Origin of the sequence: Ectopseudomonas oleovorans, assembly GCF_029845265.1 — a bacterium.
GTDB lineage: Bacteria > Pseudomonadota > Gammaproteobacteria > Pseudomonadales > Pseudomonadaceae > Aquipseudomonas > Aquipseudomonas oleovorans.
In genome coordinates, this window is record NZ_JAOCLK010000025.1 from 1 (window position 1) to 56,222 (window position 56,222).

Consider the following 56,222-nt stretch of genomic DNA (forward strand, 5'->3'; position numbering starts at 1 on the left):
GAAGATGGGGTCTATGGAGCGCATACGCTGATGCTGCGTGAAGCACTTTTTATCGAACCGCCCAAGGCCAAGACCTGCCGAATACTGGCCGATACCGCCGCATCCCTGACTGACTTCAGGAAAGATCCAATAGGCATCCTTCACGAATGCGGCGGCGAGACTGTGGTGATCCTCAATCACAACGCACCTGTTTTCTATGCCGTTCCCACTGAACAGTACGAGGCCATGCTGGAAATGATCGACGATACTCGTCTGGCCGAAACCGTACGTATGCGGCACGGCTCCCCCACAGTTCGTGCCGATATCGATGCGCTCATCGCACAGGCCGGCGAAGCTGACTAGATTGGCGCATCAGCCCGAGACTCCAGCGCCAGCAACCGGCGAGCGCTCGTTGCGTGCCCTGCTCTACCGTTGGTGGCGCTGATAACCAGCGCGTCCGCCGTGGCAAAACCATCACAGGTAAAAAGCGCTGGTGTCGGATGATGGCTGGCGCGTATGATCACATTAACGCTTAACGTTAAGGATTAACGCATGATCCTGAGTTTCAGATGCGCAGAAACCCAGGCTCTGTTTGAGTCAGGAAGCTCCAGACGCTGGGCCAGCATTCTCAACGTGGCCACGCGGAAGCTGACGATGCTGAATGCAGCCGTTGAGCTGCGCGACCTTCGCTCCCCACCGGGCAACCGGCTGGAGCAGCTACAGGGCAATCGAGCAGATCAACACAGCATCCGAATCAACGATCAATGGCGAATCTGCTTTGTGTGGACTGCCGCTGGCCCTACACAAGTCGAAATCGTCGATTACCACTGAGGAGGTGGCAACATGACTATCAACGGCATGCGCCCCGTTCACCCTGGCGAAGTGCTACGCGAAGAGTTCCTTGAACCGCTAGGCATGACCCCAGCCGCACTGGCTCGCGCTCTGCATGTGTCGGCGCCGACCATCAATGACATCGTGCGGGAGCGTCGTGGCATTACCGCCGATACGGCTATTCGGCTAGGCCGCTACTTCGACACCTCAGCTCAGTTCTGGATGAACTTGCAGACCGAGTATGCCCTGGCGACCACTTACGCCGAGTCTGGCGCAGCCATCGAGCAGGCCATTGAGCCGCTACAGATAGCGAGCTGACCAAACCGGCAAGTACAGTTGTGGCTCGCTTCGTTGGCCTACACGCCCAGTACGATCAGCTTGACGCGGAGACAGTCTGATGAACATCAAGCCCATTCGCACCGAGCAAGACTACACAGCTTCGATGGCGCGCATTGATGAGCTGTGGGGCGCAGAGATTGGTACGCCTGAAGGTGATGAACTCGAAGTGCTGGCTCTGCTTGTGAGCACGTACGAAGACGAGCACGCCCCGATGCCGCCGTCCGCCCCTACCGAGGCCATCAAATTTCGCATGGATCAGCAAGCCTGACGCCGCGCGACCTTGAGCCATTCGTCGCTTGCATTGCTGCAATAAAGTAGCTAATACGTTGACATAGTACGGACGTGAGATAATACCCACTTGCCCTGGCACCAATCGGTGATCGTGGGATAATGAAGCTCCCTCAAAGGTGATCAGTATGTCGAAACCGTCATTCGAAGCTAAGAAGGCCTATTTCGCCCAAACGCGCAAATCGAACTATGCGGCCAGCCTGAGTCTAGAGGGCTTTGATGTGCCTAAGCCTGAAGCCACTAAAAGCTCCTCCCACAAGGGCTCGTCGTCTCCGGTGCGTAAGCTGAATGCGTGACAAGTATGGTACGGGTACAGACCCGTACTGTTACCCAGGAACGTCTGTCCTCCGCAATCTACTCAACCTCACAGACGAGGAAGCGCTTAGCAATGCAGAGCGTGACCTTTCTGCGGCAGCTCTAGAAGAAATCGAATTTGAGCTTCCGCCCTACGATCTCCCCTACTGGTCTCGAATCCATCGCCAGCTTTTTGGTGGAGTTTACGAGTGGGCTGGAGAGATCGAACCATTGATATTTCCAAGCAAGACACCCGCTTCTGTACCGCACATCGCATTGAGCCTGAATCAGCCAGGTTATTCAGAGCTCTGGAGAGCGCTAACTGGTACGAAGGGCTGCGTCGTGAACAGCTAGTCCCTGCCATAGCCGATTTCTACGGCGAGATGAATATGATTCATCCATTCCGAGAGGGCAACGGCAGAGCTCAACGCGTGCTTTTTGAGCACATAATCATCAACGCTGGCTTTGGAGTTGACTGGTGGGAGGTTGAGAACCCTCACTGGGTCCCGGCAAACATAGCTGCAGCGTTTGGTGATCCGAGACCACTCACTGAGATTTTCGAACGCTGTGTCGGCAAGCCCATTGCCTAGGCCTGGACAAGAAAAGGACAGCTCGCGGACACTGCCCAAAATAAAAAGGGGTTAGCTTGCGCTAACCCCTTGAAATTTATGGTGGCTACACCGGGACTTGAACCTGGGACATCAGCATTATGAATGCTGCGCTCTAACCAACTGAGCTATGTAGCCAACGGCGCGCATTGTCCGCGTCTCGCCTACCGCTGTCAACCCCAGATCATCGATAAATTTACGTTTTATCAAGCGGTTAGGCTTCGCGGGTGGCGACTCCCTGAATCGCTCGTTTCTGAGCCTGCGGCTGACCTCTCAACCGCTCGGACGGTGCTTGCGGGGCTGTCGGGCGATGCCGGAAAATCCGCCCCCAGCAGGCTGCAGCGCCGCCGTGTGCTGGACAACTAACCAGGAGAACACCTTGAGAGCGAGAGACGACTTCGACGATCTGCGCGCGGAGCGTGATATGCCGACGCACTACCGCAACGAACCCAACCGCCATGCCGGGCTGTGGAAGCAGATCGCGATTGGCATCATCGTCGGCTACAGCGTGCTGGGCATCATCAGTGCAGTTGCCTGGATGATCATTGCGCGCTTCATGCTGGGCGGTCTGTCGATCACGTTGCCGTAACGTTCACATCTCTGCATCAGCGACGTGATGGCGATGGGGTTGGCACTTGCCATCCCCTACCCGCCTCTTCATCCTGCTCCATTGTTTTCGCAAAAGAGCCCTCTCATGACGCCCATCCAGAATATCGGCCTGGCGCTATTCGTCCTGCTTTCCATCGGTGTCGCCATCGGCCACAAGACCGAGTGCGGCGATGGCCGCGTGGTGGAAACCTATCTGGCCAAGGGACTGGCTTCAAAGGTGCTGGGGCATGATCTTTGCCAGCAACCCTGAACCAACCGAACATTAAGGAAGATGTGATGAAAAAGTTCGCCCTGCTGGTCAGTTGCAGTCTTCTTGGCGCCTGCGCCAACTTCGGCTCGCAGCCACCGGTGCCGATTACCTCTCCCGTGGTGCAGGCGTTTCGCGATATCTGCCTGCAGACTGCGCCGAGTTTTGCCGAGGCGCATCGCGTGGCGCGCCAGCATGGCGTCACCGAGATGACCGATATGGGCTTTGCCACCGTCGGCTTCAATGCGGACAAGAGCCTGAGCATTCAGGTCAAGGTCAGCCACGAATGCGTGGTAACCAGCGAGGCGCAGGAGGATGACAACCTGACTCGTCAGTTGCTCAGCGCAGCGGCGATCAACGCCGGCACCACGGTGCCGCGCAAGGTGCCGGTGAGGATGATGATCGCCGGGCAGCCGTTCATCCTCATGCATGATCGTGAAGGCGGTGAAGCCTTGGTGATGTTGAAGCCGGAGTGAGGGGATCGCCGTAGGGCGGATGATGCCTTGTTCATCCGCCGCCGAAAGGTGGATCGAGGCGTGGTCCACCCGCGGCCAACAAGCGGTACAGCCCTGCGTAGGAGCCCCGCCCCGGGGCGAAGCTTTTGCTTTCGCGGTGTTCATACGATTCGCCGCGAGGCGCGGCTCCTACGGGGTGATGCAGTGCCCGCTGCGTCTGTGTAGCCCCGCCGCGCTACAGTGTTTTACCGGGGCGCGTGGCCAGCAGCAGGCCGCCGAAGATCATCGCGGCACCCAGCCAGTGATAGAGCTGCAGGCTCTCGTTCAGCAGTACCCACCCCAGCAACGCGGTGAATACCGGCATCAGGTAGTTGGTCAGCGCCGCCTTGGCCGCGCCGATCACGCGGATGCCGTGGTTCCAGGCCAGGTAGGCGAGCAGCGAGGCGAACACGGCGGTGTAGGCGACGGCCGAGAGGTTGGCAGCGTTGATTGCCAGATGCGCGCCCTGGCTCAGTTCGTATAGATAGAACGGCAGAATCAGCGGTAGGCCAAGCAGGATGAACACGCCCAGCAGTGCCAGCGGCGGGATCGGCTGCAGGTACGCCGACCAGCGCCGCAGCAGCAGCGAGTACAGTGCCCAGTCGACCACGGCCAGCAGCATGATCAGGTCGCCCTGGTTGAACGACAGGCTGGCCAGACGGCTCCACTGCCCCTGGCTGATCAGCACCGCCAGGCCCGCCACGGCCACCAGCATGCCCCACCAGGCTCGGCGCGCCGGCCATTCATTGAGCAGCAGCCCGGCACCGATGAAGGTCACCAGCGGCAGGCAGGTGTTGACCAGCGAGATGTTGATGGCTGCCGTGGTCTGCGCCGCGCTGTAGAGCAGCGAGTTGTAGCCGGCGATACCCAGGCCACCGAGCACCAGCAGGCGCCAGCCGGCAGTGCGCACCGCCACGCGATGGCGCCACAACGGCATGGCAACGAAGGGTAGCAGCAGCGCCAGGGCCAGGCACCAGCGCCAGAACGACAGGGTGAACGGCGCGATCTCGCCAGCGAAGGCGCGCGCCACCAGGGCGTTGCCGGACCAGCAGAGGTTGGCCAGCAACAGGCCGAACAGCGCCAGCGGGCGCGAATGATTGAGTGCGTTCATGAGGCGACGCGACATTTATCCGAGTGGGGGTTGGCCGGCTGTGCGCGGTCACCGAGCGGGCAGTGCTGAGCGATCATTGCGTAGCTTCCGAATCAGGCGGCTTTGCACCATACGGAGGCAGGCAAGGCTTGGCAAGGTGGCGGACCGTAGGGGGCGCACCAACCTCAACGGCGTCATGATGTTCAGGCAGGCGCGACCGAGAGCGTATGGGCGCATATTGCGAGCGTGAGGGCCGAGTGGCGCGTCATTCCCGGTGCGCGCGGCGCACCCTACGGACGTTAACGCTGACAGCGGCGGCGCAGCGGGCGACTCAGCAGCCAGAGAATCAGCAGCACGCCGGCCAGGATCACCGCGCTGGCGCCCCACTGCATCGGCCCGGCCAGGCGGAACAGCTCGGCCGGGTGCAGGCTGGGCGCGCGGATCATGCGCGCTTCGGCAGCCGCACCGCTGGTGGGAATATCGGCCAGGCCGTCGCCATCGAGATCCGGCAGGCTGCGGATATGGTCGAGCAGCACCTGCCATTCCTTGAGTTCCTGCACGCCTTCCTTATCCGGGTCCTGGTCGATGATGGCGTCTTCGATACGCGGCAGCGGGCGGCCCTCGGCATCCTTGGGGATGACGTTGAGCAGCCCCTTGGTCAGGTCCGGTACCAGCCAGGTGAAGCTGCCGACGTAGCTGGTGGCGCCGATGCTGTAGAGGCGCGTGTCATTCAGGTCCAGGTCACGGTAGCCGCCGTGCGGATCGCCGATTTCGATGCGGCTGACGCGGTCGAACGGCACGCGCCACGGGTTGTAGGTGAAGCGCACGCCGGAAACCCGGGGGTAATAGCTCTGGCTGTCACGCAGCTGGTAGGCGAGCAGCAGCACTTCCAGCAGTGACTTGATTTCGCGCGCGCTGATGTAGGCCTTGATCATCGGGTAGCCCGGTTCGTCGTCGAACTGGCCGATGCCCAGCGGGGCGATGCGAAACAGGTCGGAGACGTCCTGCACGCCATTGCGGCCCTTGAGCAGGTCATCGCGGATGGTGCCGTTGCCGGTGAAGGCCAGGTCGGCATCGACAGCATGACGCAGCGCATCGGTGACCAGATTGGCCAGGGTCTGATCGGTGAAATCACGGCCCAGGCTCTGGTCGACCTTGGCCAGCGGCTGGTCGAAGCGGTAGCCCTTGGGCGTCAGCATGCGCTCGCTGACCACCTGCTTGAAGTCTTCGACCTTGGCGGTGATGGTCGCGTCGCCGACGATGCTGTCGTTGACCGCATGCAGACGATAGTCACGCACACGCGGTACGCCGTCTTCGCCGAGAGTCATGCGCAGCTCGCCGAGGTACTGGATCTCGGAACCAGCCTGCACCACCGGGGTACGTCCACCCACCAGCACCGGCTGCGGCAGTGCCACATGCGAATGGCCGCCGACGACGATATCGACGCCGGGCACCTGCTCGACCAGTTCCACTTCCTCGCCGCGCCAGCTGCCATCGGCCTGCTGGGTAACGCCCATGTGCGAGAGCAGGATGACCACCTCGGCGCCCTCCTCGCGCAGCTTGGCCACGGTTTCCCTGGCGGTGGCGACCGGGTCGGCGAAGGTCACCGGCTTGATCATCGGGCTGACGGCCACGGCGTTGTTGCCAAGCAGGCCGAACAGACCGAAACGAATGCCGCCGCGCTCGATCAGCTTGTACGGCAGGATGTGCCCGGCCTCGACGTGCGCCTGCAGGCTGTTGTCGGCCTTGCTCGCGGCATCGAAACGCATGTTGCTCGACAGCAGTGGCAGCAGCGTGTCGCCCTTGGCCTTGTGCGCCGCGCTGATCATCGCGGCGAGGCCGGCCGGGCGGAAGTCGAATTCGTGGTTGCCGATCACCGCGGCGTCATAGCCCAGCTCACTCATCAGGCGCAGTTCGCTGCCCATCTCGCGGGCGATGGTGTGAAACAGCGTACCCATGGTGAAGTCGCCGCCGTCGAGCAACAGCACAGGTTCTTCACCGGCTGCCGCGCGGCGCTCATTCAATAACGTGGCAAGCCGGGCGACGCCGCCGACGGTGTCGTCATCGTTCACCGTCGCCGGGCTGTATTCATTGTTGGGGCCGAAGCCGAGCAGGCGCGACTGCCAGTCGTTGCTGTGCAGGATGGTGAAACTGCGCTCGACAGCGGCCAGCGGCATGGCGGCCAGCAGGCCGGCGAGCAGGAGTGAGGGGAACAGGCGCATGGACGATCCTTGACGATGACTGCGCACAGTATGGAGCAGGCCCTGGCTCCAGACAGCGACCAATCGAGACGCACTTTGTCGCCAATCGAGTCAGACTTTCATTGCCCCAGATCAGCCCCCAAGCCAGACGGCGGGACTAAGCTGTAATCAGGATCGCAACGTGGAGAAGCGCCATGGACCACTATCACCTGATGCTGATGCTGCTGATCGGCGGCTTTCTGCTGCTGGGAGTCGGCTTCAACTTTCGCGAACACGAATGGGGCGTACGCGTGCTGGGTTTGGGCGTATTGCTGATGCTGGTGCCGATTGCGTTGCGGGTGCATCTGGCGTTGGCGTGAAACCGCTCTTGTAGGAGCCAGCTTGCTGGCGATCCGCTTGACGCATCGCTGGCAAGCCAGCTCCTACACGTGATGTGGCTTTCGCGGCCACTAAGGCTGGCAACGCAGAATACCGGCCTTCAGGCCGTGCGCCGCCTAGCCCACCGAGTGATGGATCGCGTTGCGCCAATGGTGGGTTACGCCGCAGCAGGCATTACGACTCACTCAACAGATCTACCAGGCGGCTAACCCACCCTACGGTTCAGCGCGCGGTCACTCGTAGGGTGGGTTAGCGGCGCTGAATGACGGTCTTCAAGACTCAGATGAAAGTCGTGCGCCGCGTAACCCACCAAGCGGTTGATGGCGCCACGCCGAAGGTGGGTTCAGGTAACAGCCCCATGACTCCCTGCTACTTCCAACGCTCGGCGGCGCTCTGGTCGCTGCAGCGGCCTTCGACCCAGCGCGGGCCTTCGCTGGTGTCTTCCTTCTTCCAGAACGGCGCGCGGGTCTTCAGGTAATCCATGATGAAGTTGCAGGCATCGAACGCGGCCTGGCGATGGGCGCTGCTGGTGCCGACGAAGACGATGGGCTCACCCGGCTCCAGACGACCGATGCGGTGGATGATCTCGATGCCCAGCAACGGCCAGCGCTCACGGGCCTCATCGGCGATCTTGGCCAGAGCCTTTTCGGTCATGCCGGGGAAGTGTTCGAGGAACATGCCGCCGACTTCGCGACCTTCATTGAAGTCGCGCACGTAGCCGACGAAGGTGACCACCGCGCCGATGCCGAGGTTGGCGGCATGCAGGGCGTTGAGCTCGGTGCCGGGGTCGAAGGGTTGGGCTTGGACGCGGATGGTCATGGGAGTGTCTCGTTTGAAGAGGCGTTTTCAGAGTCGGTTTGGTGGGCTGAAGCCCACCCTACGCCTGCATCAACCACCGGTAACGGTGGGGAAGAAGGCGACCTCATCGCCTTCGGCCAGCGGTTCGTCGAGACTGCACAGTTCCTGGTTGCGCGCGCACATCAGGTTTTGCTCACCCAGCACTTCCCATTCGCCGCCACGGGCGACCAGGTGCAGGCGCAAGTCGTCGAGGGTAGCGAAGTCGCCGCTGAGTTGTTCGTCGTCACGGCCCAGGGCTTCGCGGTAGCGGGCGAAATATTGCACGCGGATCATGCTTGTTCCTCCAGCTTGTAGTGACCGCTCTTGCCGCCGAGTTTTTCCAGCAGGCGTACCTGCTCGATGACCATGCCACGATCCACGGCCTTGCACATGTCATAGATGGTCAGCGCGGCGACGCTGGCGGCAGTCAGTGCTTCCATCTCGACACCGGTTTGCCCGGACAGTTTGCAACGGGCAGTGATATGCACGCTGTCGTCGCCTTCGGCGCGCAGCTCGACCTTGACGCCGGTGAGCATCAGCGGGTGGCACAGGGGGATCAGGTCGCTGGTTTTTTTCGCGGCCTGGATACCGGCGATACGCGCTACGGCGAACACATCGCCCTTGGGGTGCTCACCGGCAACGATCATCTGCAGGGTGGCGGGCAGCATGCGCACGCGCGCTTCGGCGGTGGCTTCGCGGAAGGTGGTCGCCTTGTCGGTGACGTCGACCATGTGCGCGCGGCCTTGGGAATCGAGGTGGGTCAGCACGGGAAAGCTCCAGACGGGAATCGGCCGATTGTAAACCTGCAGGTCAGGATTTGCAGTCATCTTGTAGGTCGGATGAAATCCTGCAGCCGAGCGGCCCGGACTGCAGCCGAGCTACGAACCCTCTCCCCCAGCCCCCGCCCTGCGCCCCAGCCCTTCGCAGAGCTCAGGGCGCTTCAGCGAGCGAAGCAGTGCTTCGCTATTTCCGCTTACGCCCCGCAAGCGGGAGAGGGGAGCCAAATGCGCGCTTCTGTAGGAGCGGATTTATCCGCGATCATCGCGGCTGAAGCCGCTCCCACGGGCCCTGCAGAAATTCGTTGATGCAGACTAAAACGCCCCCGCTCTTGCGAGCAGGGGCGCCAGTGTTTAACAGCTGGAGAGTTACATATGGGTTTCCGCGTACTCCGCGAGGATCGAGCGCGGTACGCCTTGCAGGGTGATGTGCACGCCGTGCGGGAAGTCCTTGAAGCGTTCGGTGAGGTAGGTCAGGCCCGAGCTGGGCGCTGACAGGTAGGGGGTGTCGATCTGTGCCAGGTTGCCCAGGCACACCACCTTCGAGCCGTTGCCGGCACGGGTGATGATGGTCTTCATCTGGTGCGGGGTGAGGTTCTGGCATTCGTCGATGAGGATCAGGCTCTGCTGGAAGCTGCGCCCGCGGATGTAGTTGAGCGACTTAAATTGCAGCGGCACCTTCTGCAGAATGTAGTCGACGCTGCCGTGAGTGCTCTCGTCCTCCATATGCAGCGCTTCGAGGTTGTCGGTAATCGCGCCGAGCCAGGGTTCCATCTTCTCCGCCTCGGTACCGGGCAGAAAGCCGATCTCCTGATCCAGCCCCTGCACGCTGCGGGTGGCGATGATGCGCCGGTAGCGCTTGCTGACCATGGTCTGCTCGATGGCCGCAGCCAGCGCCAGGATGGTCTTGCCCGAGCCGGCGGCGCCAGACAGATTGACCAGGTGGATGTCCGGGTCGAGCAAGGCGAACAGCGCCAGCGCCTGGTGGATGTCGCGCGGTTTCAGGCCCCAGGCCTCCTGGTGCAGCAGTGGTTCCTGGTGCATGTCGAGGATCACCAGTTCATCGCCCTTGATCGCCTTGATCCAGCCGACGAAGCCCTGCTCATCGAGGATGAACTCGTTGACGTGCACCGCCGGCAGGTTGTCGGTCAGTTGCACGCGGTGCCAGGTACGGCCGTGATCCTGACGGGTGTCGACCTTGCTCACGCGATCCCAGAACGAGCCGGGCATGTCGTGATACCCCTTCGACAGCAGCGAGACGTCATCGACCAGTTGGTCGGTGTGATAGTCCTCGGCGTCGATCCCGCAGGCGCGCGCTTTCAGGCGCATGTTGATGTCCTTGGTCACCAGCACCACGGACAGGCCGGGGTTGCGCGACTTCAGCTCCACCAACTGGTTGATGATCTTGTTGTCGTTGAGGTTTTCCGGCAGCCAGGTCACCGGCGCCGCACTTTTACTCATAAGGATGGAAAGACGACCGCAGGGGCCGCCCTTGCCGCGCTGGATGGGTACCCCGTACTCGACCTCCTCAGGTTCGGCGCCGGCGAGAATCTGATCGATCAGGCGGATGGCCTGGCGACATTCAGCGGCGACGCCGTGCTTGCCGGATTTCAGTTTGTCGAGTTCCTCCAGCACCGTCATCGGGATGGCGACGTGGTGTTCTTCGAAGTTGAGCAAGGCGTTGGGATCGTGAATCAGGACGTTGGTGTCGAGAGCGTAGAGGGTTGGAGCGGTGGGCTTGGAGCGTCCGTGGTCATCCATACGTCGGTCACCTTCTTGTAGTAGCCAGGCGACGCAATACCAGAGGCGGTGCTGCGCCGGACAGAGACCGCCGACTTTTTCAGGTCGGGGCCAAAAGGTGGCAAGCAAGGTGAGGGCCAATGGCCGCCACCTGTCTGCAGGTTTCGGCGGTCTTGCTTTTTAATTACTCCAATTCACATGACAGAAAAACGTTTTTTTATCGCCACACAGGTTTATTTGCAGAGGCGGCAGATAGTGCTTGGCGAGCCACCAGCACCCCGTTAAAGTCCGAATTCGTACCTGCTGTAACTCGCCTCCCTTACCCGCCCCCTCTTGCAGCATGCCGCGCCAATCAGGTGCAGGGCGCTGTTCGTATCGCCTGACTCTCTGCGCTCCTGTAGGAGCCGGCTTGCTGGCGATCAGCGCTGACGGGATCGCCGGCAAGCCGGCTCCTACAAAAGCATCAATGCTGATCCTCTCAATCACTCCGATAGGTGGTCTTGCCGCCCCCTGACCTCTAGAATCGCCCTCACGCTTTCTGGAGACTCCGCACATGCTGATGGTGATTTCACCGGCCAAAACCCTCGACTACGAGACGCCGCCTGCCACCCCGCGCTTCACCCAACCCGAACACCTCGACCACGCCCAGGAGCTAATCGCCCAGCTGCGCGACTTAAGCCCGGCGCAGATCGCCGAGCTGATGCATCTGTCGGACAAGCTCGCCGGCCTCAACGCCGCGCGTTTCGGTAGCTGGGAACGACCGTTCAATCCATCCAACGCCAAGCAGGCGCTGCTGGCATTCAAGGGCGACGTCTATACCGGGCTGAACGCCGAGGATTTCTCCGAAGAGGATTTCGACTTCGCCCAGACTCACCTGCGCATACTCTCCGGCCTTTACGGTGTGCTGCGCCCGCTGGATCTGATGCAGGCCTATCGCCTGGAAATGGGCACCAAGCTGGCCAACGGCCGTGGCAAGGATCTGTACGCCTTCTGGGGCGAGCGCATCAGCGCCTGGCTGAACGAGGCGCTGGCTGCGCAGGGCGACAACGTGTTGCTCAACCTCGCCTCCAACGAGTACTTCGGTGCGGTCAAGCGCAAGGCACTGAACGCACGCATTATCGACACCGAGTTCAAGGATCTGAAGAACGGCCAGTACAAGATCATCAGCTTCTACGCCAAGAAAGCCCGCGGCCTGATGGCGCGCTACGTGATCAAGGAGCGCCTGACCAACCCCGAAGGCCTGAAGGACTTCAACTATCAGGGCTACCGTTATTCAGCCGAGCATTCCAAGGCCGACAGCCTGGTGTTCCTGCGCGACCAGCCGCAGGACTGAAAGCACAGTACGCCCCGCCCTATGTCGGGCATCAGGCAACACCGCATACCCACACAAGCGGGCATCGCTATCCTGCCCCCCCGGTTCCCGCTTTCGCCGGCGCCAGGATAAGCGGCCATTGCGCCCCTCCTGGCGCAGGGCTGGCTAGTGTAGGATGAGCGCAGACTTCCAAAAGGACTGCCCGCATGCTGTTCGGTGTCGTACTCGTCATTACCTGGCTGATTCTGCTGATCCGCTATCCGACCAAGGCACTGCCGGTGTCCATGGCCGCGCTGGTCGGTCTGGGCCTGGTGGCCACCTGGGTGATCTGGCAGGAAAGCCGCAACGAGCGCTACCTCGCCCACCTCGAACTACGCCTGCACTACGACCCACAGCGCTGCCCTGCCGACCGCCCGCTGGCCATCGACCTGAAGAACGGCAGCGACGCCGCCTTGCTCGAGCTGCGCTGGGAAGTCGCCGCCTACCGGCCCGGCAACTCCACCAACCTGGCCCAGCGCCTGTATGAATCGCCGCGCTACAGCGGCCCGGGCGAGCTGCTGCCGGGCGCCAGCTGGAACGACTGCCTGCCCCTGCCCGACCTGCGCAGCGGCTATCGCCCAAACAGCCTGGAGTTTCGCGCCGAGCGCTTGCAAGGCAAATTCATTCGATAACCTGTAGGAGCGAGCTCTGCTCGCGAAGCTTGCGGCGTAATACGCGTTCGCGAGCAGAGCTCGCTCCTACAGCTCGACATCCGTTGCCAGCCCCGTAGGGCGGACTCAGGAGCCTAGGTGAACAGTCCGCCATCACCTCAAGCCAAGCCTGCTAAGCTGCAATCCCATTCGCGTCTCAGGGAGTCCCGCGCATGCCCCAACCCAGCGCCCTTATCACCGGCTGCTCCAGCGGCATCGGCCGAGCCCTGGCCGATACCTTCAAGGCGGCTGGCTACGTGGTGTGGGCCACGGCGCGCAAGGAGCACGACCTCACAGCGCTCGAGCAGGCCGGGTTCCACGCAGTGCAACTCGACGTCAACGACGGCGAAGCGCTGCAGCAGCTAGCCACACGTCTGAGCGAGGAGATCGGCGGCCTCGATGCACTGATCAACAACGCTGGCTATGGCGCCATGGGCCCGCTGCTCGACGGCGGCGTGGAAGCCATGCAGCGCCAGTTTGAAACCAACGTGTTCTCCATCGTCGGCGTGACCCGCGCGTTCTTCCCGCTGCTGCGTCGCAGCCGTGGCCTGGTGGTGAATATCGGCAGCGTTTCCTCGGTACTGGTGACGCCCTTCGCCGGTGCTTACTGTGCCTCCAAGGCAGCGGTGCATGCCTTGAGCGACGCACTGCGCATGGAGCTGGCGCCGTTCTCCATCGAGGTGATGGAAGTGCAGCCCGGCGCCATCGCCTCCAGCTTCGGCGCCAACGCCAGCCAACAGGCCGAGGCGCTGATCCGTGAGGATTCGCCCTGGTGGCCGCTGCGCGAGGGTATCCGCGCCCGCGCCAATGCCTCACAGGACAACCCGACCCCGGCCAGCGAGTTTGCTGCGCAACTGCTGGCCGCCGTGCAGCGTGACAAGCGCCCGCGCCTGTTGCGCCTGGGCAATGGCAGCCGCGCCCTGCCGCTGCTCGCCACGCTGCTGCCCAAAGCCCTGTTGCAGCGGGTACTGCGCAAACGCTTCGGTCTGGTGCAAAGCCTGTGAGCCAGAGCCTGCAACTGCGCTACTACGCCGTTGCGGGGGTGATCGCCGCCGTGCTGCTGAACCTGCTGCTGCGCACCTTCGTGCGCCTCGGCGGCGTGTTCACCACATTGCTGATCGCCGCCGCCATCGCGGCCGGCCTGGCGCTGGTGTTTCACTGGCGTACCGGGCGTGCACCCAGCAACGCTGAGCGCTGGCGTTTCACCCTGCTCTACGGCGGCGTGCTCGGGCTGCTCTATCTCGGCCTGCTGGGCATGATGGTCCTGCAGGACACGCCCAGCCCCATGGGCCTGTTTCTGTTCAGCCTGCACTACCTCTGCTACCCGGTGCTGGCCTGGCTGGCGTTTTCGCCACGTTATGGCCGCTGATCGTTTTGTCAGGATGACCCCGCCATGCTGCACACCCTCGCCGTCGCCAACTACCGCTCGATCAACAGCCTGATTCTGCCGCTCGGCCGGCTCAACCTGATCACCGGTGCCAACGGCAGCGGCAAGTCCAATCTCTACCGCGTCCTGCGCCTGCTGGCGGAAACCGCACAAGGTGGCGTGGTCAACGCGCTGGCGCGCGAAGGCGGGCTGGAGTCGAGTTTCTGGGCCGGGCCGGAGAAGATTTTCCGGCGCATGCTGGGCGGCGAGGTGCCCGTGCAGGGTGGCCCACGACAGAACGTGATACGCCTGCGCCTGGGCTTTGCCGGCGAGGATTTCGGCTACGCCATCGCCCTTGGCCTGCCCGAGCCAAGCAGCTCGGCATTCGCCCTCGACCCGGAGATCAAGCGCGAGTGCATCTGGGCTGGCGCCAGCTACCGTCCCGCCTCGCTGCTGGTGGATCGCACCGGGCCCATGGTGCGCATGCGCGAAGGCCGCAGTTGGCAGGTATTGGCCCAGCACGTGCCGAACTACGACAGCCTGTTCGACCAGATCGGCAACGACCCGAATTGCCCGGAAGTCTTCCAGCTGCGCGAAACCATCCGCCGCTGGCGCTTCTACGATCACTTTCGCAGTGATGCCGAGGCACCGGCGCGCCAGCCGCAACTGAGCACGCGCACACCGGTGCTGCACCACGATGCCCGCGAGCTGGCCGCCGCCCTGCAGACCATACGCGAGATCGGCGACCGCGCGGCGCTGGACGCCGCCATCGACGACGCTTTCCCCGGCAGCCGCCTGCATATCGATTTTCAGGCCGGCGGTCGCTTCGCCGTGGAACTGCGCCAGGAAGGTTTGCTGCGCCCCTTGAGCGCCGCAGAACTGTCCGACGGCACGTTGCGCTACCTGCTGCTGGTGGCCGCCCTGCTCACGCCACGGCCGCCTTCACTGATGGTGCTCAAACCAGCCTGCACCCGGATCTGTTACCTGCACTAGGCCGGCTGATCATCGCCGCCTCGAAGCAAACGCAGGTGTGGGTCGTGTCTCACGCCAGCCGCCTGATCGCCACGCTCAAGGAAAGCCCCAACTGCAACACCCTGGAGCTGGACAAACAGCTCGGCAAGACCTGCATACGCGGCCAGGGCATGCTCGACGAGCCGCCCTGGCACTGGCCGGATTGAGCGGCCAGACACCAGGCCCGTAGGAGCCCGCTTGCGGGCGATCAGCTGTTCCCAGGCATCGCCGGCAAGCCGGCTCCTACAAAGCGGTCACAGCCCGTCGAGATAGCGCTCGACATCCAGCGCCGCCATGCAGCCGGCACCGGCCGAGGTGATCGCCTGGCGATAAACCGAATCGGCCACGTCACCGGCGGCGAACACACCAGCCACAGTGGTCGCGGTGGCATTGCCCTCACGTCCACCATTGACCACCAGATAGCCGTCCTTCAGCGCCAGTTGGCCTTCGAACAAGCTGGTATTGGGGGTATGGCCGATCGCGACGAACAGACCATCCACCTTCAGCTCGCGGTAGGCGCCGCCATACTGTTTCAGGCGTACGCCGGTAACGCCGCTGGCATCGCCCAACACCTCGTCTACCTCGGCATTGAGCTGCAGCTCGATCTTGCCTTCGGCAATGCGCGCGCGCAGCTTGTCCTGCAGGATCTTCTCGGCACGGAAGGTCTCGCGGCGGTGAATCAGGGTCACCTTGCTGGCGATGTTGGCCAGGTACAGTGCCTCTTCCACAGCGGTATTACCGCCACCGACCACCGCGACCTCGCGGCCACGATAGAAGAAGCCGTCGCAGGTCGCGCACGCCGAAACGCCGCGGCCCATGAACGCCTCTTCACTGGGTAACCCCAGGTAACGCGCACTGGCACCGGTCGCGATGATCAGTGCGTCGCAGCTGTAGGTACCGCTGTCGCCGACCAGGGTGAATGGCTTGCCGGCCAGATCCACGGCGTTGATATGGTCGAAAACGATCTCGGTCTCGAAGCGCTCGGCGTGCTCCTGCATGCGCTGCATCAGCGCCGGGCCAGTCAGGCCATGCGGGTCACCCGGCCAGTTGTCCACCTCGGTGGTGGTGGTCAGCTGGCCGCCGGCCTGGATACCGGTGATCAGCAGCGGTTTCAGGTTGGCGCGTGCGGCATAGACGGCAGCGCTGTAACCGGCAGGGCCGGAACCCAGAATGATGACGCGGGCATGACGAACGGCAGACATCGCTAACTCCTTGCAGGCCCACAGGGCCGGCAGGCCAGAATAAAAAGGGACTCTCGAAGCACTAGGGGAAGGCTTGGAAGGATGAGAGCCCCGCAAAAGGGAAACTGGGCGCAAGGCTATCGAGGCGGCTGGCGAAGCGGAAATATCCATTGCCAATTCCGCGAATAGAGTCCGCCTATGGTCGTCTGGTTGAACCTTGCCCCATGGCTGAACTTTCACCGCGCAGGCAAAGTCGGTATGGTCGCGCGCATCAACCACTCAGGAGACCGCCATGCCCGCCGCTCCCGTCCTGTCCGGCCCGCAATACCTGCGAGAAGGCCTGAGGCTGGTACTCAGCCCCGGCCTGCGCCTGTTCGTATTGCTGCCGCTGGCGATCAATCTGATCCTGTTCGTCAGCATGATCAGCTTTGCCGTGCAGCAGTTCAGCGGCTGGGTCGATACCTTCATGCCTTCCCTGCCGAACTGGCTGAGCTTCCTGCAATACATCCTCTGGCCACTGTTCGTGGTGCTGGTGCTGCTGATGGTGTTCTTCACCTTCACCATGCTGGCCAACATCATCGCCGCGCCGTTCAACGGTTTTCTTGCGGAGAAGGTCGAAGTGGTAGCGCGCGGTGAAGATCATTTCCCGCCATTCAGCTGGGCCGAACTGGCAGCCATGGTGCCGCGTACCATGGGTCGCGAAATGCGCAAGCTGGCGTATTTCCTGCCGCGCGCCATCGGCCTGCTGATCCTCAGCTTCATCCCGGTGGTCAATCTGGTCGCCGCGCCGCTGTGGCTGCTGTTCGGCGTGTGGATGATGGCCGTGCAGTACATCGACTACCCGGCGGACAACAACAAGATGAGCTGGCAGGACATGCTCGCCTGGCTGCGCGAGAAGCGCTGGCAGAGCCTGAGCTTCGGCGGCATCACCTACGCCGCCCTGCTGGTGCCGGGGCTGAACATCCTGATGATGCCGGCCGCCGTGGCCGGTGCCACGCTGTTCTGGGTACGCGAGCGCGGTGAGCAGGCGCTAGGTTCGCGCAAGGACATCGTGTAACGCCTGCATCGACGCCTGCGATTCGCGCTCGATGCGCCGGCGCATGAACAGGCCATTGGCCAGGCGCATCGGCCAGCCGGCGAAACCGTATTCGAGGGTGCGCACGAACTCGCAGCCTCCCTCGACCGCCACGCACTCGTAGGTGAGCAGCAGGTGCAGGCCATGGTCGCCCTGCGCACTGGCCTGCCAACGCTGGGCCGGCTGATAGTCGAGCACGTCCCAGCGCAGATGCCCGGCGCGGCCGCCGGCATGAATGTCTTCCTCGAAGCGCTCACCCGCGAGCAAGGCCCCTTCGCGCCCATAGATGTGCAGTGACGACGGGTGCCACTGCGGCCAGTGACTCGGCGCCGCGGCGTATTCCAGCACGCACGCAGCAGGCCGGGCGATGCGAATGCGGTGCTGCTGGCGGTTCTGCTGATGGATAGCCTCAGGCTCCCAGTGCAGGGTGCCGTGCAGCCAGTCCATCAGCGGATGGACGATGCCGAAGTTGCACGAATGCATCAGCTCACGGCGATGATGCAGCGCATGCAGGCGGCGCATCTGGCGAATCCACGGCAGGCGCGACACCGGGTGCCTATCAGGTAGATGCTCGCAGGCATGCACCACTTCGTAACTCATGTAGCCCAGTAGCATGCTGCCGGCGAACAACGCGGCGAGGTTGCCGTCGAGATGGGACAACAGCCACCAGGCGGCGAATAACGGCAGGCTGTAGAGCACGATCAGCCAGGCCGGAAAGAGGATCACGCGCCAGTCGCGCGCCGTCTCGTAAGGCATCAGCGTCTCGACGAAGAAGCTGTGGTGATCGCCGGTGTGGCGTTTGTAGAAGAGTTTGCCCAAGCGCGTCTTGTTGTGGCCGAGGCGCTTGTGCACCTGGTATTCGCCCCAGCTGAAGAACACCAGCGTCGCCGGCACCAGCAGCCACTGCCAGGGCGCCACAGCCTCCAGCGTGCTCCCGAGCCACCCGATGCAGAGCAGCCCGTAGGCCAGTACGAATGCGGCATGCAACCAGGGGTTGTACAGCCGGTGGATGGCAGCCCGGTAATCGCTGCGAAAAGCCTGGGCATTGTCATTGTTGTAGGCCATGGCGCTCTCCTGTGGATTGACAGCAGTCTAGGCCCGGCCAAATCATTCGAATAATGGATATTTGAAAAGAGCATTATCCGTGATAACGAATTTACGTCAGCTCGACCTCAACCTGCTGCTGGTCTTCGACGCCCTGATGCAGGAAGGCAATCTGACCCGCGCCGCCCAGCGCCTGCACCTGAGCCAGTCGACGGTCAGCAACGCCCTCGCCCGCCTACGCCAGCAACTGGGCGAGGAGCTGTTCCAGCGCACCGCCCGCGGCATGACCCCGACCGCTCGCGCCCTGGCCCTTTACCCGCCCGTGCGCCAGGCGCTGCAATTGCTGCAGGCTGGCCTCGGCCCGGCAGAACCCTTCGATGCACGGACGCCGCACGTGTTCAGCCTGTCGCTCAACGACTACGCCCAGGCCGCGCTGCTGCCGATGCTGCAGGCACATCTGGCCCGCGTCGCGCCGCTGGTAGAGCTGGTAGCGCACAGCGACGACGCCGACAACCTGCTGCCACGCCTGGAAAGCGGTGCCCTGGACCTGGCCATCGACTACCTGCACGTCGATTCGCCCGACCTGCATTACGCACCCCTGCGCGAAGAAGCCCTGGTGGTGATCGGCCGCCAGGATCATCCGGCCTTCGTCGGCGGCCTCAGCCTCAGGGATTACCAACAGTCTCGCCACGTGATCGTGACGCCGCGCGCCGGGCGCGGTTCGCCGCTGGAAATCGTCCTGGGCTCGGCCAAGGTCAGGCGCCAGGCAGCGCTGCACCTGCCCAATTACCTGCCGATTCCGGCCATCGTCGCTCACACCGACCTGCTCGGCACCATACCCGCGCGCCTGGCCGACGCCTTCGCGCCGCTGTTCGCCCTGCAGGTGGCGCCGCTACCCTTCGATATGCCCGCCGTGCAGGTCAGCCTGATCTGGCACCGCCAGCAGCACCATGACCCGGCACATACCTGGCTGCGTGAACAACTTCACGGCCTGCTTGCCTGACATATAAACGCAATCGAAACGTCATGTTCACTACATGACCTGGGCAGAGACTGCTTACATGAACGCATCTTCTCTGCACATCGCGCTGATCAGCGAAACCTTTCCGCCGGAAATCAACGGCGTGGCCAATACCCTCGGCCGCCTGGTCGACGGCCTGCGTGGCCGTGGCCATCGCGTGCAACTGATACGGCCACGCCAGGAGGTCGATCAGGAGCAGGACGCCGGCAATGACCTGCTGCTGACGCGCGGCTGGCCACTCCCCGGCTACCCCGGCCTGCAATGGGGTCAGTCATCCCTGCACAAGCTGCTCAGGCGCTGGAAAAGACAACGCCCGGATGTGCTCTATATCGCCACCGAAGGCCCGCTTGGCCTGTCCGCTTTGCGCGCGGCCAGGCGCCTGGCGATCCCGGTGGTCAGCGGTTTTCACACCAACTTCCAGCAGTACACCGGGCACTACGGCATCGGCCTGCTGACCCGGGCGATGACCAACTACCTGCGCTGGTTTCACAACTGCACACAGCTGACGCTGGTGCCGAGCATCGGCCAGAAGGTCGACCTCGAACGCCGCGACTTCGAACGCCTGGCCCTACTCGCGCGGGGTGTCGACAGCCAGCTGTTCCACCCACGCCGACGCTGCGACGCCCTGCGCGAAAGCTGGGGCCTGGGGCCGGATGACCTGGCCGTGCTGCATGTAGGTCGCCTGGCGGCAGAGAAGAACCTTGGCCTGCTGGTAAAAGCCTTCCACGCCCTGCAGACAGCTCATCCGCAGCGCCGCATGCGCCTGATTCTGGTGGGGGACGGACCACTGCGCGCCAGCCTGCAGGCGCAGCTGCCGGAGGCGCTTTTCTGCGGTCTGCAGCGCGGTGAAGCGTTGGCCACGCACTACGCTTCGGGCGATCTGTTCCTGTTTCCCAGCCTCTCGGAAACCTTCGGCAACGTGGTGCTGGAAGCCCTGGCATCGAGCCTCGGCGTGGTGGCGTTCGACCAGGCTGCGGCCGCCCAGCATATCCATCACGGCCACAACGGCATGCTCGCCCGTCCCGGTGACGAGGCAGGCTTCTGCGAGGCCGCCTGTGAGCTGCTGGAAGAGGCGGAAGTGTTGCGCCGCATCCGCCTCAATGCCCGCAGGCATGCCAGCCACCTCAGCTGGGACGGCATCGTCGCGCTGTTCGAACAGCACCTGCGCAGCGCCATGCAGCCAGCGCACCTCTGCGTCAGCACGGAGCTTGCCCGTAGGGCGGGTGAAACCCGCCACTGAGACAATCTGGCGGGTTGCACCCGCCCTACGTGATCACATCCACTCAAAACATGCAGATGTAAAAAAGCCCCGATGTGCCGGGGCTGAAAACGGGGCGCCGGATCGCGGCGCCCGATAGAAACGGACTCAGACCAGCGTGGTCAGCGCATCGCGGCTGAACGGCAGGATGTCCTGCTCGCGGCCTTCACGCACCTTCGACGCCCAGTCCGGGTCGACCAGCAACGCGCGGCCCACGGCGACCAGATCGAACTCCTCCTTGTTCAGGCGCTCGAGCAGGTTTTCCAGGCTGGCTGGCTCGGCCACCTTGTCGGTCTTGACCATGAACTGCAGGAACTCGCCATCCAGACCGACGCTGCCGACAGTGATGGTCGGCTTGCCGGTGAGCTTACGCGTCCAGCCCGCCAGGTTGAGGTCGCTGCCTTCGAACTCCGGCTCCCAGAAGCGGCGGGTCGAGCAATGGAAGATATCCACGCCAGCGTCGGACAGCGGTTTGAGGAAGGCCTCCAGCTGCTCAGGGGTCTGCACCAGGCGCGCGGTGTAATCCTGCTGCTTCCACTGCGAGTAACGCAGGATGATCGGGAAGTCCGGGCCGACCGCAGCGCGCACCGCCTGGATCAGCTCGATGGCAAAACGCGAACGCGCCGCCAGGTCGCCACCGTACTGGTCAGTGCGCTGGTTGCTGCCTTCCCAGAAGAACTGGTCGATCAGGTAACCGTGGGCGCCGTGGATCTCCACGCCGTCCATGCCGATGGCCTTGGCATCGCGCGCAGCCTGGGCGAAGGCAGCGATCACCTCATCGATATCGGCCTGGGTCATGCCATGCACGACCACCTGGCCGTCCTTGACCTTCTCCATCGGACCAAAGCCAGGAACGCTGGCATCCGGCTCGGTGCCCAACTTGCGCACGTTACCCACGTGCCAGAGCTGCGGGACGATCTTGCCGCCTTCGGCATGCACGGCGTCGACCACCTGCTTCCAGCCAGCCAGGGCTTCTTCGCCGTAGAAACGCGGTACGTTCGGGTAGCCGTTGGCGGCCTTGTGGCCGACGGTGGTGCCCTCGGTGACGATCAGGCCCACGCCTGCGGCAGCGCGACGACGGTAGTACTCGACGACTTTGGCGTTGGGTACGCCACCGGGCGAGAAGGAGCGGGTCATCGGCGCCATGACCACACGGGTCGGCAGCTCCAGGTTACCGAGGCGGAACGGGGCGAACAGGGCTTGAACGGGTGCGTTCATCATCTTTCCTCTGGGGTCGAACGGTAATCAGGCCTGCAGCAAACGCTCCAGGCGGGTGACGAAAGCTTCCAGCGGCTGCAGGTTGCGGCCCACCTTGAGGCGAGCCAACACGCCCTGCCAGGCGTCGCTGATGAAGGTGGCGAGGTTGCCGCAGTCCTCGTCGACGGGCAGTTCACCGGCGGCCTGCGCCTGCTCCAGGCAGTCGCGCAGGATCTCCACCGACGCCTGCTGGATGGCCGCGACCTCGGCACCGATCGCCGGCAGCATATCGCTCATCTCGAAACTCAGGCTGCCGATGAAGCAGTGGTACTGCGGCGTGTCCTGGCGGGCGAAGTGCGCCAGCAGGTCGCGGTAGTAAGCGAGGATGCGCGTACGCGGGCTCAGCGCCGGATCATTCAGCGCCTGGCCATAACGCGCCAGCCGCGGCCGATAGATGAAGGCCAGCGCCTGCAGGGCGAAGTCTTCCTTGCTGGCGAAGTAGTGATAGAAGCTGCCCTTGGGAATCCCGGCCGCCTGGACGATTTCCAACACGCCGGTGCCGTGATAACCACGCCGCGTCATCACCGCCGAGCCTTTGCTCAGGATCAGGTCGCGCTTGTCGAGTCGAATGCTGTTCATGGCGCCGAGCATATGACCGGTCGTCTCGCTCGCGACAGCACTATTGATATTGGTGATTAAGGATTAGAAAACGTAGGGCTGCAGCCAGATCAGCGAAGCGAAACGCCCGGTGCGGGCACTGCGGCGATAGGAGTAGAAACGCGTGTCGTTGTAGGTGCACAGCCCACCGCCGCTGACCGCGGTCACGCCGATGGCAGCCAGGCGAATGCGTGCTAGTTGGTAGATATCGGCCATGAACTTGCCAGCATTGGCGCTGGGCAAGAACGCACTGGCAGCCTCGGCATGCTGTCGCACGAAGGCCTCGCGCACTTCTGCTCCCACCTCGAACGCAGCCGGGCCGATGGCCGGACCGAGCCAGACCAGCAACTCATGCGGTGCGACGCCGAGCGCCTGCACGGTCGCCTCCAGCACGCCACCGGCCAACCCGCGCCAACCAGCGTGGGCCGCAGCCACACGGGTGCCGGCGCGATCACAGAACAGGGCTGGCAGGCAGTCGGCCGTCATCGCCGTGCAGGCGATACCAGGCGTGGCCGTCCAGTTGCCATCGGCTTCGATGACCACAGCCGGATTGGCTTCGGCCACCACTATGCCATGCACTTGGCGTAGCCAGGCTGGCTGGCAACCCAAGGCCTCGACCAGATGCTGACGATTGCTCGCCACCGCTGCTGGGGCGTCATCGACATGATCGCCCAGGTTGAAGCTATCGAACGGCGCGGCGCTGACACCGCCACTGCGCGTGGTGACGCAGGCGCGTACGTTGGCCGGCGCAGGCCAATCGGGAATGAGCCAGTCGTGGGCACTCACCCGACGAAGGCCTCGCGATCCTGACGCAACAGGGTCAGCAGCCAGACCAGATCATCCGGCAGCGCCGACTCCCACTTCATGCGTTTGCCAGTGGCCGGGTGATCCAGCTCGAGGAAACGCGCATGCAACGCCTGACGCGGGAACTCCTTGAGGCTCTGCACCAGGGTCGGACTGGCCGCCGGCGGAATGCGGAAACGACCAGCGTAGACCGGATCGCCCACCAGCGGGTAGCCAACGTGGGTCATGTGCACACGAATCTGGTGGGTACGCCCGGTTTCCAGCTTGACCCGTACATGGGTGTGCGAGCGGTAGCGCTCGAGTACGCGATAGTGACTGACCGCCGGCTTGCCGCCATCGGTCACTGCCATACGCTGACGCTGGCTGGAACTGCGGCCAATCGGCGCATCGATGGTACCGCCAGCGGTGATCACGCCGATGCAGATGCATTCATAGATGCGGCTGACAGTGCGCTTCTGCAACTGCTCGACCAGATTGGTCTGCGCCTGCAGGGTCTTGGCCACCACCATCAGGCCGGTGGTGTCCTTGTCCAGGCGATGGACGATACCGGCACGCGGTACGTTGATGATATCCGGCACGTGGTGCAGCAGGGCGTTGAGCAGGGTGCCGTCGGCATGTCCAGCAGCCGGGTGTACCACCAGGCCTGCGGGTTTGTCGATCACCAGCAGGTGTTCGTCTTCATAGACGATGTTCAGTTCGATGTCCTGCGCGATCCACTCGCCCTGCGCTTCCTGCTCGGCATCCAGTACCAGCGTCGAGCCAGCATGCACGGTGTCGCGCGGACGCGCCACGGCGCCATCGACGGTCAGGCGACCTTCCTTGATCCAGGTGGAAAGGCGCGAACGGGAGAACTCGCCAAACAGCTGCGCAGCCACCTGGTCGAGGCGTTGACCGCCCTGTTCAAAGGGGACAATGGCCTGGAGTTGGATCAGCTGTTTGTTTATAGAAGTCATCTTCGGCAACGGCGGGAGCCTGGCCTTTGGTTTCGGCGACAGGCTTGTGGTTAAATACGGCGTCTTTGCCCCAGGGTTTTCCGGGGGCGCTCATCATAACAGGACGGCCGCGCGGCCGTCACAGGGACGCAAGCCGCCATGCAAGTGAAACACCTGCTGCTGATCGCCATCCTCGCCCTTACCGCCGCCTGCTCCTCCAAGCAGCCGGAGGTCGATGAAAACCTCAGCGAGGTGGAGCTGTACCAGCAGGCCCAGGCCGACCTGGACAACCGCAGCTACACCCAGGCCATCGCCAAACTGAAGGCGCTGGAGTCGCGCTATCCGTTCGGGCGCTATGCCGAGCAGGCGCAGCTGGAGCTGATCTACGCCTACTACAAGAATGCCGAGCCGGAGGCCGCCAAGTCGTCCGCCGAGCGCTTCATTCGCCTGCATCCGCAGCACGCCAACGTCGACTACGCCTACTACCTCAAGGGCCTGGCCTCCTTCGACCAGGATCGCGGCCTGCTGGCGCGCTTCCTGCCGCTGGACATGACCAAGCGTGACCCGGGCGCCGCGCGCGATTCCTACAACGAGTTCGCTCAGCTCACCAGCCGCTACCCGACCAGCCGCTACGCGCCGGACGCCAAACAGCGCATGATCTACCTGCGCAACCTGCTGGCCGCCTATGAAGTGCATGTCGCCCACTACTACCTGACCCGCCAGGCCTACGTCGCCGCCGGCAACCGTGGCCGCTACGTGGTGGAAAACTTTCAGGAAACCCCGTCGGTCGGTGACGGCCTGGCAATCATGACCGAGGCTTATCAGCGTCTGTCCCTGGATGATCTGGCTGCCACCAGCCTGGAAACCCTCAAGCTCAACTACCCTGACCATCCGAGCCTGGAAAGCGGCGAGTTCGTACCGCTCGAAGAGGAAGCCGACAACCGCTCCTGGCTGGCCAAGGCCACCCTGGGCCTGATCGAAACCGACACGCCGCTGCCGCCGGGCGAAACCCGCGCTAGCCAGGACGTGGTTCGTCAGTACGAGGAAGCCGAGCAGCAGATACCGCGCGAACTGCAGCAGGACGCCAAGACCGGCGAAACCGCCAAGAAGCGTTCGATCTGGAGCTACCTGACCTTCGGTCTGTTCGACTGAGCGATGCGTGATTGAACAAGGGAGGCTTCGGCCTAATGCTGATCAGTTAAGCGCTGACTGCCTACGACGAGTCTCCTCGCCCCTCTGGCGAGCCATGTTCGGAGAGGGGTAAATGGCCGTTTCGCGGTATTTCGACCCTCTCCCCCAGCCCCTCTCCCGTAAACGGGAGAGGGGAGCCAAACGCGTACAGCCTTAACTGACTGGCATTAGGCTTCGGCCTCCCTTTTTATTGCCCCGGAAACAGCGCACAGCTTGCCACCGCCCCCTGTGCCGCGGACTTCACCTTGGCTAAACTGCCACCCTCAACCAAACAAAAGAGTGCACCATGGGTCTGTTTCGCTTGCTGTTCTGGATCGCCATCATTTTCGCCGCGATCTGGGTTTGGCGCCGCTATATAAGCGCCCCCAAGCGCCCCAGCCAAGCGCAGCGCGAAGATGAACCAGCGCCCATGGTTCGCTGCGCGCACTGTGGCGTGCACATCCCCAAGGCCCAGGCGCTGAGCCAGGATCAGCAGTGGTACTGCAGCCAGGCCCACCTCGAACAAGGCCCGCACACCGGTGACCGCTGACACCAGCGTACAGAACAGCACACAAGGGCAGCGCATCCTCAGGCTCTATCACTTCTATCGCCTGACCATCGGCCTGGCGCTGATCCTGCTGATCTCCAGCAACCTCGACGAGCAGTTGCTGGATGTCGTGCATATCGAGCTGTTTCGCACCGGCAGCTGGGTTTACCTGATCCTCAACATCTTCATCGCCGTACTGGTGCAGAAACCCAAGCACCTGATGCAGCTGTTCAGCCTGGCGCTGGTCGATGTGATCTTTCTCTCGGCCCTGTTCTATGCAGCGGGCGGCACGCCCAGCGGCATCGGCAACCTGCTGGTGGTCGCCGTAGCGATCGCCAACATTCTGCTGCGCGGCCGCGTTGGCCTGTTGATCGCCGCCATCGCCGCGATAGCACTGATCTACCTGACCTTCTACCTCAGCCTCAGCCGCCCGGCTGCCGCCGCCCAGTACGTGCAGGCTGGCGCCCTCGGCGCGCTGTGTTTCGCTGGCGCGTTATTCATCCAGGGCATCACCCGACGCCTGCAGATCAGTGAAACCCTGGCCGAAAAGCGTGCAGCCGACGTAGCCAACCTCGAAGAGCTCAATGCGCAGATCCTGCAACGCATGCGCACCGGCATACTGGTGCTCGACACCCAACACCGAGTGCTGCTGGCCAACCAGGGGGCAACGCAGCTACTGGGCCGTGGCGAACTGACCGGCAAGATCATCGACCCACACTGCCCCGAGCTGGTCAAACGCCTGCAGCAGTGGCTGCACAACCCGACCCTGCGGCCGGAAAGCCTGCAGGCGCAGGTCGATGGCCCGGTGTTGCAACCGAGCTTCATTTCCCTCCAACGCGACGACCAGCAACATATTCTGGTGTTTCTCGATGACATCTCGCAGATCGCCCAGCAGGCCCAGCAACTCAAGCTGGCCTCGCTGGGCCGCCTGACCGCCGGCATCGCCCACGAAATTCGCAACCCGCTCGGCGCCATCAGCCATGCCGCGCAGTTGTTGCAGGAATCGGAAGACCTGCAAGGCCCGGATCAGCGCCTGGCGCAGATCATTCAGGATCACTCCAAACGCATGAACCTGGTGATCGAGAACGTCCTCCAGCTCTCGCGCCGGCGCCAGGCCGAACCGCAACTGCTCGACCTGAAATACTGGCTACACCGCTTCGCCAGCGAATTTCGCAGCTCGGCACCGGCCGACCGGCAGATCCACCTGGAAACCCAGGGCGGCAGCCTGCAGACGCGCATGGATCCACACCAGTTGAACCAGGTACTGACCAATCTGGTACAAAACGGCCTGCGCTACAGCGCCCAGAAGCACCGGCTCGGCCAGGTCTGGCTACGCCTGTTTCGCGACCCGGTCAGCGATCTGCCGGTTCTGGAGATTCTCGACGATGGCCCCGGCGTGCCGCCCGAACAGGAGCAGCATATCTTCGAGCCCTTCTACACCACCGAGAACAAAGGCACCGGCCTCGGCCTGTATATCTCCCGTGAGCTGTGCCAGAGCAACCAGGCCCGCCTCGACTATAAACCTCGCGAAGGGGGCGGCAGTTGCTTCCGCATCACCTTCGCCCACCCGCGCAAACTGAGCTGAACATGAACCGTCAGAGAGCCCTGATCGTCGACGACGAACCCGATATCCGCGAGCTGCTGGAAATCACCCTCGGACGCATGAAGCTGGACACCCGCAGCGCGCGCAACGTCAAGGAAGCGCGTGAATGGCTGGCGCGCGAGCCATTCGACCTGTGCCTGACCGATATGCGCCTGCCCGATGGCACCGGCCTGGATCTGGTGCAGCACATTCAACAACGTCATCCACAGGTACCCGTGGCGATGATCACCGCCTACGGCAGCCTGGACACCGCGATCAACTCGCTCAAGGCCGGCGCCTTCGACTTTCTCACCAAGCCGGTGGACCTCGGCCGCCTGCGCGAACTGGTCGCCACCGCCCTGCGCATTCGCTCGCCCGAAGGCGAAGAGACCCCGGTCGACAGCCGCCTGCTCGGCGACTCGCCACCGATGAAAGCGCTGCGCAAGCAGATCCTGAAACTTTCACGCAGCCAGGCGCCGGTCTATATCAGCGGCGAGTCGGGCAGCGGCAAGGAACTGGTAGCGCGCCTGATTCACGAGCAGGGGCCGCGCGCCGAACAGCCGTTCGTACCGGTCAACTGCGGCGCTATTCCCTCGGAGCTGATGGAGAGCGAGTTCTTCGGCCACAAGAAAGGCAGCTTCACCGGCGCCATCGAAGACAAGCAGGGGCTGTTCCAAGCGGCCAATGGCGGCACCCTGTTCCTCGACGAGGTCGCCGACCTGCCGCTGCCGATGCAGGTCAAACTGCTGCGCGCGATTCAGGAGAAGGCCGTGCGCGCCGTCGGTGGCCAACAGGAAGTGGTGGTCGATGTACGCATCCTCTGCGCCACCCACAAGGATCTGGCAGCCGAAGTCGCAGCTGGCCGTTTCCGTCAGGATCTCTATTACCGCCTCAACGTCATCGAACTGCGCGTGCCACCGCTGCGCGAGCGCCGCGAAGACATCGCGCAACTGGCCGAGGTGATGCTCACGCGCCTGGCCGAAGGCACCGGCCTGGCTGCAGCCAAACTGCATCCCGATGCCTTGGAGAAGCTGAAGAACTACCGTTTTCCCGGTAACGTGCGCGAGCTGGAAAACATGCTCGAACGCGCCTACACACTGTGCGAAGACGATCAGATCACGCCCAGCGACCTACGCCTGGCCGACGCCAGCGGCCCCGGCAACGAAGGCGGCGAAGCCAGCCTGGCGCAGATCGACAACCTCGAGGACTACCTCGAGGACATCGAACGCAAACTGATCATGCAGGCACTGGAAGAAACCCGCTGGAACCGCACGGCGGCCGCGCAACGCCTGGGCCTGACCTTCCGCTCGATGCGCTACCGCCTGAAGAAGCTGGGTATCGACTGAACCCCGAGATCACGCTTGTGTAGGAGTCGGCTTGCCGGCGATCAAGACCGCCTGCGCCGTCCCCTGCAAGCGTTGACGAGCCTCTACTGCAACCGCCCTGCCGGCGCATAAGGTACCGGATCGATAATCGGCTCACGCCCGAGCATCAGATCAGCCAGCAACTGGCAGGATGCCGGCGCCAGCACCAACCCATTACGGAAGTGCCCACAGTTCAGCCATAGGCCCGGGTGCCCAGGCACCTCGCCGATAAAGGGAATGCCTTCCGGCGAGCCGGGCCGCAAGCCGGCCCAATGCCCGACCACCTCGGCATCCTTGAGTGCAGGCAACAATTCTTCGGCCGAGGCTTTCAGGCTTTCCAACGCGTTATCGGTCGGCGTTTTGTCGAACCCCGCATACTCCAGCGTGCTGCCAATCAGGATATGCCCATCACGCCGCGGGATCGCATAGCGCCCCTTGGCCAATACCATGCTTGGCAGAAAATCCTCGGCGCACTTGTAGAGAATCATCTGCCCCTTCACAGGTTCAACTGGTAACTCCAGCCCAAGCGTCCCGAGCAACTCGCCACTCCAGGCGCCAGCCGCCAATACCACACGCTCAGCCCGAATCTCGCCGGCAGCCGTGGTCACACCGCAGATCCGCTCGCCCTCCCGAATAAAGCCGGTAACCGGACAATGCTCACGCAGCTCGACGTTGGGCATCGCCGTCAATGCCGCCCGCAGCGCTTTGACCAACCGGGGATTACGCACATTGGCCACACCCGGCATATGAATGGCGCGCTGGAAACCGCCACCCAGAACAGGCACCTGCTGATAAGCCTCAACGATATCCACCGGAAACAGCGGACGCCCTTCGCGCTGGGCCCAAGCCAAGGCTTCGGCCTCGTCATCCAGATCCAGCCAATACAACCCGGTGACGTGCACCTCGGGATCGACGCCTGTCTCGCCCAACAAGCGCCGACTAAAACCTGGGTAGAAATCCTGCGACCAATGCGCCAGCGCCGTCACCGCCGCGCTGTAGCGCCAGGGGTAGAGCGGCGAGACGATCCCGCCGCCGGCCCAGGAGGATTCGCGGCCGACCTGCCCGGATGACTCGACGAGCAGCACACGCAAGCCAGCCTTCGCCAATTGATAACTGCTCAACAGACCGATAACACCACCGCCAACCACCACAACGTCCATCCTCACGCCTCATCTCGCATCCGAACACTTGACACCCCGCCGTCCTGTTCTAAACAGAACATAGCGGTCAGGAAGGCCGCATCATACGTGCAAAAGGAATTGCCCCATGGATCGGAAGCAACAGAAAGCTATGAGCCTTGCCGAACTCCTGATCGCCCTGGCTCTGCTCGGCACCCTCTTCGGCCTCGCCATCCCTGGGTTCGGCAAGCTTCTTCAGGACAACCGCGACGAAGCCTTGCGCAATCTGCTCCATAGCCAAATCCAGCAAACCCGCGCACAAGCCGTCATCAACAACCAACAGTATCGGCTATGCGGCTCCAGCGATGGCATCACCTGCAACGGTGACTGGCAGAAGCACTGGCTGATCACCACAACTTCCCCACCCCAGCTTCATCACCTACAGCAACTACCTGCCAATAACGGCCTATGCTGGCGCGGCCTCGGCAAGGACATCCGCTTTCAACCAAATGGCACCACCTACGCCAATAACGGCCGCTTCACCCTATGTCGAGACGGGAAAACGGTCTGGGCACTGACGATCAATCGCCAGGGACGGGTACGGGATTCCAGCGCCGAAATGCGCCCTGGCTGCTGCTCAACCAGCCATACCGATACTTGAACCACTCATCCCCCTTGCAGCAGACAAGCGCAGGCCGGCTAGGCAGTATTTCGCTGTCCCAATGTATCCAGAGCCAACACCATGCCTTATGCCAAGGACAGCAAGCTGCTTGCCACACGCTCCCCCCTGAATAAGAGGGTGAGCGGTTTCACCTTGATCGAGCTCATGGTCACGCTCGCCGTATTGGCCATATTCATCTCCATCGCGGTTCCGTCGTTCACTCGCCTGATCGAAAACAACCGCGTCACCGCCACCGCCAACGAATTCCATGCCCTGTTGCTATCGGCGCGTAGCGATGCGGTGACCACACGCTCGAAGATAACCGTAACCCGGAGCGGCAACACCTGGAGCAGTGGCAATCGCAGCATGGAGATTCCCTCCAACGTGACCGTGAACGCCAGTACCACCAGCATCGACTTCAATCTCAACGGCACAGCCACAGCCTCCACCACCTCCTTCGCCAGTAGCAGCCTATCCTTCACCGTCTCCACCCAGGCGGCCGGGTTCATCAGGAAAGTTCAGGACTGAACATGAACAGCGCTCACAACAATCGCGGTTTCAGCATGATCGAAGTCCTCGTCACCATCGTGCTCATCAGCATCGGTGTGCTGGGGCTGGTCGCCTTGCAGGGGCGCACCATCGTCTATACCCAGGACTCGACCCAACGCAACATCGCCGCCATGCTCGCCGAGGACTTGCAGGAAATGATGCGCGCCGACCTCGACAAGGTCATCGCCAACGGCCTGCCACGTGCAGAATCCGGCTACTACAAGGCCAAGACGGCTGACTTCCCCGACCCAGCGGACGACTGCTCCTCCCTTGCCACCGCTACCGCTCAACAACGACTGGGTTGCTGGGCGGAAAAGGTCAAGGCCAACCTGCCAGGCGCACAAGCCCTCATGGCAGATGATGCCAAGAAGGCCGCATTCCACATATGTCGGACCAAAACCTCCGGTTCTTGCACAGGTGATGGCTCCACCATCGAAATCCAGCTCGCTTGGGCCGTCAAAGGCGGGGAGTGCCTAGACGATAGCAACAACGAATACTGCACCTACGCCGTGCGTACGGAGTTCTGAGCATGTTCCCGACACTTTCCCGAAACCAGCGTGGCCTGTCCCTGGTCGAGCTGATGGTCGCCATGGCCATCAGCAGCTTCCTGATTCTGGGCGTTACCCAGATATACATCGACAACAAGCGCAACTACATCTACCAACAGGGTCAAGGCGAGAACCTGGAAAATGGCCGGTTCGCCCTCATGCTGATCGGTGAACGCCTATCCAAGGCCGGTTACCGCCGCAACCCGGCCCTTGGCATGGATGTAGCGTTCCCCTCGCAAACAGGCGCCAACAATACCTCAACCGGCGATATCTCGAACTGTGTGTTTGCTGCGGGCCAGACTGTCGTACGCATAAATGGCTCCACCCTGTGCCTGCGCTACCAGCCCCGGGATGAAAACGAAACTAACTGCCTGGGCAATACCTTCCCCGGTAGTAGCAACCTCAGCACCCCCTACGACAGCGACACCACACAGGCGCACTTCACCAGCAGCGAGATCATGATCGAGAAGCTCGTTCTGGAGAACGGCTCACTCAAATGCAATGGTCAGGAGCTGGTCAGCAACATCGCTGGCCTGTACTTCGACTACGGCGTCAACAGTGATATCTCCCTGCTAAGAGTCGACGAGTACACCGCCACTCCGGACGCCGGCGATATCGTTCGTGCCCTGCGTTATTCCGCACTGCTGGTCGCCACCCCCAGCAACCTGACCCAGGGCGTCGACAGCAAGGTGTGCACCAACCCGGACAACACAGACAATGTCGGTGACTGGGCAAACCTCACCGGCCAGCCGCTCACCTGTGAGGCCGGCCGGCTCTACCAGATGGTAAGCGGCAGTTCGACCTTGAGGAACCTGATGCCATGAACGTTTCCCCCCGCCAACACCAACACGGCGCCGTGCTGGTGATCGCCCTGGTCATGCTGCTGATCATCACCCTGCTGGGTATCGGCAGCATGCGTGAAGTCATGCTGGAGAGCCGCATCACCGGCAACCTGATCGAGCAGAAACGCCTGCACAACGCCGCCGAATCGGCCCAGCGTGAAGCGGAAAGACGAATCGGCGCAGCAGCGGCTATCGAAGACTGCTTACAGGTCAGCGACATACCGTGCTATCTCGGCAAAGCTGAGGATTACGATTACGACTTCAACGATGCAGAGGACTACAAGGGTCTCAGCAATGACACCACGCTGGAACGCGAAGCCCGCTGGTACATCCGCTTCATTGGCGGCCCCTTTAATGCCGGGGGCGGCGGCACCAATGACGCCGGCAATGCCGGTGGCGCACTGGCCGGCATAGATACGGCAGAGTCGGGAAGTAGCTTCTTCTACGAAGTCAACGCTCAAGCCTACAAGGATGGCGACGCGAGCGACACCTGCACCGCCGCCACCCTCTGCCTGACTTCGACCACTTTGCTCATCAAGAAATGAGTCGCCAGGAGAATTTTATGATCCCGCGCATTGCACCCTTTGCCCTTGGCACTCTGCTTGGCCTCAACGTCGGTCTGCCCGTAGCCTGGGCCGATAGTGGCTCACTCGTTCAAACCCCTCTTTTCGTCACCGGCTCCGTCCCGCCACTGAACATGCTGGTGATGAGCCGTGACCACACGTTGTATTACGAGGCCTATAACGACGCCTCCGACCTTGATGGGGACGGCGTGATAGATGTCGGCTACAACCCCCAGATCAACTATTACGGCTATTTCAACAGCAACGTCTGCTATGACTACACGGGCAACACCGGTGCCGCCAACAGCCAGGCAGCAGCAGGCGGTAGATTCGTTCCCACCTCCAAAGCCACCGGGGACAACGGCAAGCAATGCAGCGGTCGCTGGAGCGGCGACTTCCTCAATTACCTGACCACCTCACGCATGGATGCCATGCGCCGCGTGCTCTATGGCGGCCGGCGCAGCGTGGACACCACAACAAGCACAATACTTGAAGCAGCCTATATTCCACGCGATGGCCATGCGTGGGGTAAATCGTATGACCCCAAGAGGGATACATACAATATCAATCACTATGCGCCATCACTGGGCAACCCGGCCAACAATAAACGGCATCTATTTGCCGTTACCACCATGGGCGTCGAAGCAACTAACCGGACACAGTTGCGGGTACTCAAAGATACCGACTGGCAGGTATGGGACTGGGTATCCAGAGAAAGCAGCAATGGGCAAGGTGGACAAAAGTGTGGTTCGTCGGGCCAGACAGCAAGCAACGGCAAGTCAGGCGTTCACGACTGCGGAACGACTATCGGCTATAACGTCCGGGTCGAAACCTGCACCGGAGTAGCAGAGGATCTGCGCGACGAAAACTGCAAACTCTATCCCAACCAAACGGGCAACCCGATTTATAAACCCACAGGCCTGCTGCACGACTTCGGTGAAAGCGAAGAAATGCACTTCGGCCTGCTAACCGGCTCATATCAGAAAAATATCGCTGGCGGCATTCTGCGCCGCAATATCAGCAACTTTACCGAGGAAGTAAACTCGCAAACTGGTGTATTCACCAATGTGAACGGCATCGTCGCCAACATCGACCGCCTGAAAGTCATCGACTTCAATAACAGCAATTTCTACGACGGTTGCAACTGGAACTCTGCCTATAAAGGCAACCCCATTGACTACACAGGCGGCAACTCCGCTGATTGCGCCATGTGGGGCAACCCGGTGGCGGAAATGATGTTCGAAACGCTGCGTTACTTCAGTGGTGCCACTGCGGCTCACTCGCTCTACGACTATGGCAGCGGTGCCAGCAAGGATAACACCCACAACCTGGCGAAACCCACATGGAAGCCACCTTACACCGCCGAGAACAATGGTGGTGGTGGTTATCCGCGCTGCGCTCGCCCGGTCATGACCGTACTCAGCGACATCAACCCATCCTACGACTACAAGCTGCCGGGCAGTCGCTACCAGTCCATCGCGGCCGATGCCACTGCTTTGTCGGACTTCAACGTCTCAACCGAGGTCGACGCCATTGGCGCCAGCGAAGGCATCCACGGTAACGATTACTTTATCGGCCAGTCAGCATCGGCCAATGCCGATGATGCGCCTACTCCCAAGACCATCGACGCCCTGTCCTGGGCCCGTGGCCTTGCCCCCGAGGAGCCAAGCAAACGCGGCACCTACTATTCAGCCGGGGTAGCTCGCTATGGGGCCACGAACAAGATTGCTGGTACCGGCGCCAAAAAGAACGAGGTCATGACCTATGCGGTAGCCTTGGCGTCACCGCTACCGCAGATCCGTATTCCTGTCGGCAATAGTCATGTCACCGTTGTCCCCTTTGCCAAGTCCGTTCGCTCATCTATTGGTGACGCAAACCGTGATATCAATATCAATCGGTTCGTCCCCACCAACCCGGTCGTCGATTACTACGTTATCAAGATGGCCAACACCGGCACGGAGGATACGGACCTCACCGAAAATGGCGGGTTCCCCTACGCAAAGTTCCTTATCAACTATGAGGACATGGAAGTCGGCTCCGACCATGATATGGACGCCATCGCCGAATATACCGTGAAGTGGGATAATGCTCTGAAGAAAGTTGTGGTAGAGGTCAAGACCACCTTCAAAGCCGGCTCCACCGTGCAGCAGATGGGCTATGTAATTTCCGGCACCAGCAAGGATGGTATCTATATCGATATCCAGGATCTAAACAACAACAATGTGTTCTATCCGCTCAATACACCAGCCAATCAAGATCCTGGCTACTGTGTCGGTAAAGACAATAACAATAGTTGCAAGAACCTGCCCAATACTGCCAGCCGTACCTTCACCCCCAACTCCAGCGGGTCTATGGACAACTTTCTCAAAGACCCACTTTGGTATGCCGCCAAATACGGCATGCCGGGCAGAGCCCCTGCCGAGGTCTCGGGCGACCCCAGCAACTACTTCCTGGTGACCAACGCCCTGACCCTTAAAGATCAGCTGACCACGGCTTTCAACGACACATTGCAACGCAACAGCAGCGTCACCTCACCCACCATCAGCACCGAAGGTAGCGTGGTCGAGGATGATGACCGCACGTTCGCCTATACCACCAGCTTCGATGTGAAAGACTGGAGCGGTACACTGAAAAAAGTCAGCATTCGCAACCCTGGAGAAACCGATGGAGAATGGACAGTCAACTCGACTCCAGCCAACAGCGAAGGGCGGAAGATAATATTTTCCAAGGAAGGCACCCTAACCCCATTCCTCTGGAACAATCTGAGCGAAGCTCAGCAAGCACTGCTCAACACCGCCCCGAATGGCACAACCGACACCCTCGGCGCATCCCGTGTGAATACTCTTCGCAACGGAAAGCTCGGCGACATCGTCAACTCTTCGCCGCTGCTGGTCTCGGGTGCAAACTACTCCATCAGTAATGCCAACGCCTTGGAAGGCAGCGATAACTACGACACCTACAGAACCGGCCAGTTCGGCAAGGGCACAATCTATGTCGGTGCCAATGACGGCATGCTACATGCCTTCGATGCCGCAACCGGCGCGGAGCGCTTCGCCTTCATTCCCAGTGCGGTGATCAAGAACCTGCCAGTACTCACTGCCTCCGACTACGGTCAGGAAGGCGGCACCCCGCACCGCTACTTCGTCGATGGTTCACCGGTAGCGCGTGACGTGTACTTTGATGGGCAATGGCGCAAGGTACTGCTCGGCAGCCTCGGCGCCGGTGGCCGCGCCGTGTTTGCCTTGGACGTGACCGATCCGGACGATCCCACATTACTCTGGGAGTTCAGCAACGAGGATAATGCGGACATGGGCTACAGCGTACCCACGCCCGGCATCTTCCGCCTGCACACCGGCGAGTGGGCCGCTCTGGTTCCCAATGGCTACGACAGTGGCAGTAACGCTGCCGTGCTCTTCGTACTCAACATCCAGACCGGTGAAATCATCAAGAAGCTAACCGCCCTACCGGAGCTGGCAGAGAATGAAACAGTCGACAGCCTGCGCAACGGTCTGTCTCGCGTCATGGGCTTCGACATCAACAATGACGGTATCGTCGACTATGCCTATGCCGGCGACTTGCTCGGCAACCTGTGGCGTTTCGATTTGATCGATACCACATCGGACACTCCGTTCGCCCCTACCGAGAATGGTATAGCAGCCAGCAAGCTTGAGGTTTCCTTCGGTGGCGCACCGCTCTACGTGGCCCGCAATGGCGCTGGCAAACGCCAGCCGATCACTGCGGCGCCCCTGTTAACTCGGCATCCGAGCGGTCTCGGCTACATCGTGACCTTTGGCACAGGGCGCTACCTGACCACCCCTGACAAGAGCGATAGCAGCTTTCAAAGCCTGTACGGCATATGGGATCGCAATACGGCGGGGCAGAACATCAATACCTCGCCGACAGCGAACAGAAGCCGCAGCAACCTGCAAGTGCAGACATTCACCGAAACCAGCTTCGATGGCCGGACGACCTATAGCCTTTCCCAGAATGCCGTGAGCTGGTACGACAACGACAACAATGTCAATGAATGGGGCTGGTACCTCGATTTCCCCAAAGAAGGTGAACGCCTGATCTACAACATGCGGATGCTGGGCAATACCCAGTTGCTGACCACTATGACCCCTACCGAGGATCCTTGTGAAGCCGGGCTGACCGGCACCGCCTACGGGATCAATTCGACCACAGGCGGCGCCACTCTTTATGCAACGTTCGATCTGGATGGCGACGGTGAATATGATCCCAATATCTCCGGCTTCATCTTCGACGGCGGCGACTTCAGCATCTCCCGTGGCAGCATCTACGTGAACGACGGCGGCGACAGCGGCGTCGAGAGTTACGCCGTAAATGCCGGCCTGACGGAAGGCCGTCAAACCTGGCGGCAACTACCAACAGAGGAATGATCCAGTGCTCTACAGCCACGACCATCGCCAGAGCGGCTTCACCCTGATCGAAGTAATGATCACCGTGGTAGTCATCGGCATACTGGCCTCGATTGCCTATCCAAGCTATCAGGAGTTCGTCAAACGCGGTAACCGCACCGAAGGCCAGGCGTTCCTCAGCGAGGTCGCCGCCCGTCAGGAGCGTTACTTCGCGCAAAACAACGAATACATCACTTCCGACAGCGACATAGGCAAGCTCAACCTGAAGAATGGCAGCACATCGGAGACAGGTAAATATGAGCTGTCTATCGATGAACACGCCGGCGATGGCGGTTATACGCTGACAGCTGAGGAGCAGTTCAACGACACTGCCTGCGGCAACCTGACCCTGACCGCAACAGGCGTCAAAGGTGTAAGCGGTAGTAAGAGCGCGGCAGACTGCTGGAAATAAACCCGCCCCCACACCAACTAATAAAAAGCCCGATCCATAGATCGGGCTTTTCATTTACAGCGCCTTGACCCGCAACTCCTTCGGCATGGAGAAAGTGATGTTCTCCGGCCGCCCATCCAGCTCGGTCTCCCCCACCGCGCCCCAGGCGCGCAGCTGTTCGACCACGCCGCGCACCAGCACTTCCGGAGCGGAGGCGCCCGCAGTGATACCAACGCCCTGCGCCCCCTCGAACCACTCGGCACGCATGTCTTCGGCCCCATCGATCAGGTAGGCCGGCGTGCCCATGCGTTCGGCCAGTTCGCGCAGGCGATTGGAGTTGGAGCTGTTCGGGCTACCGACCACCAACAGTACATCGCAGTCGCTGGCCAGCTGCTTGACCGCGTCCTGGCGGTTCTGTGTGGCGTAGCAGATGTCGTCCTTGCGCGGGCCGCCAATGGCGGGAAACTTGGTGCGCAGGGCGTCGATCACCTTGCTGGTATCGTCCATCGACAGGGTGGTCTGGGTGACGAACGCCAGGTTCTCGGGGTTGCGCACCTGCAGCTCGGCGACGTCCGTCTCGTCTTCCACCAAATAGATGGCGCCACCATTGCTGACGTCGTACTGGCCCATGGTGCCTTCGACTTCCGGATGGCCTTCGTGGCCGATAAGGATGCACTCGCGGCCTTCACGGCTGTAACGCACCACTTCCATATGTACCTTGGTCACCAGCGGGCAGGTGGCGTCGAATACCTTGAGGCCACGACGCGCCGCTTCGTCGCGCACGGCCTTGGAGACGCCATGAGCACTGAAGATGACGATGACGTCGTCCGGCACCTGATCCAGCTCTTCGACGAACACCGCGCCACGGGCACGCAGGTCTTCGACCACGAATTTGTTGTGCACCACTTCATGGCGTACATAGATCGGCGGGCCGAAGACTTCCAGCGCGCGGTTGACGATTTCGATGGCGCGATCGACACCGGCGCAGAAGCCTCGGGGATTGGCGAGTTTGATATGCATGCTGGCTGTCTCGGTATTGATCAGGGATCGCACGACGCTATGGTTCGATCCCGGAAAGGTACAGCCTGCGCGGGATAAGCGCAGGCTGCAACAAGAGCTTCGCGGCTGAAGCCGCTCCTACAAGAGCGGCTGCACGGGCTAGAGGGCCTTGACCTCGATAATTTCCACATCGAAGGCCAGCACCTTACCGGCCAGTGGGTGGTTGAAGTCGATGGTGACCTGCTTGTCATCGAACGCCTTGACCACGCCTGGCAGCTCGGTATTGGCGGCATCGTTGAAGATCACCAGCAGGCCTTCGGACAGCTCCATGCCCTCGAACTGGCCGCGCGGCATGATCTGCACGTTCTGCGGGTTGGGCTGGCCGAAGCCCTGCTCCGGTTGTACCTGCACGCTGCGCTTGTCGCCAGCCTTGAAGCCGTACAGCGCCTGCTCGAAGCCGGGCAGCAGGTTGCCGTCGCCGACCTTGAAGGTCGCCGGTTGCTTGTCGAAGGTACTGTCGACCACATCGCCGTTTTCCAGCTTGAGGGCGAAATGCAGGGTCACTTCCCTGTCCGGACCGATGCGCACGTCTGTCATTTCGCAGCCTCCTTCGCGGACTTGTCGCTCTTGAACATATCCAGCGCCAGCAGGATGGCGCCGATGGTGATGAAGGTGTCGGCCAGATTGAACGCCGGGAAGAACCAGCGGCTCTGCCAATGCACCAGAATGAAGTCGACCACGTGACCAAGCACCACGCGGTCATACAGGTTACCCAGCGCACCACCCAGGACCATGGCCAGCGCCACGGCCAGCAACGTCTCGTGACGCTTGAGGCGCTTGAGCCAGACTACTAGCACGACGCTGACGACGATGGCGATGGCTGCGAAGAACCAGCGCTGCCAGCCGGCGGCATCGGCCAGGAAGCTGAATGCCGCGCCGGTGTTGTAGGCCAGGGTCCAGTCGAAGTAACCCGGAATCACTTCGATGCGCTGGTACATGCTCAGCGTGCCCTCGAAGATGTCCTTGGTCACCCGGTCGGCGACCAGGATCAGCATACTCAGCAGCAGCCAGGGCAGATGCCCGAAACGCGAGGACTCAGGCATGCTTGCGCACCTCACCTTCACCTTCGATGTTGCTCACGCAGCGATCGCACAGTTCAGGATGCGCGGCATGACTGCCGACATCGGCGCGGAAGTGCCAGCAGCGGCCGCACTTGGCGTGGGCGGATTTGAGGATCTTCAGCTTCAGGCCTTCGACCTCGGTCACCACCGCATCGCTCGGCGCATCGGCCAGCGGCGCGGTTTGCGCCGCCGAGGTGATCAGGGCGAAACGCAGCTCGTCGCCAAGCTTGGCCAGGTCGGCCTGCTTGGCGTCGTCGCAGAACAGGGTGACCTCGGCCTGCAGGCTGGCACCGATGGCCTTGGCCGTGCGCAGGTTCTCCAGCTCCTTGTTGACCGCAGCCTTGACCTCCATCACGCGATCCCAATAGGCACGATCCAGTTCGAAGCCTTCCGGCAGACGCTCCAGGCCCGCATACCAGGTGTTGAGCATCACCGACTCGTTGCGCTCGCCCGGCAGGAACTGCCAGATCTCCTCGGCGGTGAAGGCCAGGATCGGCGCGATCCAGCGCACCAGCGCTTCGCTGATGTGGAACAGCGCGCTCTGGCAGGAGCGACGCGCCACGCTGTCGGCGGCGGTGGTGTACTGGCGGTCCTTGATGATGTCCAGGTAGAAACCGCCCAGCTCCTGCACGCAGAAGTTGTGCACCTTGGAGTAGACGTTCCAGAACCGGTAATCGCCGTACGCTTCGATGATTTCTTCCTGCAAACGCAGGGCGGCGTCCACGGCCCAGCGGTCGAGGTCGAGCATCTGCTCGGGCTGCAGCAGGTCCTTGGCCGGATCGAAGCCGTTGAGGTTGGCCAGCATGAAGCGCGCGGTGTTGCGGATGCGGCGGTAGGCGTCGGCGCTGCGCTGCAGGATCACCTTGGATACGGCCATCTCACCGGAATAGTCGGTGGACGCGACCCACAGGCGCATGATGTCGGCACCCAGGCTGTCGTTGACCTCCTGCGGCGCAACCACGTTACCCAGCGACTTGGACATCTTGCGGCCGTTCTCGTCGACCACGAAGCCATGGGTCAGCAGCGCCTTGTACGGCGCGTGACCGTCGATGGCGCTGCCGGTCAGCAGGGACGAATGGAACCAGCCGCGGTGCTGGTCCGAGCCCTCCAGGTACAGATCGGCGCGCGGGCCGGTGGTGTGGCCGAGGCCGTGCGAGCCACGCAGTACATGCCAGTGGGTGGTACCGGAGTCGAACCAGACGTCGAGGGTGTCGTTGATCTTGTCGTAGTCAGCCGCTTCGGCGCCAAGCAGCTCGGCCGCGTCAAGCTTGAACCAGGCTTCGATACCTTCCTGCTCGACACGCTTGGCGACCTCTTCCATCAGCTCGACGGTGCGCGGGTGCAGCTCGCCGGTGGCCTTGTGCAGGAAGAATGGGATCGGCACGCCCCAGTTGCGCTGACGCGAGATGCACCAGTCGGGACGACCGGCGATCATGCTGTGCAGACGCGCCTGACCCCAGGCCGGGACGAACTGGGTCTGCTCGATGGCCGCCAGCGCACGCTCACGCAGCGGCGCACCTTGCTTCGGCTGAGTGTCCATGCCAACGAACCATTGTGCGGTGGCGCGGTAGATCAGCGGCGTCTTGTGGCGCCAGCAGTGCATGTAGCTGTGCTGGATCGGCTGGTGCTTGAGCAGCGCGCCGACTTCGGCCAGCTTCTCGACGATGGCCGGGTTGGCCTTCCAGATGAACTGGCCGCCGAAGAACGGCAGGTCCGGGGTGTAGACGCCATTGCTCTGCACCGGGCTGAGAATGTCGTCGTTGCTCATGCCGTAGGCTTTGCAGGTGCGGAAGTCGTCCTCACCATAAGCCGGCGCCGAGTGGACGATACCGGTACCGGCGCCCAGCTCGACGTACTCGGCCAGGTACACCGGCGAGAAACGCTCGTAGAACGGATGGCGGAAGCGGATCAGATCCAGCGCAGCGCCCTGCGCCGTGGCGATCACCTGACCTTGCAGGCCGTAGCGCTGCAGGCAGGATTCGACCAGTTCTTCAGCCAGGAGCAGCAGGCGCTCGCCGGTGTCGACCAAGGCGTAGGTAAATTCCGGATGGACGTTGAGCGCCTGGTTGGCCGGGATGGTCCAGGGCGTGGTGGTCCAGATGACGATGGCAGTCGGCTTGCTCAACTCGCTCAGGCCGAAGGCGGCGGCCAGCTTGTCTGCATCTTCGATGGGGAAGGCGACGTCGATGGCATCGGACTTCTTGTCCTGATACTCCACCTCGGCTTCAGCCAAGGCCGAGCCGCAGTCGAAGCACCAGTTCACCGGCTTCAGGCCTTTGAACACGAAGCCCTGCTTGACCATCTCGGCCAGGGCGCGGATCTCGCCGGCCTCGTTGGCAAAGTCCATGGTCTTGTACGGGTTGTCCCAGTCGCCGAGCACACCGAGGCGGATGAAGTCGGCCTTCTGCCCTTCGATCTGCTCGCCGGCATAGGTGCGGCAGCGCTCGCGGGTCAGGTCGGCCGGCTGATTCTTGCCGAAGGTGGTTTCGACCTTGTGCTCGATCGGCAGGCCATGGCAGTCCCAGCCCGGCACGTAGGGCGCGTCGAAGCCGGCCAGGGTCTTGGAGCGGGTGATGATGTCCTTGAGGATCTTGTTCACCGCATGACCGATGTGGATGCTGCCGTTGGCATAGGGCGGGCCGTCGTGCAGGACGAACTTCGGCCGATTTTCGCCAATCTTGCGCAGCTTGCTATACAGGCCAATCTCGTTCCAGCGCTGCAGGGTCTGCGGCTCGCGTTGCGGCAGGCCGGCCTTCATCGGGAACTGGGTATCGGGCAGGTTCAGCGTAGCTTTGTAGTCGGTCATTTCGGGCTCTTCATCAGCGGGTGGCTCTTCATCAGCGGGTGGCCCTGCCAATAATCACGGGCAGCGGCGATATCGGCGGCAATCGCCGCCCTCAAGGCCTCCAGCGAGGCGAAACGCTGCTCATCACGCAGCTTGTGGTGGAAAGCCACCGAGAGACGCCGGCCATACAGATCGCCGGCAAAATCCAGAAGATGCACTTCCAGATGGGCGCTGCCGTCACCGGCAACGCTGGGGCGCACGCCGATATTGGCGACGCCCGGTTGAATCACGCCATCGATATCACAACTCACCAGATAAACGCCGGTCAGCGGCACCTTGCGCCGCTTGAGCTGGATGTTGGCCGTGGGTGCATCGAGCTGGCGGCCGAGCTTCTGCCCGTGCAACACCCGCCCGGCGATGCGGAACGGCCGACCGAGCAAGGCTTCGGCCAGTTCGAAATCGCCATCGGCCAGCGCCTGGCGCACGCGTGTGCTGCTGACCCGGCCGCCGAGCACTTCGACGGTGGTCGAGGCGTCGACGCTGAAGCCGTAACGCTGGCCGGCGGCCTTGAGAAATTCGAAATCCCCGGCACGGTCGCAGCCGAAGCGGAAATCGTCGCCGATCTCCAGATCCTTCACGCCCAGGCCATCGACCAGCACACGCTGGACGAACTCGGCGGCCGACAACTCACGCAAGCGGCGGTTGAAGGTCAGGCACAGCACCATGTCGACGCCTTCGGCGGCCAGCAGGGCGAGCTTGTCACGCAGACGGGTCAGGCGCGCCGGCGCGGTGTCCGGGCCGAAGAACTCACGCGGCTGCGGCTCGAAGATCACCACGCAACTGGGCACGGCCAACTCCGCCGCGCGCTCGCGCAAGCGCTCCAGGATGGCCTGGTGCCCACGATGAACGCCGTCGAAATTACCGATGGTGACCACACAGCCCCGCGCCTGGGGCTGCAGGTTATGAAGACCTCGAACCAGCTGCATAGCACGCTTCTTGTTCACAAAGTGGTCGATTATACGCACAGCAGGCCATGCACAACAGGCATCGCGATGCGTGAAACCGCTACAGGGCCCGCCGGGCAAAATCGCGCGGACGGAAGCCCAATATCAGCAGCATGCCGAAGTAGGCGACCAGCCCAGCAGCCACCAGCGCGCCGAGACGCAACAGGCGCACGAGCATTTCCCCTTCCGCCCAGGCGGGCATGACCTGCAGCAGCCCCAGCAGCACAGCGACCATCACCGTCACCGCCACCACCAGTTTGAACAGGAACAGCCCCCAGCCCGGCAGCGGCTGGAAGATATCGGCGCGCCGCAGTTGCCAGTACAACAGGCCGGCATTCAGGCAGGCCGCCAGGCTGATCGCCAGCGCCAGGCCGACGTGCGCCATGCCCAGGCCAAAGACGAACAGCGCATTCATCACCTGGGTCGCCAGCAGGCTGACCACGGCGATCTTCACCGGCGTCTTGATGTTCTGTTGGGCGTAGAAGCCCGGTGCAAGAATTTTCACCAGAATCAGTGCCAGCAGCCCGACCGCATAGGCCATCAGCGCCTGCTGGGTCATCAGCGAATCGTTGGCGGTGAATTTGCCGTACTGAAACAGCGAGACCACCAAAGGCTCAGCGAGAATCGCCAGAGCCAGGGTGCAAGGCAGCACCAGCAGAAAGCACAGACGCAGGCCCCAATCGAGCAGGCGACGGTACTCGTCGCGATTCTTGCTCGCATAGGTTTTCGAGAGTGCCGGCAGCAGGATGGTGCCCAGCGCCACGCCCAGCACCCCCGAGGGCAGCTCCATCAGGCGGTCGGCGTAATACATCCAGGACACCGAGCCGGCCACCAGGAAGGAGGCGAAAATGGTGTTGATGATCAGCGATATCTGGCTCACCGAGACGCCGAAGATCGCCGGCCCCATCTGCTTGAGTACGCGCCAGACGCCCAGATCACCGAAACTCAAACGCGGCAGCACCAGCATGCCGACCTTCTTCAGATGCGGCAGTTGCCAGAGCAGTTGGGCCAGCCCGCCGACCAGCACCGCCCAGCCCAGCGCCATGATTGGCGGGTCGAAATAGGGCGTCAGAAACAGCGAGAAGACGATCATGCTGACATTGAGCAAGGTCGGCACGAACGCCGGCACCGAAAAACGGTTCCAGGTGTTGAGAATGGCCCCGGCCAGCGATGACAGGGAGATCAGCAATATATAAGGAAAGGTTACCCGCAGCAGATCGACCGTCAGCTCGAAACGCTCAGCCTCATCGGCAAAACCCGGCGCCGTAGCCCAGACGATCCAGGGCGCCGCGAGCACGCCGATGGCCGTGACCAGCGCCAGCACCAGGGTCAGCAAGCCCGAGACGTAGGCGATGAAGGTACGCGTGGCCTCCTCGCCCTGCTGCATCTTGTACTCGGCCAGGATGGGTACGAAGGCCTGGGAGAAGGCGCCTTCGGCAAAAATGCGGCGCAGCAGATTGGGCAGCTTGAAGGCCACCACGAAGGCATCCGACGCCACCCCGGCGCCAAAGGTGCGGGCAATGATGGTGTCGCGCACGAACCCCAGCACGCGCGACACCATGGTCAGTGAACTGACGGCAGCCAGGGACTTGAGCAGATTCATGGGGTATTTCGGCTTCCATAAAAAGGTGCAGTAGCGGACAATCCGCCGCCCAACGAAGGCGTCGAGTGTAGCGAGCCACCACTGGTCAGGCCAGCACAGGAAAGCGTCATCAGACTTGACAGCAGGCAGATGGATCGGCATGATTCGCGGCCTTATTTGTCGTAACCCCCCAGTTTTCGAGGAGCTTGACGGTGGCCAACTCACCTTCTGCCAAAAAACGCGCCAAACAGGCTGAGAAGCGCCGTAGCCATAACGCCAGCCTGCGCTCGATGGTTCGTACTTACATCAAGAACGTAGTCAAGGCTATTGCTGCCAAAGATCTCGAGCTTGCCAAGACTGCTTACACTGCAGCCGTTCCGGTCATCGACCGCATGGCTGACAAAGGCATCATCCACAAGAACAAAGCCGCTCGTCACAAGAGCCGCCTGAACGCGCACATCAAGGCGCTGGGCGAAGCTGCTGCCGCTTAACTGCGACAGGTTCTTGAAAAACCGGCCCTGGAGGCCGGTTTTTTATGGCTATGTCCCTGTTAACTGTTGCTAGGGTTCCAAGGAAGGCCGGGAGCCTTGTAGGGTGGGCTTTAGCCCACGCCAACCACCGTTGGTGGGCTAAAGCCCACCCTACGGGCCTTTGCACCCACTCCCAACACTTAGCGCAGACATAGCCTTTTTTATTGCCCTAAATTCAAGTCCGCAGCCGTGCACCCATAAAAAATGCCCGCCTCCTTGCGAAGTGCGGGCATTTCTCGAAAACAGCGAAGATCAGCCGCGAGCAGCCTTGATCACTTCGATGTAGGGCCCGGCATTGCGCTGATCCTGAATCAGCGCGATGAAATCATTGCCCTGCGCATCGGTGGCCGAGAGGTCGTAGCCTGCGGCGACGAAGAAGCCCACGAAGCGCTCGAAATCATCGACACGCAAGCCGCGATAGGCCTTGACCAGCTTGTGCAGCGAAGGCGGCGTAGTGTCCGCCGGCTCTACCGCCAGGAACAGCTTGATCGAGTCATCGCTGATTTCTTCGCCAATCACCTGCTTCTTGTCTTTACGCATCGCCCGCTCCCGCCAGCATTACAGAGGGCCGGCAGTGTACCGCCGCGCCGCGCGCGGCTCAACGCGCAGCCCGCAACGCTAACACGCGAACAATCGACACGACAGCCGACCTAGGTCATGCCGCGCCCGGTGAACTGACTTCTATAATGCGCCAAGCCATTAGGAGCCAGCATGTCACGCCCATCGTTACCGCTGTTCGCCGCCTGGCGCCAGACGCTGCGCGCCGGTTACTCGTGGAAGGCCCTGCGCGGCGACCTGAGCGCCGGCCTGACGGTGGGCATCATCGCCATTCCGCTGGCCATGGCGCCGGCCATCGCCGTGGGTGTGGCGCCGCAGCATGGGCTCTACACCGTGCTGATCGCCGCACCGCTGATCGCCCTGTGCGGCGGCTCGCGCTTCAATATTTCCGGCCCCACCGCTGCCTTCGTGGTGATCCTGCTGCCGATCACCCAGCAGTACGGCCTCGGTGGCTTGCTGCTGTGCACGCTGATGGCCGGGCTGATCCTGATCAGCCTGGGCCTGCTGCGCGCCGGACGTCTGATCGAATTCGTGCCCTACCCGGTGACCCTGGGCTTCACTGCCGGTATCGGTATCGTCATCGCCGTCCTGCAGATCAAGGATCTGTTCGGCCTGCATCTGGCCGGCGCGCCGCAGCATTTGTTGGAGCAGGTGAATCTTCTGCTGCGCGCCCTGCCCAGCCTGCAGCCCGGCGATACCCTGGTTGGCGCGGTGTGCCTGGCGACGCTGCTGATCTGGCCACGCCTGGCGCCGAAAATTCCCGCACATCTGGTAGCCCTGGCGGTCGGCGCATTGCTGGCACTGGCTCTGGAACGCCTGGGACTGCCCGTGGCGACACTGGGCGAGCGCTTCAGCTATCAACTCGATGGCATTGAATACCCCGGTATCCCGCCCTTCCTGCCGAGCCTGGCGCTACCCTGGAATCTGCCAGGACCTGACGGCCAGCCGCTGGTATTGTCCTTCGAGCTGATTCGCCAGCTGCTCGCCCCGGCATTTGCCATCGCCATGCTGGGCGCCATCGAGTCACTGCTGTGCGCCGTGGTGGCCGACGGCATGACCGGCAGCAAGCACGATCCCAACGCCGAATTGATCGGCCAGGGCCTGGGCAATCTGGCCGCGCCGTTCTTTGGCGGCATCACCGCCACCGCCGCCATCGCCCGCACGGCAGCCAACGTGCGTGCCGGGGCCTTTTCGCCGATGGCGGCACTGGTTCACGCCGGCGTGGTGCTGGCAGCGATTCTGCTGCTCGCGCCGCTGTTCAGCTACCTGCCGATGGCGGCGCTGGCGGCGCTACTGCTGATGGTGGCGTGGAACATGAGCGAACCTCATCACGTCGCCCACACCCTGCGCATCGCCCCACGTGGCGATGTGCTGGTGCTGCTGACCTGCCTGTTGCTGACGGTGCTGTTCGACATGGTGCTGGCCGTGGGCGTTGGCCTGCTGCTGGCAGCCGGACTGTTCATCAAACGCATGAGCGAGCTGACCGATACCGCTGCGCTGAGCCGGCAGCAACGTCAGGCCCTGCAGGATTTGCCCGAGCACGTGCTGGCTTACGCCATTCGCGGCCCGCTGTTCTTCGGCGCGGCAGAAAAGGCGCTGAGCGTGCTGCGCCGCTTCACCCCAGGGGTGCGCGTGGTGATCGTCGATATCAGCGCCGTACCGCTGCTGGACATGACCGCCATCGCCGCGCTGGACAATGTGCTGCGCGACTATCGCCAGCAGGGTGTGGCGCTGATCCTCAGCGGCCCCACCGCGCAGGTACGCCTGCAACTACGGCGCGCCGGCGTGCGCAGCCGCGAGGGCGAACTGGCTTATGCGCGGGATCTGCCGCACGCGCGGGAAAAGGCATTGCGCTGGTTGGGAGAGACCCCGAAGCTGTGACCGGATTTCATCCGGCCTTCGCGCCCGACGGCGATCTGTAGGAGCGGCGCCCCGCCGCGAAGCTGGGCGACACTGACATCAACAGCTTCGCCCCGGGGCGGGGCTCCTACGGAAAGCAGGTGTGTGAGCCTTGGTATCAGGCTTACAGCCCCTTGACCGCGAAGATGCCGGCGGCGTTGCGCCAGTAGCCCTTGTAGTCCATGCCGTAACCGAAGATGTAACGGTCAATGCACTGCAGGCCCACGTAATTGGCCTTCAGGTCCGGGCGAGCCTTGCGCTCGTGCTCCTTGTCGATCAGCACCGCCGTGTGCACGGCACGCGCGCCGGCATGGCGGCAGAAATCGATGATCGCGCCGAGGGTATGCCCTTCGTCGAGGATGTCGTCGATGATCAGCACGTCGCGGTCGATGAACGACACTTCCGGCTTGGCCTTCCAGAACAGCTCGCCACCGCTGGTTTCGTTGCGATAACGGGTGGCGTGCAGGTAAGACGCTTCCAACGGGAAATTCAGTTTGGTCAGCAGCTTGCCGGAGAAGATCAGGCCGCCATTCATCACGCAGAACACCACCGGGTTGCGCTCAGCCAGCTCGGCGTTGATCTGGCTGGCGACCTTGTCGATGGCCGCTTCCACCTCAGCTTCGGTGAACAGGCAGTCGGCTTCCGCCATGATTTGGCGAATGTGCGCGAGATCGGCGGACATGATGGTGCTCTCTCTTGATCGGCTGATGAGTGGCGGCGAACAGCCCGAAAGCTGATCGACTCGTCAAATAAAAGCGGGCAAAGGTACAGACCCGTGCAACGCTTGCCAAGTATCGACTGACCAGCGTAGCCGATGCACGTCGGCGAGCACCGCGACTCATCAGTCACCCACCACTTGGCACAAGCAATGCTTTAATCTAACGCGATTTTTCCCAGAGCCCCGTTGGAGATCCCAGCCCATGCCCACTCGCGAGATCCGCCACCCGCTGATCCGTCACAAGATCGGCCTGATGCGCCGCGCCGATATCAGCACCAAGAATTTCCGTGAGCTGGCCCAGGAAGTGGGCGCCCTGCTGACTTATGAGGCCACCAACGACTTGCCTCTGGAAGCCTACGACATCGAAGGCTGGGCGGGCACCGTTCAGGTGGAGAAGATCGCCGGCAAGAAGATCACCGTAGTGCCCATCCTGCGTGCCGGCATCGGCATGCTCGACGGCGTGCTCAGCCTGATCCCGGGCGCCAAGGTCAGCGCCGTGGGCGTGGCGCGCAACGAGGAAACCCTGGAAGCGCACACCTATCTTGAAAAACTGGCGCCGGAAATCGACTCGCGCCTGGCGCTGATCATCGACCCGATGCTGGCCACCGGCGGTTCGATGGTCGCCACCATCGACCTGCTGAAGAAAGCCGGCTGCAAGGACATCCGCGCCATGGTCCTGGTTGCTGCCCCCGAGGGCATTCAGGCGGTCGAGCAGGCTCACCCGGACGTGACCATCTTCACCGCCTCAATCGATCAGTGTCTGAACGAACACGGCTACATCATTCCGGGCCTGGGCGATGCCGGCGACAAGATCTTCGGCACCAAGCAAAAGGACGCCTGACATGTCGCAGACGGAATTCAACGATCCGCTCTGGCGCCAGGGCATTTCCGGCGCGCAGATGCTGTTCGTGGCCTTCGGCGCTCTGGTGCTGATGCCGCTGATCACCGGCATGGACCCCAACGTCGCGCTGTTCACCGCCGGTATCGGCACCCTGCTGTTCCAACTGGTGACCAAACGCCAGGTGCCGGTGTTTCTGGCCTCCAGCTTCGCCTTCATCGCGCCGATTCTGGCAGCCAAGGGCGAGTTCGGCCTGCCGGCAGTGATGGGCGGCGTGATCGCCGCCGGTCTGGTCTACATCCTGCTCTCGGCGCTGGTGAAGCTGCGCGGCCCGAGCTTCATCGACCGCCTGCTGCCACCGGTGGTGATCGCCCCGGTGATCATCTCCATCGGCCTGGCGCTGTCACCGGTCGCGGTGAACATGGCCATGGGCAAGGCTGGTGACGGCAGCGTCGAACTGGTGCCGTACAGCACCGCGATGATGATTTCGATGCCGGCGCTGATCACCACTTTGCTGGTGGCCGTGCTGGGACGCGGGCTCTTCCGCCTGGTGCCGATCCTCTCCGGCATCGCCGTTGGCTGCGCCATCGCCGCGGTGCTCGGGGTGATCGACACCAGCGCCGTCGATCAGGCAGCCTGGCTCGCCGTACCCAACTTCGTCACCCCGGAACTGCACTGGGGCGCCATTCTGTACATGGTGCCGGTCGCCCTGGCGCCCGCCATCGAGCACATCGGCGGCGTGGTGGCGATTGGCAACGTGACCGGCAAGAACTTCGTCAAACAGCCGGGCCTGCACCGCACCCTGCTGGGTGACGGTCTGGCCACCTCGGCAGCCGGCCTGTTCGGTGGCCCGCCCAACACCACCTACGCCGAAGTGACCGGCGCGGTAATGCTGACCAAGAGCTACAACCCGAAGATCATGACCTGGGCGGCGGTATTCGCCATTGCCCTGGCCTTTATCGGCAAGTTCGGCGTGGCCCTGCAGAGCATCCCGGTGCCGGTGATGGGCGGCATTCTCTGCCTGCTGTTCGGCTCCATCGCCGTGGTCGGTCTCAACACCCTGATTCGCCATCAGGTCGACCTGTCCGAAGCGCGCAACCTGATCATCGTCTCGGTGACCCTGGTGTTCGGTATCGGCGGCATGGTGATTGGCGGCAAGGAATTTGCCCTGTCGGGTATTTCCCTGTGCGCCATCAGCGCCCTGCTGCTCAACCTGGTACTGCCAGGCGGCGCCGGCTGGAAGAAAAAGGACGGGCAAGAGGCCTAATGTCTGTCAGTTAAGCGTCGACGCTGCCAATGGGTAGGAGCGGCGCCCCGCCGCGAACCAGGGCGATACGCGATTGAAAAGCTTCGCCCCGGGGCGGGGCTCCTACGAAAGACCGCTTTGGCAAGCTTATCTGATCGGCATTGGGCAAGAGGCCTGACTCTCTCGCCCAAGAAAAAGCCCGCGATTGATTCGCGGGCTTTTTCTTGACGCTGGCGAACGTTACCAGCCGACACCAAAGCCAAGGGTGTAGCGGGTTTCATCCAGATCCCCTTCGGCACCGCTGACGATATCTTTCTCGGCCTTCATGTTCAGCGACGCCCAGTCGGTCACCTTGTAACGCAGGCCGACTTCCGCATCGAGGCTGTAGTCCGCCGCGCCACTGAGCGGACGACCGACCTCACCGACAGTGAACAGCTCGACGGTCTTGCCGATCAGATAGCGGTTGTAGTCCCACTTCACGCTCATCGCATAGAAGCGGTCCTGCTCGCCATTGCTGTAGCGGTAATCACTGCGGTTGGCCAGGGTGGCGAGGGAGAACGACCCCAGCTCGTCATCCCAGAACTGGTAACCCGGACCGGTACCCAGGGTGCGCTGACGCTCCACCTCTTCGATACGGTCGCGCTTGTACTCGAAGCGCCCCTGCCAGAACCATTTCTCCGTGAGGAAACGGTCAAGGGCATATTCGGCGCTCCAGTTATCGGTACTGACGACGTCGTTTTTCAGCTCGCGGTTGTAATCGGCCAGCGCGTTATGCCGCCACAGGCCATGACGGGCCTGGGTCTTGATGCCGACATCGTAGTCGTCGGAGTCGCGCTCACCGCGCTTGTAGTCGAGACCGAGGTCGATGTTGCCCTTCCAGGTGAAGTCCTCCACCAGCGGCTTGGGCTTCATGATCTGCTCGATCTGCGCCAGCTCGATGGTTTTCGGCGAGTCGCCATTGGCCAGTGTCACCTTGCCCGGCTCGGCGGCCAGCAGCGATTTGGCACGCTCGCCATCCACCGGGCCAAGCTTGACCAGCAGCTCATGGTCGCTTTGCAGGGTGGCGATTTTCTTCCAGCTCAGCGGGATGGAGCCGCCGTAGTCGGTTTCCAGCAGCAGTTTGCTGCCGTCGAAGAAGCGAATGGTGCCGGTCAGGCGGTCACCGTTGGTCAGCCAGACGGTGTCGGCGAAGGTGGCGGAACTGCACAGAGCGATGCTCAGGCCTAGCAGGGACAGCGATGTAGAGCGCGACATAAGTTGGGTAATGGCGTTGGTGGGCGAAAGCCGGGCATTATCCGCAACCCCGGCGCCAGAGCAACAACTGACCGGGCCGAATACCCAGAGTTCAGCTTTTTCCGTCGGGCGGCGTGCCGTTGGGCAGCGCACCGCCCGACGGCATCACCACCCCACGCCGATACCGATCAGATAATGCCGATCCGAAACCGTCTGCCCTGGGGCACGCAACTGATCCAGCTCGTACAAAAGCGATAAGCGCGCCCACTGGTTGAGGCGGTAGCGCAGGCCGAATTCGCTATCGAGCACGTAGTCGATTTCTTCGATATGCGGGATCTGCAACTGGGCATTGGCATAGAACTCCAGCCGCGTACCCCACAGCAGGCGCTTGTAATCCAGCTCCAGCGAAGTGGTATTGAACGCCAGATCGGCAACATCCGACTCCAGACGCACGCGATTGAACTGGCCGATCAGGTCGAAACGTCCCAGTTCGTCATCCCAGAAGCGATAACCGGGGCCGGTACCGACGATGCGCTGGCGATCGACAGTCTCGAATTCGTCCTCGGCCTGCTCCACGCCCACCCGCCAGAACCAGTGTTCGGTGAAAAAGCGATCGAGGTCGTACTCCAGTTCCCAGTTGTCCTCGACCTTTCTGTCGTTCTTGGTTTCACGCTCCAGCTCGCCACTGAGCACATGGCGCCAGCGCCCATGTTCGACACGGGTATTGCCCTTGAGCTTCCATTCGTCGACATCATTCTGGTTACGCTTCATGTCCAGTTTGGCATCGAGGTTGCCTTCCCAGAGACGGTCCTCCAGCAAAGGCCGCGGTGGCACCAGGCGCTTGATCTGCGCCAGCGGCAGGGTGTATTCGCGCTCGCCTTGCACCCGGACCATGCCACTGCCGGCCGCAACCAACCTTTCGCTGCGTTCGTTGTCGAAGCCGCTACGGCGCACCAGCAGGGGTTTGTCCGAGCTGAGGGTATCGATATCCTTCCAGTCGATCAGCACCTGGCCGGCATACTTGGTCTTGAGCGCCAGCTTGCCGCCGTCGAGCAGGATGATCTCACCACTGAGTCGATCACCGTTGTCCAGCCAAACGGTATCGGCCCAGAGCGGGCTGCCAGGGTAAAAAGGAATAAGGCGATCAGTACGCGCATGATAAGGACGAACCCTATGGGCAATACGAAACCGCCAGAGTCTGCATGGCAGGCCCCACCACCGGCAAGCGTCGAGGCGCGTCGCGAAGCGCTGTACCTGGTATTGGCACAGGTGCCGGAAGGCAGGGTCGTCAGCTATGGCGAACTGGCCCAGTTGGCCGGCCTTGGCCGCGCTGCACGTTGGGTTGGTCGTACGCTGAGCCAGTTACCGAATGGCACCACGTTGCCCTGGCATCGGGTGATCGCCGCTGGCGGACGCCTCAGTCTGGCTGCCGGCAGCCCTTCCGGGGCCGAACAACGAGCGCGCCTGCGCGCAGAGGGCATCAGCATCCTGAACGAACGTGTGGATATGCACCGTCACGGCTGGCGCCCGATGGAGCACAGCAGTTAGAGTGCGCCCTACGAACCACCCCTCCAGCCCAGATTCGAGCCTGATGCCACGCAAATCCTGGCGAGAAGCCCTCGCCACCTATGCCAACCCCGCCACACTGGCGCTGCTGCTTCTGGGCTTCGCCGCCGGCCTGCCCTACATGCTGGTGTTCTCGACCCTGTCGGTCTGGCTGCGCGAAGCCGGCGTAGCGCGCGAGACCATCGGTTTTGCCAGCCTCATCGGCCTGGCGTATGCCTTCAAATGGGTCTGGGCCCCGATGCTCGACCAGTGGCGCCTGCCAGTGTTGGGCAAGCTTGGCCGGCGCCGCTCCTGGCTGGTGCTGTCACAGGGCCTGGTTGCCATCGGCCTGATCGGCATGGCGCATTACGACCCGCAAACGCACCTCTCGACGCTGATCGCCCTGGCCGTGCTGGTCGCCTTCGCTTCGGCCACCCAGGACATCGCCGTCGATGCCTACCGTCTGGAAATCCTCGGCGATGAGCATCAGGCTGCGCTGGCCGCCGCCTACATGACCGGCTACCGCGTCGCCGCGCTGCTGGCCACCGCCGGCGCGCTGTATTTCGCCGAAGGCTTCGGCTCGACCGCCAAGGACTACCAGTTCAGCGCCTGGACCGGCACCTACATGGTCTTCGCCCTGCTGATGCTGCCTGGCTTGCTCACCTCCATCTGGATGCGCGAGCCGCCAGCACCGCCGCACATCAATGTCGCGCCACCCAAGCATGGCTTTTTCCACCAACTGCTGGCGATCAGCGCGGTGATCGTGCTGATCATCGCCGTGCCGACCATGTTCATCCAGTTCTATCAGAGCGATCTGATGCCAATGCTGCTCGGCGACGTCAGCATGCAGGAGCTGCTCTACAGCGACCGCGCCTTCCTGCGCGCCATGCTCTACAGCACCCTGGCCTGCGTGTGCGCCTCCGGGCTGTTCTGGGGCGGGCTGGCGCCGGTGCTGAAAACGGCAGCGGCAAGGTATGGTTTCTTCCATCAGCTGCTGTCCGTGCTGCTGCTGATCATCCTGCTGATTGCCGTGCCGGCGATGATCACCCAGTTCTACGAAAGCGATCTGCACCTGGTCCTGCAAGGCCAGATGAGCCTGCAGGAACTGCTCTACCAGGACCGCGCCTTCCTCCGCGCCCTGCTCTACACCCTGCTCACCAGCCTGTCGATTTCCAGCCTGTTCTGGGGCGGCATGGCCCCGGTGCTGACGCCGATCAACGACTTCATCGTGCGCTATCGCTGGCAGGCACTGCTGCTGCTGAGCCTGATTGCCACCTATCGCCTGTCCGATACCGTGATGGGGGTGATGGCCAACGTCTTCTACATCGACCAGGGCTTCACCAAGGAGCAGATCGCCAGTGTCAGCAAGATTTTCGGCCTGGTGATGACCCTGCTCGGCGCCGGGGCCGGCGGCCTGCTCATCGTGCGTTTCGGCATCATGCCGATTCTCCTGATCGGCGCGGCCGCCTCGGCGGCCACCAACTTGATGTTCATGCTGTTGGTGGGCATGGGTCCGCACCTGAACATGCTGATCGTCACCATCAGCTGCGACAATTTCAGTGCAGGCTTGGCTACCTCGGCGTTCGTGGCCTATCTGTCGAGTCTGACCAACCTGAAATTCTCGGCCACCCAGTACGCCCTGCTCAGTTCCATCATGCTGCTGCTGCCGCGCCTGATCGGTGGTTATTCCGGCGTGATGGTGGAAAGCCTCGGCTACGCCCACTTCTTCCTCGCCACGGCGCTGATGGGGATACCGACACTGCTGCTTATCATCATTCAGTGGCGCCGCGACAAACGCCAGCCCAACGGCGACGCCCCGGTGGAAAGGGCTTGATACCGGACTGGCAAGTTTGTGTGCGTATTGCTCACGGGCTTAGCACTATCCATTACCGAGTTCACTGAGCGTTTTGGTTGCGCCCCTTACGGGCGCCACACCTTTCTTGCTTGCCCAAGAAAGGTGTGCCAAAGAAGGGCACCCCGACATCCGGGTTTCGCTGCGCGAAACTTCCCTCGCTCCGGTGCCGCTCCGGGGGCCGGCTTACAAGGGCCGTCCCTGGCCCTTTAAGCCTCTCGCCGCATCCATGCGGCTCGCTCCCCTACGCAGCACCTCCACTCGGCCTCCTGAAGGGGACCAGGTCGCGAGCTTGCAAGAT

General features: G+C 62.3%; 54 protein-coding genes, 1 tRNA gene and 4 pseudogenes. 35 read left to right on the top strand and 24 right to left on the bottom strand.

Features of this window, described 5'->3' with window-relative positions:
• The 6 genes and pseudogenes from N5J71_RS13740 to N5J71_RS13765 all read left to right on the top strand — a co-directional run.
• Positions 1-342: type II toxin-antitoxin system Phd/YefM family antitoxin (locus tag N5J71_RS13740; RefSeq protein ID WP_279917047.1), on the top strand; the 342-nt coding region annotated here is incomplete at its 5' end.
• A gap of 189 nt (positions 343-531) precedes the next feature.
• Positions 532-810 (top strand): type II toxin-antitoxin system RelE/ParE family toxin, encoded by a 279-nt coding sequence (locus N5J71_RS13745; protein WP_074855597.1) that lies wholly within the window; start codon positions 532-534, stop codon positions 808-810.
• 12 nt (positions 811-822) lie between these two features.
• Positions 823-1,128 carry a HigA family addiction module antitoxin gene (locus N5J71_RS13750; RefSeq protein WP_074855595.1) on the top strand — a complete coding sequence of 102 codons (306 nt, stop codon included), beginning with the start codon at positions 823-825 and terminating at the stop codon, positions 1,126-1,128.
• 79 nt (positions 1,129-1,207) lie between these two features.
• Positions 1,208-1,443 (top strand): annotated as a pseudogene (locus tag N5J71_RS13755) (helix-turn-helix domain-containing protein); the annotation flags it as partial.
• Positions 1,444-1,565: 122 nt separating this feature from the next.
• Positions 1,566-1,733 carry a YhfG family protein gene (locus tag N5J71_RS13760; RefSeq protein ID WP_074855593.1) on the top strand — a complete coding sequence of 56 codons (168 nt, stop codon included), beginning with the start codon at positions 1,566-1,568 and terminating at the stop codon, positions 1,731-1,733.
• Positions 1,726-2,321, top strand: a pseudogene (locus tag N5J71_RS13765) (putative adenosine monophosphate-protein transferase Fic). The gene N5J71_RS13760 and the pseudogene N5J71_RS13765 overlap by 8 nt, the downstream one beginning before the upstream one ends.
• 79 nt (positions 2,322-2,400) lie before the next feature.
• Here N5J71_RS13765 and N5J71_RS13770 read toward each other — a convergent pair.
• Positions 2,401-2,477, bottom strand: a tRNA-Met gene (locus N5J71_RS13770).
• Positions 2,478-2,718: 241 nt separating this feature from the next.
• Between N5J71_RS13770 and N5J71_RS13775 the strand changes: the two genes are divergently transcribed.
• The 3 genes from N5J71_RS13775 (at position 2,719) to N5J71_RS13785 (ending at position 3,671) form a co-directional block, all read left to right on the top strand.
• Complete coding sequence (locus tag N5J71_RS13775) at positions 2,719-2,928, top strand: hypothetical protein (protein ID WP_039964341.1); 210 nt, start codon at positions 2,719-2,721, stop codon at positions 2,926-2,928.
• A gap of 105 nt (positions 2,929-3,033) precedes the next feature.
• The gene (locus N5J71_RS13780) at positions 3,034-3,198 is read left to right on the top strand and encodes a hypothetical protein (RefSeq protein WP_088339305.1); all 165 of its coding nucleotides are present in this window, start codon (positions 3,034-3,036) and stop codon (positions 3,196-3,198) included.
• Positions 3,199-3,224: 26 nt separating this feature from the next.
• Entirely contained in the window at positions 3,225-3,671 is a 447-nt protein-coding gene (locus tag N5J71_RS13785) for a hypothetical protein (protein ID WP_090337010.1), read from the top strand.
• A 214-nt stretch (positions 3,672-3,885) separates the two neighbouring features.
• Here N5J71_RS13785 and N5J71_RS13790 read toward each other — a convergent pair whose 3' ends face one another.
• On the bottom strand, positions 3,886-4,800 hold the full coding sequence (locus tag N5J71_RS13790; RefSeq protein WP_039964397.1) for a DMT family transporter: 915 nt from the start codon (positions 4,798-4,800) through the stop codon (positions 3,886-3,888).
• A 278-nt stretch (positions 4,801-5,078) separates the two neighbouring features.
• Positions 5,079-7,001, bottom strand: a complete 1,923-nt coding sequence (locus N5J71_RS13795; protein WP_279917048.1) for a bifunctional metallophosphatase/5'-nucleotidase — start codon at positions 6,999-7,001, stop codon at positions 5,079-5,081.
• Positions 7,002-7,174: 173 nt separating this feature from the next.
• Between N5J71_RS13795 and N5J71_RS13800 the strand changes: the two genes are divergently transcribed.
• A complete protein-coding gene (locus N5J71_RS13800) occupies positions 7,175-7,339 on the top strand; it encodes a hypothetical protein (RefSeq protein WP_003459472.1) in 165 nt (54 codons plus the stop codon).
• 388 nt (positions 7,340-7,727) lie between these two features.
• On the opposite strand, the gene moaE is transcribed toward N5J71_RS13800, so the two are convergent.
• The 4 genes from moaE to N5J71_RS13820 all read right to left on the bottom strand — a co-directional run bounded on the left by moaE (position 7,728) and on the right by N5J71_RS13820 (position 10,732).
• On the bottom strand, positions 7,728-8,177 hold the full coding sequence (gene moaE / locus N5J71_RS13805) for a molybdopterin synthase catalytic subunit MoaE (protein ID WP_039964337.1): 450 nt from the start codon (positions 8,175-8,177) through the stop codon (positions 7,728-7,730).
• A gap of 69 nt (positions 8,178-8,246) precedes the next feature.
• Positions 8,247-8,489 (bottom strand): MoaD/ThiS family protein, encoded by a 243-nt coding sequence (locus N5J71_RS13810; protein ID WP_003459467.1) that lies wholly within the window; start codon positions 8,487-8,489, stop codon positions 8,247-8,249.
• Positions 8,486-8,962: a cyclic pyranopterin monophosphate synthase MoaC gene (gene moaC, locus N5J71_RS13815; protein WP_003459465.1), complete on the bottom strand. Its 477-nt coding sequence runs from the start codon at positions 8,960-8,962 to the stop codon at positions 8,486-8,488. The genes N5J71_RS13810 and moaC overlap by 4 nt, the downstream gene beginning before the upstream one ends.
• Positions 8,963-9,340: 378 nt before the next feature.
• Complete coding sequence (locus N5J71_RS13820) at positions 9,341-10,732, bottom strand: PhoH family protein (RefSeq protein ID WP_279917049.1); 1,392 nt, start codon at positions 10,730-10,732, stop codon at positions 9,341-9,343.
• A 532-nt stretch (positions 10,733-11,264) separates the two neighbouring features.
• Between N5J71_RS13820 and yaaA the strand changes: the two genes are divergently transcribed.
• The 5 genes and pseudogenes from yaaA to N5J71_RS13845 all read left to right on the top strand — a co-directional run bounded on the left by yaaA (position 11,265) and on the right by N5J71_RS13845 (position 15,256).
• Positions 11,265-12,044: a peroxide stress protein YaaA gene (gene yaaA, locus N5J71_RS13825; protein WP_279917050.1), complete on the top strand. Its 780-nt coding sequence runs from the start codon at positions 11,265-11,267 to the stop codon at positions 12,042-12,044.
• Positions 12,045-12,229: 185 nt separating this feature from the next.
• Complete coding sequence (locus N5J71_RS13830; protein WP_279917051.1) at positions 12,230-12,694, top strand: multidrug transporter; 465 nt, start codon at positions 12,230-12,232, stop codon at positions 12,692-12,694.
• A 191-nt stretch (positions 12,695-12,885) separates the two neighbouring features.
• Entirely contained in the window at positions 12,886-13,716 is an 831-nt protein-coding gene (locus N5J71_RS13835) for an SDR family oxidoreductase (protein WP_074855577.1), read from the top strand.
• Positions 13,713-14,081 (top strand): hypothetical protein, encoded by a 369-nt coding sequence (locus N5J71_RS13840; RefSeq protein WP_278619204.1) that lies wholly within the window; start codon positions 13,713-13,715, stop codon positions 14,079-14,081. The genes N5J71_RS13835 and N5J71_RS13840 overlap by 4 nt, the downstream gene beginning before the upstream one ends.
• 24 nt (positions 14,082-14,105) lie before the next feature.
• Positions 14,106-15,256: pseudogene (locus tag N5J71_RS13845) on the top strand (AAA family ATPase).
• Positions 15,257-15,343: 87 nt separating this feature from the next.
• On the opposite strand, the gene trxB reads toward N5J71_RS13845, so the two are convergent.
• Positions 15,344-16,291, bottom strand: coding sequence for a thioredoxin-disulfide reductase (gene trxB / locus N5J71_RS13850; RefSeq protein WP_003459448.1), 948 nt, complete (start codon positions 16,289-16,291; stop codon positions 15,344-15,346).
• Positions 16,292-16,562: 271 nt separating this feature from the next.
• On the opposite strand from trxB, the gene cysZ reads away from it, so the two are divergent.
• Positions 16,563-17,327, top strand: coding sequence for a sulfate transporter CysZ (gene cysZ / locus N5J71_RS13855; protein WP_017678185.1), 765 nt, complete (start codon positions 16,563-16,565; stop codon positions 17,325-17,327).
• On the opposite strand, the gene N5J71_RS13860 is transcribed toward cysZ, so the two are convergent.
• Positions 17,301-18,410: a sterol desaturase/SRPBCC family protein gene (locus N5J71_RS13860; protein ID WP_279917053.1), complete on the bottom strand. Its 1,110-nt coding sequence runs from the start codon at positions 18,408-18,410 to the stop codon at positions 17,301-17,303. The two genes, cysZ and N5J71_RS13860, sit on opposite strands and share 27 nt — an antisense overlap.
• Before the next feature lie 79 nt (positions 18,411-18,489).
• Here N5J71_RS13860 and bsrA point away from each other — a divergent pair, with 79 nt between their 5' ends.
• Both bsrA and N5J71_RS13870 read left to right on the top strand, forming a co-directional pair.
• Positions 18,490-19,392, top strand: coding sequence for a LysR family transcriptional regulator BsrA (bsrA, locus tag N5J71_RS13865; RefSeq protein ID WP_279917054.1), 903 nt, complete (start codon positions 18,490-18,492; stop codon positions 19,390-19,392).
• 58 nt (positions 19,393-19,450) lie between these two features.
• Positions 19,451-20,650, top strand: coding sequence for a glycosyltransferase family 4 protein (locus tag N5J71_RS13870; RefSeq protein ID WP_279917055.1), 1,200 nt, complete (start codon positions 19,451-19,453; stop codon positions 20,648-20,650).
• 126 nt (positions 20,651-20,776) lie between these two features.
• Here the strand turns inward: N5J71_RS13870 and N5J71_RS13875 are convergent, their stop codons facing one another.
• From N5J71_RS13875 to rluD, 4 genes are all read right to left on the bottom strand, one after another.
• Entirely contained in the window at positions 20,777-21,886 is a 1,110-nt protein-coding gene (locus N5J71_RS13875) for an NADH:flavin oxidoreductase (protein WP_279917056.1), read from the bottom strand.
• 27 nt (positions 21,887-21,913) lie between these two features.
• Positions 21,914-22,504 (bottom strand): TetR/AcrR family transcriptional regulator, encoded by a 591-nt coding sequence (locus tag N5J71_RS13880; protein ID WP_279917057.1) that lies wholly within the window; start codon positions 22,502-22,504, stop codon positions 21,914-21,916.
• A gap of 63 nt (positions 22,505-22,567) precedes the next feature.
• Positions 22,568-23,308: a peptidoglycan editing factor PgeF gene (gene pgeF / locus N5J71_RS13885; RefSeq protein ID WP_279917058.1), complete on the bottom strand. Its 741-nt coding sequence runs from the start codon at positions 23,306-23,308 to the stop codon at positions 22,568-22,570.
• The gene (rluD, locus tag N5J71_RS13890; protein ID WP_278326179.1) at positions 23,305-24,279 is read right to left on the bottom strand and encodes a 23S rRNA pseudouridine(1911/1915/1917) synthase RluD; all 975 of its coding nucleotides are present in this window, start codon (positions 24,277-24,279) and stop codon (positions 23,305-23,307) included. Before rluD ends, pgeF begins: the two co-directional genes overlap by 4 nt.
• 138 nt (positions 24,280-24,417) lie before the next feature.
• Here rluD and N5J71_RS13895 point away from each other — a divergent pair, with 138 nt between their 5' ends.
• The 4 genes from N5J71_RS13895 to N5J71_RS13910 all read left to right on the top strand — a co-directional run bounded on the left by N5J71_RS13895 (position 24,418) and on the right by N5J71_RS13910 (position 28,903).
• A complete protein-coding gene (locus N5J71_RS13895) occupies positions 24,418-25,410 on the top strand; it encodes an outer membrane protein assembly factor BamD (protein WP_021488146.1) in 993 nt (330 codons plus the stop codon).
• 325 nt (positions 25,411-25,735) lie between these two features.
• Entirely contained in the window at positions 25,736-25,978 is a 243-nt protein-coding gene (locus N5J71_RS13900; RefSeq protein WP_003459426.1) for a PP0621 family protein, read from the top strand.
• A complete protein-coding gene (locus tag N5J71_RS13905) occupies positions 25,968-27,560 on the top strand; it encodes a two-component system sensor histidine kinase NtrB (RefSeq protein ID WP_279917060.1) in 1,593 nt (530 codons plus the stop codon). The genes N5J71_RS13900 and N5J71_RS13905 overlap by 11 nt, the downstream gene beginning before the upstream one ends.
• A 2-nt stretch (positions 27,561-27,562) precedes the next feature.
• The gene (locus N5J71_RS13910; protein ID WP_279917061.1) at positions 27,563-28,903 is read left to right on the top strand and encodes a sigma-54-dependent transcriptional regulator; all 1,341 of its coding nucleotides are present in this window, start codon (positions 27,563-27,565) and stop codon (positions 28,901-28,903) included.
• A gap of 83 nt (positions 28,904-28,986) precedes the next feature.
• Here N5J71_RS13910 and thiO read toward each other — a convergent pair whose 3' ends face one another.
• Positions 28,987-30,081, bottom strand: coding sequence for a glycine oxidase ThiO (gene thiO, locus N5J71_RS13915; RefSeq protein ID WP_279917094.1), 1,095 nt, complete (start codon positions 30,079-30,081; stop codon positions 28,987-28,989).
• Between the two features lie 106 nt (positions 30,082-30,187).
• Here thiO and N5J71_RS13920 point away from each other — a divergent pair, with 106 nt between their 5' ends.
• The 7 genes from N5J71_RS13920 to N5J71_RS13950 all read left to right on the top strand — a co-directional run bounded on the left by N5J71_RS13920 (position 30,188) and on the right by N5J71_RS13950 (position 38,032).
• Entirely contained in the window at positions 30,188-30,700 is a 513-nt protein-coding gene (locus tag N5J71_RS13920) for a GspH/FimT family protein (RefSeq protein WP_279870726.1), read from the top strand.
• Between the two features lie 81 nt (positions 30,701-30,781).
• The gene (locus N5J71_RS13925; protein ID WP_279870725.1) at positions 30,782-31,228 is read left to right on the top strand and encodes a pilus assembly FimT family protein; all 447 of its coding nucleotides are present in this window, start codon (positions 30,782-30,784) and stop codon (positions 31,226-31,228) included.
• Positions 31,229-31,230: 2 nt separating this feature from the next.
• Positions 31,231-31,776 (top strand): type IV pilus modification protein PilV, encoded by a 546-nt coding sequence (pilV, locus tag N5J71_RS13930; RefSeq protein WP_279870724.1) that lies wholly within the window; start codon positions 31,231-31,233, stop codon positions 31,774-31,776.
• A 2-nt stretch (positions 31,777-31,778) separates the two neighbouring features.
• Positions 31,779-32,621 carry a PilW family protein gene (locus N5J71_RS13935; protein WP_279870723.1) on the top strand — a complete coding sequence of 281 codons (843 nt, stop codon included), beginning with the start codon at positions 31,779-31,781 and terminating at the stop codon, positions 32,619-32,621.
• Entirely contained in the window at positions 32,618-33,184 is a 567-nt protein-coding gene (locus N5J71_RS13940; protein WP_279870722.1) for a pilus assembly PilX family protein, read from the top strand. The genes N5J71_RS13935 and N5J71_RS13940 overlap by 4 nt, the downstream gene beginning before the upstream one ends.
• Positions 33,185-33,201: 17 nt before the next feature.
• Entirely contained in the window at positions 33,202-37,602 is a 4,401-nt protein-coding gene (locus N5J71_RS13945; RefSeq protein ID WP_279917062.1) for a pilus assembly protein, read from the top strand.
• A 4-nt stretch (positions 37,603-37,606) separates the two neighbouring features.
• Complete coding sequence (locus tag N5J71_RS13950; RefSeq protein WP_279917063.1) at positions 37,607-38,032, top strand: type IV pilin protein; 426 nt, start codon at positions 37,607-37,609, stop codon at positions 38,030-38,032.
• A 54-nt stretch (positions 38,033-38,086) separates the two neighbouring features.
• Here the strand turns inward: N5J71_RS13950 and ispH are convergent, their stop codons facing one another.
• The 6 genes from ispH to murJ all read right to left on the bottom strand — a co-directional run bounded on the left by ispH (position 38,087) and on the right by murJ (position 45,523).
• On the bottom strand, positions 38,087-39,031 hold the full coding sequence (ispH, locus tag N5J71_RS13955; RefSeq protein WP_279917064.1) for a 4-hydroxy-3-methylbut-2-enyl diphosphate reductase: 945 nt from the start codon (positions 39,029-39,031) through the stop codon (positions 38,087-38,089).
• Between the two features lie 138 nt (positions 39,032-39,169).
• Positions 39,170-39,607, bottom strand: coding sequence for an FKBP-type peptidyl-prolyl cis-trans isomerase (locus tag N5J71_RS13960; RefSeq protein ID WP_279917065.1), 438 nt, complete (start codon positions 39,605-39,607; stop codon positions 39,170-39,172).
• Positions 39,604-40,113, bottom strand: a complete 510-nt coding sequence (gene lspA, locus N5J71_RS13965) for a signal peptidase II (RefSeq protein ID WP_279917066.1) — start codon at positions 40,111-40,113, stop codon at positions 39,604-39,606. The genes N5J71_RS13960 and lspA overlap by 4 nt, the downstream gene beginning before the upstream one ends.
• A complete protein-coding gene (gene ileS / locus N5J71_RS13970) occupies positions 40,106-42,937 on the bottom strand; it encodes an isoleucine--tRNA ligase (protein ID WP_279917067.1) in 2,832 nt (943 codons plus the stop codon). The genes lspA and ileS overlap by 8 nt, the downstream gene beginning before the upstream one ends.
• Positions 42,934-43,902 carry a bifunctional riboflavin kinase/FAD synthetase gene (gene ribF, locus N5J71_RS13975; protein ID WP_279917068.1) on the bottom strand — a complete coding sequence of 323 codons (969 nt, stop codon included), beginning with the start codon at positions 43,900-43,902 and terminating at the stop codon, positions 42,934-42,936. Before ribF ends, ileS begins: the two co-directional genes overlap by 4 nt.
• Before the next feature lie 79 nt (positions 43,903-43,981).
• Positions 43,982-45,523, bottom strand: a complete 1,542-nt coding sequence (murJ, locus tag N5J71_RS13980) for a murein biosynthesis integral membrane protein MurJ (protein ID WP_279917069.1) — start codon at positions 45,521-45,523, stop codon at positions 43,982-43,984.
• Positions 45,524-45,714: 191 nt separating this feature from the next.
• Here murJ and rpsT point away from each other — a divergent pair, with 191 nt between their 5' ends.
• Positions 45,715-45,993 (top strand): 30S ribosomal protein S20, encoded by a 279-nt coding sequence (gene rpsT / locus N5J71_RS13985; RefSeq protein ID WP_003243036.1) that lies wholly within the window; start codon positions 45,715-45,717, stop codon positions 45,991-45,993.
• A 291-nt stretch (positions 45,994-46,284) separates the two neighbouring features.
• Here rpsT and N5J71_RS13990 read toward each other — a convergent pair whose 3' ends face one another.
• Positions 46,285-46,572 (bottom strand): PA4642 family protein, encoded by a 288-nt coding sequence (locus tag N5J71_RS13990; protein ID WP_003459389.1) that lies wholly within the window; start codon positions 46,570-46,572, stop codon positions 46,285-46,287.
• A 171-nt stretch (positions 46,573-46,743) separates the two neighbouring features.
• On the opposite strand from N5J71_RS13990, the gene dauA reads away from it, so the two are divergent.
• A complete protein-coding gene (dauA, locus tag N5J71_RS13995) occupies positions 46,744-48,471 on the top strand; it encodes a C4-dicarboxylic acid transporter DauA (RefSeq protein WP_279917070.1) in 1,728 nt (575 codons plus the stop codon).
• Between the two features lie 142 nt (positions 48,472-48,613).
• Here the strand turns inward: dauA and N5J71_RS14000 are convergent, their stop codons facing one another.
• A complete protein-coding gene (locus tag N5J71_RS14000) occupies positions 48,614-49,171 on the bottom strand; it encodes a hypoxanthine-guanine phosphoribosyltransferase (protein ID WP_092380116.1) in 558 nt (185 codons plus the stop codon).
• A 238-nt stretch (positions 49,172-49,409) separates the two neighbouring features.
• Between N5J71_RS14000 and upp the strand changes: the two genes are divergently transcribed.
• Positions 49,410-50,048: a uracil phosphoribosyltransferase gene (gene upp, locus N5J71_RS14005; protein WP_279917071.1), complete on the top strand. Its 639-nt coding sequence runs from the start codon at positions 49,410-49,412 to the stop codon at positions 50,046-50,048.
• A 1-nt stretch (position 50,049) separates the two neighbouring features.
• Positions 50,050-51,312: a uracil-xanthine permease family protein gene (locus N5J71_RS14010; protein ID WP_279917073.1), complete on the top strand. Its 1,263-nt coding sequence runs from the start codon at positions 50,050-50,052 to the stop codon at positions 51,310-51,312.
• 219 nt (positions 51,313-51,531) lie between these two features.
• Here N5J71_RS14010 and N5J71_RS14015 read toward each other — a convergent pair whose 3' ends face one another.
• On the bottom strand, positions 51,532-52,545 hold the full coding sequence (locus N5J71_RS14015) for a DUF481 domain-containing protein (RefSeq protein ID WP_279917075.1): 1,014 nt from the start codon (positions 52,543-52,545) through the stop codon (positions 51,532-51,534).
• A 144-nt stretch (positions 52,546-52,689) separates the two neighbouring features.
• Positions 52,690-53,681, bottom strand: a pseudogene (locus tag N5J71_RS14020) (DUF481 domain-containing protein).
• 16 nt (positions 53,682-53,697) lie between these two features.
• On the opposite strand from N5J71_RS14020, the gene N5J71_RS14025 reads away from it, so the two are divergent.
• Positions 53,698-54,072 (top strand): MGMT family protein, encoded by a 375-nt coding sequence (locus N5J71_RS14025; RefSeq protein WP_279917086.1) that lies wholly within the window; start codon positions 53,698-53,700, stop codon positions 54,070-54,072.
• 43 nt (positions 54,073-54,115) lie between these two features.
• Entirely contained in the window at positions 54,116-55,903 is a 1,788-nt protein-coding gene (locus tag N5J71_RS14030; RefSeq protein WP_279917088.1) for an AmpG family muropeptide MFS transporter, read from the top strand.
• Positions 55,904-56,222: the final 319 nt, after the last annotated feature.

Bases quoted from the DNA above. Each gene is read 5' to 3' on its own strand.
- N5J71_RS13745 (WP_074855597.1), top strand. From the start codon at position 532: ATGATCCTGAGTTTCAGATGCGCAGAAACCCAGGCTCTGTTTGAGTCA.
- N5J71_RS13750 (WP_074855595.1), top strand. From the start codon at position 823: ATGACTATCAACGGCATGCGCCCCGTTCACCCTGGCGAAGTGCTACGC.
- N5J71_RS13760 (WP_074855593.1), top strand. From the start codon at position 1,566: ATGTCGAAACCGTCATTCGAAGCTAAGAAGGCCTATTTCGCCCAAACG.
- N5J71_RS13780 (WP_088339305.1), top strand. From the start codon at position 3,034: ATGACGCCCATCCAGAATATCGGCCTGGCGCTATTCGTCCTGCTTTCC.
- N5J71_RS13785 (WP_090337010.1), top strand. From the start codon at position 3,225: ATGAAAAAGTTCGCCCTGCTGGTCAGTTGCAGTCTTCTTGGCGCCTGC.
- N5J71_RS13790 (WP_039964397.1), bottom strand. From the start codon at position 4,800: ATGAACGCACTCAATCATTCGCGCCCGCTGGCGCTGTTCGGCCTGTTG.
- N5J71_RS13795 (WP_279917048.1), bottom strand. From the start codon at position 7,001: ATGCGCCTGTTCCCCTCACTCCTGCTCGCCGGCCTGCTGGCCGCCATG.
- N5J71_RS13800 (WP_003459472.1), top strand. From the start codon at position 7,175: ATGGACCACTATCACCTGATGCTGATGCTGCTGATCGGCGGCTTTCTG.
- moaE (WP_039964337.1), bottom strand. From the start codon at position 8,177: ATGACCATCCGCGTCCAAGCCCAACCCTTCGACCCCGGCACCGAGCTC.
- N5J71_RS13810 (WP_003459467.1), bottom strand. From the start codon at position 8,489: ATGATCCGCGTGCAATATTTCGCCCGCTACCGCGAAGCCCTGGGCCGT.
- N5J71_RS13820 (WP_279917049.1), bottom strand. From the start codon at position 10,732: ATGGATGACCACGGACGCTCCAAGCCCACCGCTCCAACCCTCTACGCT.
- yaaA (WP_279917050.1), top strand. From the start codon at position 11,265: ATGCTGATGGTGATTTCACCGGCCAAAACCCTCGACTACGAGACGCCG.
- N5J71_RS13830 (WP_279917051.1), top strand. From the start codon at position 12,230: ATGCTGTTCGGTGTCGTACTCGTCATTACCTGGCTGATTCTGCTGATC.
- N5J71_RS13835 (WP_074855577.1), top strand. From the start codon at position 12,886: ATGCCCCAACCCAGCGCCCTTATCACCGGCTGCTCCAGCGGCATCGGC.
- trxB (WP_003459448.1), bottom strand. From the start codon at position 16,291: ATGTCTGCCGTTCGTCATGCCCGCGTCATCATTCTGGGTTCCGGCCCT.
- cysZ (WP_017678185.1), top strand. From the start codon at position 16,563: ATGCCCGCCGCTCCCGTCCTGTCCGGCCCGCAATACCTGCGAGAAGGC.
- N5J71_RS13860 (WP_279917053.1), bottom strand. From the start codon at position 18,410: ATGGCCTACAACAATGACAATGCCCAGGCTTTTCGCAGCGATTACCGG.
- N5J71_RS13870 (WP_279917055.1), top strand. From the start codon at position 19,451: ATGAACGCATCTTCTCTGCACATCGCGCTGATCAGCGAAACCTTTCCG.
- N5J71_RS13875 (WP_279917056.1), bottom strand. From the start codon at position 21,886: ATGAACGCACCCGTTCAAGCCCTGTTCGCCCCGTTCCGCCTCGGTAAC.
- N5J71_RS13880 (WP_279917057.1), bottom strand. From the start codon at position 22,504: ATGAACAGCATTCGACTCGACAAGCGCGACCTGATCCTGAGCAAAGGC.
- rluD (WP_278326179.1), bottom strand. From the start codon at position 24,279: ATGACTTCTATAAACAAACAGCTGATCCAACTCCAGGCCATTGTCCCC.
- N5J71_RS13895 (WP_021488146.1), top strand. From the start codon at position 24,418: ATGCAAGTGAAACACCTGCTGCTGATCGCCATCCTCGCCCTTACCGCC.
- N5J71_RS13900 (WP_003459426.1), top strand. From the start codon at position 25,736: ATGGGTCTGTTTCGCTTGCTGTTCTGGATCGCCATCATTTTCGCCGCG.
- N5J71_RS13910 (WP_279917061.1), top strand. From the start codon at position 27,563: ATGAACCGTCAGAGAGCCCTGATCGTCGACGACGAACCCGATATCCGC.
- thiO (WP_279917094.1), bottom strand. From the start codon at position 30,081: ATGGACGTTGTGGTGGTTGGCGGTGGTGTTATCGGTCTGTTGAGCAGT.
- N5J71_RS13920 (WP_279870726.1), top strand. From the start codon at position 30,188: ATGGATCGGAAGCAACAGAAAGCTATGAGCCTTGCCGAACTCCTGATC.
- N5J71_RS13925 (WP_279870725.1), top strand. From the start codon at position 30,782: ATGCCTTATGCCAAGGACAGCAAGCTGCTTGCCACACGCTCCCCCCTG.
- pilV (WP_279870724.1), top strand. From the start codon at position 31,231: ATGAACAGCGCTCACAACAATCGCGGTTTCAGCATGATCGAAGTCCTC.
- N5J71_RS13935 (WP_279870723.1), top strand. From the start codon at position 31,779: ATGTTCCCGACACTTTCCCGAAACCAGCGTGGCCTGTCCCTGGTCGAG.
- N5J71_RS13940 (WP_279870722.1), top strand. From the start codon at position 32,618: ATGAACGTTTCCCCCCGCCAACACCAACACGGCGCCGTGCTGGTGATC.
- N5J71_RS13945 (WP_279917062.1), top strand. From the start codon at position 33,202: ATGATCCCGCGCATTGCACCCTTTGCCCTTGGCACTCTGCTTGGCCTC.
- ispH (WP_279917064.1), bottom strand. From the start codon at position 39,031: ATGCATATCAAACTCGCCAATCCCCGAGGCTTCTGCGCCGGTGTCGAT.
- N5J71_RS13960 (WP_279917065.1), bottom strand. From the start codon at position 39,607: ATGACAGACGTGCGCATCGGTCCGGACAGGGAAGTGACCCTGCATTTC.
- lspA (WP_279917066.1), bottom strand. From the start codon at position 40,113: ATGCCTGAGTCCTCGCGTTTCGGGCATCTGCCCTGGCTGCTGCTGAGT.
- ileS (WP_279917067.1), bottom strand. From the start codon at position 42,937: ATGACCGACTACAAAGCTACGCTGAACCTGCCCGATACCCAGTTCCCG.
- ribF (WP_279917068.1), bottom strand. From the start codon at position 43,902: ATGCAGCTGGTTCGAGGTCTTCATAACCTGCAGCCCCAGGCGCGGGGC.
- murJ (WP_279917069.1), bottom strand. From the start codon at position 45,523: ATGAATCTGCTCAAGTCCCTGGCTGCCGTCAGTTCACTGACCATGGTG.
- N5J71_RS13990 (WP_003459389.1), bottom strand. From the start codon at position 46,572: ATGCGTAAAGACAAGAAGCAGGTGATTGGCGAAGAAATCAGCGATGAC.
- dauA (WP_279917070.1), top strand. From the start codon at position 46,744: ATGTCACGCCCATCGTTACCGCTGTTCGCCGCCTGGCGCCAGACGCTG.
- N5J71_RS14000 (WP_092380116.1), bottom strand. From the start codon at position 49,171: ATGTCCGCCGATCTCGCGCACATTCGCCAAATCATGGCGGAAGCCGAC.
- upp (WP_279917071.1), top strand. From the start codon at position 49,410: ATGCCCACTCGCGAGATCCGCCACCCGCTGATCCGTCACAAGATCGGC.
- N5J71_RS14010 (WP_279917073.1), top strand. From the start codon at position 50,050: ATGTCGCAGACGGAATTCAACGATCCGCTCTGGCGCCAGGGCATTTCC.
- N5J71_RS14015 (WP_279917075.1), bottom strand. From the start codon at position 52,545: ATGTCGCGCTCTACATCGCTGTCCCTGCTAGGCCTGAGCATCGCTCTG.
- N5J71_RS14025 (WP_279917086.1), top strand. From the start codon at position 53,698: ATGGGCAATACGAAACCGCCAGAGTCTGCATGGCAGGCCCCACCACCG.
- N5J71_RS14030 (WP_279917088.1), top strand. From the start codon at position 54,116: ATGCCACGCAAATCCTGGCGAGAAGCCCTCGCCACCTATGCCAACCCC.